A 57,671-nucleotide genomic window follows, 5' to 3' on the forward strand; every position below is an offset into this window, starting at 1 on the left:
TGAAAGACTTGCCGCCTTGGAAACGGGCCAACAAGAAACCAATAAGCGTCTTACCATCATTGAACAAGAAACCAATAAGCGTTTTGCCGCCATTGAAGCCGCAGTTAATGATTTAAGGAACATTAACCGCCAAACACATAAAAAAATATTTACTCACCTCAATGCCATGTGGGACGACATCAAGCTTCTTTCTACTAACGAGGAAAGATCTATCCGATAAAGCACCCGGCCACAGCGCCCGGTATTTTGTTTTTCATTACTTCCGCAAATTAAGGAGTCCTCTTTATCGTTTAAAACTATTTTTCTGATAAGGTTAAAGTAAAGGTAGCAACTGCAAATACGAAGGCCTCCCATTATCGGGAGGCCTTGATTTGATTTAAGGAGTGCCTGAAATGTTAGTAATTTAACTTGACGGGAAAGACGCTGGTTAAAAAATTCATCAGTGCGATAAACTCAAATCCGATACTGAAGGAATGGTATAACAGGGATGTCTATAGTAAACTAGAGCATTATTATAATGAACAAGACGGCGTAGAGAATGATTGTTTAGGAGGAATTCAATAATGAAATCGCGAATGCTTTAAATATGAAAAACACCAATAAAATGCCAAACCAACAAGATCTTGCAGCTCAAGTAAAGTTTGATGCGGGAGTCTTAAAGGCGACAAGCGAGATAAAGCAGGTGGATTTTAAAATGAACCAATTTAAAAAACTAAATGTCATATGGTTAATCCTATTGATCCTGTTAACTGCTAGCCCATCCTATGGTTATAATAATGAGACAGAAATTCAAACGGTTTTACTTGCAGAAAGTTTAATAGGCAAACCCTTTAAACAAGGGGGAAATACACCGGAGGAAGGATTTAATAGCACCGGGTTTATTCAGTATATATTTAGAGAGGGAGAGCATATAGTCCTCCCTGGATTGCCTTCACAGTTATGGAAACTGGGTGAACCTATAGAACGTAGTGAAATACAGTCTGAAGATGTTCTTTTCTTTACTGGAAGCAAGAACCTAATACCGGCAATATATAAAGGTGACAATATCATTATCGTTGTAGCGACTAATGAAGGCGTAGTAAAACGGAATATAGTAGAAGATTTCTATTGGAGGGATCGGTATAAAGGTGCAAGGCGCTACACAAATATAGCTAATGAATTAAATCCTGTAGCTGTAAAAGCCCTTGAATTAGTAGGATCTCCTTATGAACTTGGAGGTAATGATCCAAATGGCTTTGATCATTCAGGCTTTGTACAATACGTTTTTAGTGAAGTAAACAAATTGGATTTTCCCAGGACATCGAACGAACAATGGCGAGTAGGTATGGAGGTAGATACGGCTGATATTAAATCTGGTGATGTACTATTCTTTCAAGGCAGCAACGTGCGACTACCGGGAATTTATATAGACAATGGTATTTTTGTTATCGTTACAACTAATGGGGTTGCTGTAGTGGATCTCGAAACAAGTGATTATTGGAAATCCAGGTTGCTGGGAGCAAGACGGTTTACTAACAATATTATTGAGGAGGAAGCCGTTGTAAGCAATCCAATTGTAGAAAAGGCTATGGATTTGCTTGGGACACCCTATAACCCGGAAGGGAATTCACCAACCGAAGGCTTTAATACGACTAATTTTGTACGTTATGATTTTAAAGATATCCTCAACATACAACTATCTGTCTTTTCCGATAGGATCTATGAAATAGGTGAATCCATTTCTAAAGAAGAGCTTCAACCAGGAGACTTAGTGTTTTTCCAGGGAAGCAGTCTTATACCTGGCATTTATAAAGGAAATGGTATGTTTATCGTTCAGACTACAGAAGGAGTTGCGGAAAGGGATATTGAGAGTGAGTATTGGTCAGATATATATGTAGGTGCAAAACGACTAACGGCGGCTGATATATATTATTCTCAGCCTGAAAATTATAAGGAACATGAGAATTTAGTTATTCGAGAAGCAATGAAATATATAGGAACTCCTTATTTGTTAGGTGGCGATACAATAGCTGGTTTTGACTGTTCTTATTTAGTTCAGACAGTCTTTAGAGACGCTAAAAACATTTACTTGCCTCGTATAACTTATAAACAATGTGAAGTAGGCGAAACTATCGATTTTGAAAACAAGCGTCCTGGAGACGTGATTTATTTTACAGGAAAATGGCGGGAAGGGATATCACATGCTGCAATTTATCTAGGAAATAATTATATAATTCATGCATCTGGCGACGAAGGTATGACTACAATCAGCTATTTAGGACAAAATTTGCTGGATCGCCTTGCAGTAGTAAAGCGCTTTGACTCGCTTAGTTTGAGGCTGGATTCTAAAGTCGTTGAAGAAGCATATAAAACTCTGGGTGTACGTTACTTAGCAGGAGGAAATACCAAAGAAGGCTTTAATCACTCCGGGTTTATACAATACGTTATGAAAGCAGGTTTAGATATTGATCTACCAAGATATTCATCTCAACAATGGGCTTTAGGAAAAGAAATAGAAAGGGAAGATTTAGATATTGGAGATGTTCTATTCTTTGAGGGATCCAGCAAGGTACTGCTACCAGGATTGTATATTGGAAATGGGCAGTTTATCATCGTAACAGAATCTGAAGGTGTAGCAATCCGTGATCTTAATATTTCAGATAGTTATTGGAGTCCACGATATGTTGGAGCAAGACGATATGAAAAAACCAATGAGTAGCAAATGAGTAGCAGATACTGGCTTCCCGTCTTCCCCTTTTAATATTTATTTCCTCGAAAATAACTGAATCCCTGTCAGTCTTGAATATTTTGACTGGACAGGGATTTTTAGTCCGGATTAAAGTGACCGGGAACACCCGGGGGCGGTCAACGAGCATTTAGATGCCCGGGTATATTCTTGGGATTGAAGCCTGCCAGACGGGCCGCCGTCACATTGCCGCCTATCATAGATATGCTGCGGTCAAATGTTGTCCTCGCCAGTATGAAGCCGAAAACAACGAAGACACCAGTATCATGACGGGCACAGGCATCCCGAGGACCTTGCCGGAGCCTATGAATATAAAGCCCTGCTGTGATACAATTAAATGAAGAGGAGGAAAGAGATGAACATAAGAAAACATGTTAAAACAATTACGGTATTTGCTTTATTCTTCTTTTTATTGATAGGTTATTCAAGTTATGTAAAATACGAAGGCGCAAAATTGGAAGATGAGAATAAAACACTAAAAAAACAGTTAGATATTGCAAATGAAAAAATAAAAGGACAAAAAAATGAACTTGATGAATTAAGAAGTTTATTGGATTCTCAAAAAGATGTTGATTATGAAATTGAAGTTAATGAAACAGATTCTAATGTTACAGTTGTGGCAATTCATGGAGGTAAAATTGAAAAAGGTACTACTGAATTAGCTTATGCCTTAGCTTCCCATAATAATTACAACTATTATTCATTTCTGGGTTTAAAAAGCACAGATAATTTTGCACTACATGTTCCTTCAGATAAATTCGCTGAAACATACGCACTGGAAATGGTTTCTAAATCTAAAAGGACATTATCAATCCACGGGTGTACCGGTTCAAAAGAATTCACATATATCGGAGGCCGGGACACTGAACTGGCAAACAGAATAAAAGAATCTCTGACTAAGCATGGTTTTACTGTGAAAGATACTCCGAAGGATCTGGCCGGTATATCGCCAGATAACATAGTGAATAGAGATATAGACGAACGGGGAGTACAGATAGAAATATCAGAGGGCTTAAGGACAAAGTTTTTGTCGACTAATAAGCATAGCTTGAACAGCTATGTTCTCGCAATAAGTGAGGCAGTCAACAATATGTAGGGAATGTGTCGAAGTTTGTGTAAATGACATAATAAAAATAAAAGGCTGGACAAGCTACCTTAGGTAGCTTGTCAGCCTTTTACTTTTATAAACAGTATTTTTTCAGGTTACTCTTCTGATACTACTTTAACATCTTCAATTAATTCCTTGGGATTCTTTGCGCCTTTTTCTAATACTTTCTGGACTTTCTTATCGAAGTTGCGCTTTTCAGGGTTAAGCTTATTTAAAAACCCTTTAGATTTATTATTATCAATCTTCTTCATGAGTTGAACTATTGTTGGCCAGCTTTCGCTTAGCGCTTGATTGATGGTGCCTGAATAATCGTTTAAGGTACCGGAATCAGCTGCGAGCTCATCTCTTAAACCTTTGGAAATAGCGATCTGAACGCCGCCAAGCTGATAACTGTCATTAAACAATTCATTCTTATTCACTATATTGCTGTCCATAACCCCGGCAATGCGATCAGGAATACTTAAAGTTTTTACATTATATCCTTTGGCAGTAAGATGTAATCTGATCAATTCTGCCAGCAACTTATTCTGACCGCCAATATAAGTAACTTCGTCATCGCCGGCAGCTCCGATAACAGAAACAGTGTAATCTGATTTATTAACTAAACTAACAGCTGTTGGTTCGTCAAAATTGGTAGCCCTTACAAAAAGGCTCCCATTATCAGTCGCTTTAAGTCCTTCAAATGAATAAGTGTTATATTTACCGTACCCGTTCAATGCCTCAACTAATTCTGAAGTGCCTCTTTCAATACCGCCTCCGTGTATAGCTAAAATTGTTGTATCGCTTCCGATATCATTAGTGTTAATGGTATAGTCTGAAGGGTCTTCAGCTGCAGCTAGTTCAGCAAAACTACGATAACCTGTTGTGAAGGCATATGCGCTTATACCAATTCCAAATGTAAACAACATAACTAAAGCCAGAATTTTGAGAGATTGTTTTTTCATACTTATCTTGCTCCTTTCTTAAAGTATTCTAGTAAACAGATAATCTGTAGTAATAATCAGCAGAGTTAATCCCATTAGCCCAAGTGCTTGAAAACCGGTATTTCTCTTGCTGATCTTAACGAGATACAGGCATTTTTCTTTCAATGTTAGTGTATTAAAAACCGCAACAGCTTCATGCTGACTTTTTTCTCTGATAGGTTCTGATGTGTTCATGTATTGTTTGTTATTTATTTGCCCGTATAAAGTGCTCATTTTACACCTCCTTTCTCATATACTGACATTTAACAGTAATGTGCAACCATAAGTCATTGCACACAGCAATCCAGTGCTTAAAAATGTTGTTGCTAAACCTTGGCGCTGAATTGTATTTGCTAATAATCCGGGCACAACAATACCAACTGCTGCCAATCCGGAGATATAACGATAATCAAAGGGCAATATTGCATACGTAATAAGCTGCAACACTACTGACACTGCTATCATAGCTACAAATTTTCTTTTGCCGTATAGAATTGTAACTTTGCTCACTCCGAAATTAACTATTAAATAAGTCAAGATGCTAATAAAGAATGTTAAAAATATAGCCTGGGGCAGATCTATAAGCAAAACTAAATATCCTGGTACAATCAGACCGGCAGGTAAGATTCCGGTAATTTCCGTAAATAACAAGCTCAAAATTACACCCAAAATTATAACTGTGCCAATAGCCGTAAAAAGCAACCGTTTACCCTCCTTTAATAGCTAAATAACTTGTGGCACTTGATCCGTTTCCAGATTGAAGCGAGTTTTTAATTCAGTGGGGAAGTCGTGAATTATCAATTCAACCAATTCATCGCCACCGCCGTGAATGTTTCCAATGCCAAAAATTGTTCTGTTTAGAAAAGAATCCTTAATTGTTTTATAAACCTCATGGGGAGACAAACCCTCAGCATTTATGTATTTCTGAGGGGATATTTTTTTACTATTTACTCCTTCGGTAACTGGATTTACTGTCTCACCCATTGCAACAAGAATATCAATATCCATATTTGGTAAGACCTCTTCTGCCAACTGTAATGTCCGGTCAACCCTATCAGGCCTGCAATTTACAATTACCATAGGATTTTTGGTTGGATAACCACGAGCTGTTACATGCTCCCAAATCATTCGTGTGGAATTTGGATCATTGGCGGCAAAGCCATTGACAAAATATGTGGGGCTTTTCTTGTCTAAGGTATAGATCATTAAAGCTCCCGGGTCAGGATTAGCGTTTAACATTCCCCTTAACGCAGTATCTTTGTCAATGTTTAGCGCTTTAGCCACAGCCAGCGCGATAGCAATATTTTCCGGGAAAATTACATATTTAAACTTTTCCAAATAATCATCAGGGATTTCTTCTTCATTTGCAATTAATACCCGGCAGTTTCTTTTCTTTGCCTCCTGAGTAAAATAATCATTATAACTGCTATCATCAACAATAAGGGTTCCGTTTTTTGGTATTGTAGCCGTAAAGGACTCTGCAATAAAATCTAAAGTCGGGCCGCACACATCCATATGATCTTCACGAACATTAACAATAACCCCTATATTTGCTTTAACAAGCTTTTCCTGAAAAATAATCTGGTAATCGGGATTTACAGCCATACACTCTGTTACAAATGCGGATGCGCCAAGCTTGACTGCTTTTTTAACGACAGCTTTTTGTTCTATAATATTTGGACCTAGGCGGCCTCGTCTGATTGGTTCTTCTTCTTCCTTGTTCCAATAAATAATTCTCGCACTGGTTCCCGTCGTTTTTCCAACAACCTTAACTCCTGCTTCCTTTAAAATACCGGTTATTAATCTTGTTGCAGTTGATTTACCTCTTGTGCCGTTTATATTAATTCTAAGATTGATCATGTTTAATTTTTTATTATGATTTATTTGTTCATAAACACCTAAGATAAAAACAAAAATAATAAGTGCTATAGCAAACTGCACATTTATCCTATCCTTTCTTTAATAGAAATCCATTACATTAAGTCTCCACGCTTTGCGCCCTTGCCTTTCGGGCAGTTTGCCAAATATGAAATTTAAAAGAAAAGCTTGTCCACTTTCGTGTTAATATAAGGAAATATGTCTAACCCATAGACCTCCCTTCCAAGCCAATTATACTGAAAGAATATGAACCAATCTTTTCTGAGAGATGAACATGTTTTACGAAATTGTGAACAATTGTTACAAGACAGGTTTCTTAACGGCAGCCAGTTCTATGTCGGAATCCAGTTGTGCAAGTAAAAATTATCTCAAAAAGGATAGGTCAGAATCATTTGTCTAACTTGATTATCAGGGTTAATTATGCCGAAGGGATATGAATCTGCTGTTGCCAAATCTTTATCATGTGTTGCAAAAATATTAATAATTGTTACAAGCAATAAAAAAATACCAACGGTTTCCGGGCAGCAATAGCCGGTAACCGTTGGTATTTCTTTTATTTATCTGAGGAGGTGGTAAAGCAAATCAAATTTCCTGGGAGTAACCTCAATATATTCGCCACAAATTAATACTCTCCCGATATCGGCCTGTATTATAGCGCTAAAACCTTCCAGGCGCATCGGCTCAACTTGACCTAAGATTTTCAGGTCGCCCAAAGGGTGATACGTATAGTTTAGACGCCCAAGACGCAGCGTGGGATGGTTTGCAAGAATGTCGGGCTTGATGACAAGAAAATCAATAGGATTATATAATCAAGACCCGAAAATATGTACTAATAATTAAATAGTTTTTATTATTCACAAATCACAGTTTAATGGAGGGGAGTTGCAGCAAATGTCCAAGGTGAAAATTACGATCCCACAATTAAAAGAGTACAAACAAGATAGCCGCAAGTTCACGATGATTACTGTCTATGATTACCCAATGGCTTTATTAGTAGACAGATCGCAGGCAGAAATGATATTGGTGGGCGACTCACTGGGGATGGTAGTCCTTGGTTACGAAGGAACTGTTCCTGTAGAATTGAATGACGTTATATATCACCTTAAAGCGGTTACAAGGGCGGCAAGGAACACCCTGGTGGTCGGTGACATGCCTTTTATGAGTTATAACGTATGCAAAGAGGAAGCTATTAGGAACGCCGGGCGGTTAATGAAGGAAGGAGGTGCTGATTGTGTAAAAATCGAAGGCGGTTTGAAGGTGGTAGATACTGTAAGAGCTGTGGTTGACGCCGGGATTCCGGTGGTTGCCCATATAGGACTAACTCCTCAAACAGCTTCCATGTTGGGTGGTTTTAAAGTACAGGGTAAAGACCCACAAGCGGCTAAACGTTTACTGGAAGAAGCTCAAATGCTTGAAGAAGCCGGCGCCTGCGCTATTGTATTGGAATGTGTACCTGCTGCTCTTGCAAGTCTGATTACAGAAAAATTAACTATACCGACCATAGGCGTTGGTGCCGGGGTTAATTGTGACGGACAAAATTTGAATGGCTATGATATTATCGGTATTTTCGATAAGTTTGTTCCCAAGTTTGTTAAGAAATATGCCAGCCTGGCTCCCGTTATTTTGGATGCATTTAATAATTTTGCAGAAGAAGTAGCTAATGGTAAATTTCCAACTGATGAACATATCTTTAACATGAATGAAGAAATATTGAAAAAAATATATTAATTGATCAAGTATCACAAAAATAATGATTTACTTAATTTTGCACATGTATTTAAGCTTGCAAAAAACATAAGTATATTGATTAAAATTGTCAAAAGGTTACCCTGAAGAAGTAACGAAAATATTTATGTTTGAGGATTTTATAAGCATGTTCAATACGGGGAGGTATTTATATAAATGAAAAAGCTTTTTATATTATCTTTGATAGTAGCAATGATTTTTGCAGTTGCTGCTTGCGGAAGTAAAGAATCAACTCAAAATTCTGCAGATTCTAACAAACCTGTAGTTTTACGGGTCGGAAATACTACCGCGCCCGATAGCCACTATAATAAGGGTTTAGAAGAATTTAAGAAAAAAGTTAAAGAATATACAAATGGCAGCGTTGAAGTAAAAATATACCCCAGCAGTGAGCTCGGAGATGAAAGGGATTTAGTTGAAGGTGTAGCTATGGGAACAGTTGAAATGGCTTTGGTTTCAACCGGCCCGTTAGCCAATTATTCCCCCGATTTTATGGTGTTTGATCTGCCCTTTATAGTTACCGACCGTGACAAAGCGTATAAAGTTATGGATGGTGAAGTTGGTCAAGAGATATTGGGTACTTTAAAACCCAAAGGTATCAAAGCTATGGGCTTTTGGGAAAATGGTTTCAGAAACATAACCAATAACGAAAAACCTATCGTTCACCCTGAAGACGTAAAAGGCATGAAAATAAGGACTATGGAAAACCCCATTCATATTGAGACATTCAAGACTTTAGGCGCGACTCCGACACCTATGGCCTGGAGTGAAGTTTTTACCGCTTTACAGCAGGGAACAATAGATGGACAAGAAAACCCCCTGGCAATAATTGATACGGCCAAAGTTTATGAAGTACAAAAGTATGTATCATTAACCGGGCATTTTTATTCGCCCGCGGTGCTCATGATCAATGATAAATTCTTCGAAGGTTTATCAAAATCACAACAGGACGCAATTCTTAAAGCTGAAAAAGAAGCCAGGGATTGGGAAAGAAATTACAGTGAAGAACTGGATAACAACCTGGTTAAAACTTTGGAAGAAAAGGGCGTAACCGTCACCCCGGTAGATAAAAATGAATGGCAAGAAGTTGTGAAACCTGTTTATGATAAATTCAAAGATCAAATTAACTCCAAGTATATCGAAGCTTTAGCCGGCAACTAAATAATACACTTGGCTGAATAGAGTATGATTAATTTTCATACTCTATTCAGTTACTTAAAATCGGCGAGTTGGAGTGGTTACATGAAAAAAATAATTAAATTTTTAGATAACTGGGAAGAAAATGTTATTACCGTTTTACTCCCTTTAATGTGTATAGTAGTTTTTTTATCAACTGTTTTTAGATTTGTAAAATTGCCGGTGATGCCCTGGGGCGAAGAACTTGCGCGTTATCTTATGATTTGGATTGTGTTTCTGGGATTAGGTACCGGAGCTAAAAAGAATGCGCATTTTTTTGTACAAATTCTAATTAATGTCATGCCGGAATTTACCCACAGATATATTAATATTTTTAGAACTGCAGTTGTAACTGCATTTTGCTTTATCATTATCCTACTGTCGGCACAATTGATACAAGCTCAAATAATGATGGGGCAAATATCACCTGCTCTGCGGATTCCTATGTGGATTGCTTATTTGGCGATCCCGGTCGGTTGCGCCACAATGATAATAAGATCAATACAATATGCAGTAAAAGATTTAACTGGTAAAACTAAATAGTATTCAACAAGGGGGTGAACCTATTTTGGCCTTGACGTTATTCGGGACATTATTTTTGGCGCTTTTTTTAGGTATACCTATCGCAGTTTCCGTAGGGATAGCAGTTCTTGTTGCGCTGGTAACACAAGATACTAATACGTCCTATGTAGTGGTTGCCCAGAGGATGTTTACATCTGTAGATAGTTTTCCATTCATGGCCGTACCGTTTTTTATACTTGCAGGGAATTTGATGGAAAAAGGTGGAATATCGAAGAGGATTATTAATTTTGCCGCGGTTTTGCTGGGTAAGCTTCCGGCAAGTTTATCTGTAATTAATACTGCTGCATCAGGTTTCTTCGGAGCAATTTCAGGCTCAAATCCTGCAACTGTGGCGGCAATTGGCGGTTTAATGGTACCCGGGATGATAAAAAAAGGCTATCCGAAGGAAAATGCGGCGGCAGTTGCAGCGGCGTCAGGAACATTAGGTGTTATTATTCCACCAAGCATTTCGATGGTTACATACGGAGTTGTAGCCTCGGTATCAATAGGAACTCTTTTCATAGCCGGACTTGTCCCGGGCATACTTCTGGCATTAGGAATAATATTAACCGGTGTTATTATTAACAAAAAGTATGAATTGCAAAGTAAAGAAGAAATTAGTTTTAGCCGGATATTTGCTTCATTTAAAGATGCCATATGGGCGCTGTTTATGCCTTTTCTGATTCTGGGCGGTATATATGGGGGGGTATTTACACCGACTGAAGCTTCAGCGGTAGCTTGTTTATATGCTTTTATTGTCAGCAAATATATCTATAAAGAAATTAAATATGCTGATTTAAAGTCTATCTTCGCCCAGTCAGCAACAAACACAGCGTTGATAATGTTTGTGATTACACTTTCGGCACCGTTTTCCTGGTTAATGACGAGTGCCAATGTGCCTGCCAATCTGGCAGAATCAATATTGGCAGTAACAGGCAGTAAATATCTTTTACTACTTATAGTTAACGCCCTTTTACTGTTTCTTGGGTGCTTTTTGGAAACACAGTCGATCATACTTTTAATGACTCCGATGTTGCTTCCTTTAGCCATGCAGTTGGGTATAGACCCTGTTGCACTGGGTTTGATAATTATTGTGAATACCTCGGTTGGTATGATCACTCCTCCTATGGCAGTTAACATTTTCGTTGCCAGTACTATATCTAATGTTAGCATTGAAAAGATAAGTAAAAAGATAATACCGTTCTTTATTGTAGAAGTAGTTGTCTTATTAATAATGACCTATTTTTCAGGTATTTTAATGTGGTTACCCAATTTATTGCATTTGTAAATGGCAGCTATCAAGGAAATATAGGTGGAAAATATGCTTAACTTTAAGGAACTAACAAACAAAATAAATGAAAACAAAGTGCAATACTTTGATGAGCAGCACTTCCCCTGGGGGAAGGTCCAATGGATAGATCTCGCAGATGGGGCCCGGAAGGCCGTCATGAGCGCATCAGTTGCTACAATATATCCAAAAAAAGAACAACAGCTTCATTATCATTTTGGTTATGAGGAATTGATCTATGGCATCAAGGGAGAAACATATCAATACTCCAACGGTAAAAAGGTAGCGCTGGCGGCAGGTGATATTGTCCATATTCCGGCCGAGGGCAGTCACCGGATGTATAACCCGGGCAGTGAGGAGGCCCAGTTTTTAAGTATAGTCAACCCGGTACAAAAAAAGGAAATAACAATCAGGGAACGGTTAAATGGACACTCTTTACAGGATATCAACATAAAGGATGTATTGGATGTAATAAACCTGCGGCAGATTCTGGAAAAGTTTACTCATGCCATGCAGCTTGGTGTAATTATGTATGACCATCTTGGTAATTTAATTACCGATCCTCTTAATATGCCGCACTTTTGCCATCTATGCATTAACAGCTCTTCAGCGGAATGCCTTGAGCATAAGGATATTTCAAATGATGCAACAAAGCTGAGGATTTACAGGTGTAAATTTGGCATTTGTTCAATCCAAAAACCGGTTTTAGTTAATCAGACCTTGCTTGGTTATTTGGGATGTGGTTATCGCAGGTTGGATTATGTTGCACCGGAGGAGGAAGCTGCTCTTAAAGATAGTTTTCCGGCCAGAGACTATATTCTAGTTAAACAAAAGTTTGTAGATTTGGAGATGATCAATAAAAACAGGCTGTTGGGGGCGGCAGAAACCTTGTCTCTAATAAGTGAAGACCTGGTGGGAGTTGTGGTCCAATCCTTAAATGAAAAACAGATTAACTCATATAAACTAAAATTGGCGGAGGAAGAACAAAGAAAGTCACAACTGGAAAATTTTCTTAACGAATCGCGTTTAAAACTGCTTGAGTCCCAGGTAAATCCTCATTTTTTATTTAATACGCTTAATACAATTGCCCAAAGTTCATTAATTGAAGGAGCAAATACGGCTTCTCGCCTTACTTATGCATTGGCAAATTTACTTCGCTGCAGTCTGGGTAAAGTTAATTCGTTTATTACTATCGGCGAAGAACTGGAGTATATAGATGATTATCTATATATACAAAAAAATAGGTTTCCAGATCAATTTAATGTCAATATAGATATCCAAAAAGAAGTTAAAGAATATAAGATACCGTTTATGACTATTTTGGTCTTTTTAGAAAATGCTATTGTGCATGGTTTTGAAGGTTTGGAAGGTTCTAAAGATATTTGGATCAAAGGCTGGATGGACTCATTGTTTTCTATTTGTATTAAGGTTATTGATAATGGCGTAGGTATTCCTGTTGACGTTATTAATAACGTGGAAAAATTTAAAAATATGGACTTGCAATCAAAAGATATAAAAGGGCTTGGCATATATAATGTTTTTAAGAGATTGGAATATTATTACAGGAATAGATTTAAGCTTCAATTTAAACGGCTGCCGCAGGGCGGGACTGAAGTAAATTTATTTTTGCCTGTAATGGCGGAAGATTCTTAGGGGGGTTAGGCATTGTATAAGCTGGTGGCTGCTGATGATGAAGTAACAGCATTAAAATTCATCGATTATTGTATTAAAAGAAATGAATTACCTGTTGCATTGGTTGGAACAGCCATGGATGGCAAAGAAGCTATTGGCTTAATTGACGATTTGCACCCCGATATTGTTCTCCTGGACATTAAAATGCCCAAATTAAATGGTGTTGAGGTTGGCAAATATATTGCTGAAAAACATCCGGGAACTAAAGTGATTATGCTTACGGCTTATGACCAATTTGATTTTGCTCAACAGGCCATACGCTTTAACGCCTATGATTATCTGTTAAAACCGGTTAAGCCTGAACAGCTTATAGAGGTTATTAAGAAAGCAATTAAGGAAATTAACCGGCAAAGACTGGTGGAAGAGCAAAATCAAAATTTGACGGAAATTAAAAATATTATTAATAGCTATAATGAACCATTGATGAAAATTTTATCAAAGCCGGAATTGAAAAATGTTGAACAGGTAGTTTCCTGGATACAAAATTATTTACAGGTGAACTATCACAAGAATATTACCCTCGAGCACCTTGCGGAAAAGGTATATTTGAGCCCTTGTTATGTTAGTCGTGCGTTCAGGCAGGTAACCGGATTAAACTTTATGCAGTATTTAACAGAAATTAGGATAGAGAGAGCAATGCAGCTTCTAAAAATTGGCAAATATAGCGTTTCAGAAGTGGCTGAAGCAGTAGGCTATAAAGACGCCAGTTATTTCAGTCAAATGTTTAAAAAGAAAACAGGCTTTGTTCCCAGCGAATTAATCAATAAGCAGGCTAAATAAACAATAAAACAACACCCAAAGACAAGAAAGCCCACAGGGTATTGATAAAGTACGTTTAAATAGCTAGTAAAAGGCTGTATTGAATTTTAGATGAAAGGGATGGAAGAAGTGAAAAGTTCCATTGTGACTAAGGGATTGGAAAGAGCTACACACAGAGCTTTATATTACTCCATGGGCTTTCGTCCTGCGGATTTGGACAAACCTCTGGTGGCGATTGTAAATTCACATAACGAAACCATGCCGGGCCACGCTCACCTGGATGTAATAGCTAAAGCTGTCCGCGAAGGGGTTTTGGCGGCAGGGGGAACACCGATTGAATTCCCGGTAATAGGTGTCTGCGACGGTCTTGCCCAGGGTCATTTCGGCATGAAGTACCCTCTGGCCAGCCGGGAACTAATCTGTGATTCAATCGAAACTATGATGAATGCGCATGCTTATGACGCTATGGTTTTAATAGCTTCATGTGACAAGATTACGCCCGGTATGCTGATGGCAGCGGCCAGGTTAAACGTCCCCGCTGTTTTTATAACCGGCGGCCCGATGGCCACAGGATTTTTTAACGGTAAAAAAGTAGGTTATACAGATTTAATGGAAGCCTCCGGCTTGGTAACCAGGGGGATTATGACTGAAGAAGAGTTAGCGGAGTTTGAGCAAAATGCCTTACCCGGCTGTGGTAACTGTAACCTTATGGGGACTGCCAACTCGATGAACTTTCTTACGGAAAGTCTCGGCATGGCCTTGCCGGGAGTTGCCATTCCCGCCATGGCCGGTAAGCGGTTGGCTTTAGCCAGGGAAACAGGGGAAAAAATTATGGAATTATACCGCAAAAATATTTGTCCCCGGGATATTCTTGTTCAGGAAGCTTTCGAAAATGCCATAGCTGTGGACATGGCCATCGGCGGGTCATCTAATACTGTTTTACATTTAACCGCCGTAGCACATGCCGCGGGTATTAAGCTTGAAATGTCTACATTTGAAAAGGTATGCGCACGGACACCTCATCTAGTCAAGATTAAACCGGCCGGTGACCATTTTCCTGAAGATCTGTACAGAGCCGGCGGTATAACAGCTATAATGAAGCAATTAGCGGATAATGGTCTTATTCATAAGGATATTCTTACTGTTTCGGGTAAAACCGTATCTGAAAATATCGAATTTGCCGCTGTAACAGATACCGAGATAATTCGTTCTATGAATGCCCCCTATTCACCGACTGGTGGAATTACTTTTCTTTACGGCAATCTTGCCCCCGGGGGAGCGGTATGCAAAAGCGCGGCTGTATTACCGGAAATGCGCAAGCACCAGGGGCCGGCCAGAGTGTTTAATGAAGAGGAAGATGCTGTTAAGGCCATATACGGTGGTAAGATTAATCCCGGTGATGTTGTGGTGATCAGGTATGAAGGTCCCAAAGGCGGACCGGGAATGCGTGAACAGCTAACTCCGACCTCCGCCATTATCGGTATGGGACTAGGGGACAAAGTAGCTTTGATTACGGATGGCCGTTTTTCCGGTGCCACCAGGGGTGCGGCTGTCGGCCACATATCTCCCGAAGCGGCTGAGGGCGGTCCCATTGCGCTGGTTGAAGAGGGCGATATTATCAGCATCGATATCGATAACGGTAGAATTGAATTGCAAGTACCTGATGAAGAGCTTGCCCGGCGTCAAGATAAATGGCTCCAGTATAAAAAAGAAGTGCAGCCCGGTTCTTATCTGGAGAGATACTCCAAGCTGGTCGGCTCAGCTATGTCGGGAGCGATTTTTAAATAATTTTTAAAGGAGAAATATTATGACTAAAAAGACCATTGGTGATTTTAACAGCATGGTGGAAAGAGACGAAAAGATCGTCTATTTGACTGCGTACGATTATTTAACAGCTAAAATGCAGGAAAAAGCAGGGGTGGACATGATCCTGGTGGGTGATTCACTCGGCATGGTATCCCTTGGTTACGACACCACATTCCCTGTCACTATGGATGATATGGTCCGTCATTGTCAGGCGGTACGGCGTGGAGCTCCTAATACTTTTATCATCGGCGATATGCCATACATGTCCTACCAGATTTCCGACGAGCAAGCGGTGGAGAGTGCTGGAAGACTGGTTAAAGAGGCTGCGGTTGACGCGGTTAAACTGGAAGGCGGCGGCCCCCGCATGCTGAGCAGGATTAGAGCCATCAATGAGTCGGGTGTTTTGGTGATGGGACACATTGGCCTCACGCCGCAGTTTATGGGGCAAATCGGTGGTTACAAAGCACAGGGAAGAAGTGCGAAAGCCGCTGTCAAATTGGTTGAACAGGCCGGGCTGATTGAAGAGGCCGGCGCCTTTTCCATCCTGGTGGAAGGTGTGCCCTCGGCGGTGGGTAAGGCCATCACAGAAAGGGCCGGTATCCCCATTCTCGGTATCGGTGCCGGGCCCCACACTCACGGGCAGTTGCTAATTTACGCTGACATGGTGGGATTATATGATAACTTTACCCCGAAATTTGTTAAAAAGTATGCCAATGTTGGTGAAGTGCTGGTAAATGCTTTTACTGAATATGCCAGAGATGTACGCGAAAATAAATTCCCCGTTGATGGAGAACACACCTATAAAATGAGTGAAGAAGAAGTCAGGGAACTTCTGACCCGGCTGGAAGAAGTTGAATAGAGCGGCTGATGTAATTACAAATTAAAAAACCCGGTAGATTATGGGGGTCATCTAATTGGCCCCCATACTTACATTGAGGGGAATACTATATGTTAATTATTTATCAAGCGATACTGCCTGTGACGTTAATTTACTTCATCGGATTTGCCGGTCAAAAAATGCTTAAACTTGATGTTAAATCTATATCTGCAGCCTCTATTTATTTAATGATGCCGGCATTAATATTTCGTACCTTTTATGAATCCAGGATTGACAAGGATTATTTTTATACAATTGCCTATGCTCTATTTTTATCCTATGCAATTATATTTTTGGTTAAAATGATAGCCAGGTTTAAGAAGTACGATGAATCGGTCACCAGCGGCCTGATTTTATCTACCGCCTTTATGAATAATGGTAACTTGGGCGCGCCGCTGATTTTATTCGCTTTTGGTGAGAAGGCCTTCAACTATGCCGTTCCCATTATGGTTTTCCATACCATTATCATGTGCACCGTTGGCATTTACTATGCGGCCAAGGGCCGGGCCGACATAAAAGGGTCCCTCCTGGCGGTGGTTAAAATGCCCATTGTATACGTCTTAATTGCTGCCCTGGTGCTGCAGCGCCTTGGCATAATCATTCCTAAGAATATCTATAACCTGGTGGATATGCTGGCGGACGCGTCTATTGTGGTAATTATGCTGGCGCTGGGCATGCAATTGGCTGAAATTAAGATCAAAAACCCCGACTGGGGCAAGATTGCGCTGGGAACAGTGGTACGCCTGCTGGTTTCACCGCTCATAGCTGTGGTTTTTGTACTGGTTGTTCCCGTAGGGCCCTTGCTGGGCCAAGTGATGATCGTGCAGGCGGCTATGCCCGCTGCGGCGATAACAACTATGTACGCTCTACAGTTTGACAGTCAGCCTGAACTGGTAACTTCCATCAACCTGGTGAGCACCTTGATAAGCATGATCACGCTGAGTATTTTGTTAATTTTGATAGGTTAATCTGGCTTTATAAAGAGGTGTTTTCATGAAAACGGATGAATTGGCCCGGGAAATCGCGGCAGACATTGGGACGGATAAAGTCACCACGGCGCCCGAGGACCTGGTTTGTTATGCCTATGACTGCTCCATATATACAAGCAAGCCGGATATCGTGGTGAGGGCGGAAAGCAAATTGGATATTGCCCGGGTTTTAAAAATAGCCAATAATAAAAAAGTTCCTGTGATCGCCCGGGGAGCGGCAACCAGCAACTGTGGAGCGGTGATTCCAACGACCGGTGGAATAATTCTGGATATGTTGGGTATGGACAAAATTATTGAAATTGATGAGGATAACTTTATTGTTGTATGTGAGCCGGGGGTGGTCACGGCTGTTCTACAGGCCGAGGTGGAAAAAAGAGGGCTTTTTTATCCACCCGACCCACAGGGTCTGAACATGTCTACAATTGGCGGAAATGTAGCTACGGGCGCGGGAGGACCCCGGGCTGTTAAATACGGCACTACACGTGATTACGTTCTGAGCTTGGAAACCATCATTGCCGACGGATCGATACTTAGAACGGGGGGCAAATTTGTCAAGGATGTTAGCGGGTATAACTTGACCCAACTGTTGGTGGGTTCCGAGGGGACATTGGGGGTATTTACGGAAATCGGGGTTAAATTATTACCCCTGCCCGAGGCGAGGAAAACTGTGTTATGTACGTTTGCATCCCTTGATGATGCCTCCATCGCGGTAACGGAAATATTGCGCAGTAAGGTTATTCCCTCCATGCTGGAGTTGCTTGATAAGACGAGCGTGCAGTTAATTCAAAATTACATGGATGCCGGTTATCCCACAGATGCAGAAGCTATATTACTTATAGAGGTGGACGGCAGCAAGGCGGACGTGGAAAGCCAGGTTGTTACCGTAAAAAATGTTTGTATGTCCTGCCGGGCCGGGGAAATAAGGATAGCCGGCACCAGGGCGGAGGAAGAGTCCATTTGGGCGGGCAGGAAGTCCGGTTTCGCCGCCCTGTCAGCGTATCGGCCCGTGGTGATTCCGGAGGATGCCACTGTCCCCCGCAGCCGGCTGCCGGAAATGATTCGTCAAGTACAGGCCATTGCAAAAAAATACGATATGCTGCTGCCTACCTTTGGGCATGCTGGAGACGGCAACGCTCATCCGCATATCTGCATCAATCCGGGAACCGCCGAACTGGAAAAGGCTAAAAAAATTAAAGATGAAATTTACCGTGAAGCATTAAAACTTGGCGGCACCATCACCGGGGAACATGGTGTGGGTATGGTAAAAAGGCATTTAGCAAAATTACAGCATGGTGATAAAGCATTGGAGTTGATGGCGGGCATAAAAAAAGCATTCGACCCTAATAACATTTTGAACCCCGGCAAAGCATTTTAAGGGGGATGGGCATGAAAGATACAGAACAAATGCTTAAGGACATGTATTCCCAAACGGATAACTGCATACGGTGCGGCCGCTGCACTACTGTATGCCCCACTTACGCAGCGACTAAACGGGAACCCATGGTGGCCAGGGGAAGGGTTCGCCTGGCCAGAGAGTACATTGAGGGTGCATTGGGTCTGAGCGAAAAACTTAAATTATATTACGATTTATGCTTGGGCTGTAATGCATGCTTGGAAGTATGTCCTCCACGCATAAAGGTTGCCGATCTGATAAATATGCTTAAGGTGCAAATCATTCAAAAAGAAGGTTTGTCCTTTGCAGATAGAGTGGTTCTCAAAAAAATACTTGCCAAACCGCAAAACTTTAGAAAAGTAATGACTTTACTGCATTTTAACCGGCAAGTTGGCACTACCAATTTGCTGCCGCTTCATTTAAAAGAAAAAGTAAAGATACTTCCTGATATGCCAAAAGGGTCAATAAAAAGCCTGTACGACAATAAGCCCGGCGAACAAAAAGGCAATTACCGCGTGGGCTACTTTGTGGGCTGCCTTACCGGCGCTTTTTTCCCTGATATTGCCCGGGACGTGGTTAAAGTTTTAAATTATCATGATTGTAATGTGGTGCTTTTACCGCAGGCCGTTTGCTGCGGGTTGCCCCACAGGGTTTCCGGCGACCTGCAGGAGAGCAGAAAATTAGCCCGAAAAAATATTGAACTTTTTAAGGCCTACTTGGTTGATTATATAGTGACTGATTGTGGAAGCTGCGGTCATGCTTTAAAGGATTATAATAATCTTTTTGAGGGGGCTGATAATATCGCTGGAGATGCCGCAGCCTTTTCAAAAAAGGTTTGCGATATCAATGAATTTTTGGTTGACATTGTAGGATTAAAAGCGGGTGAAAGGGCGCTGGACGGGAGAAGGGTAACCTACCATGAATCATGCCACTTGAACAGGGGGCAAAGGGTTTCCCGCCAGCCAAAGCAAATCCTGCAAGCTATACACGGGCTGGAATACGTTGCCATGCCGGAAGCCGACTGGTGCTGTGGAGCGGCGGGGTCGTTTGCTTTTAAACATCAGGATATGGCCCGCAGGATTTTGGCCAGGAAAATAAATCACATCAAGCAAACCGGCGCCCAATATGTAACTGCCGGGTGTCCTGCCTGCCTGATACAACTTGGTTACGGGCAGAGGGAATTCAAGCTGGAATACCGGGTAAAGCATCCTGTGCAGCTTTTAGCGGAAACAATTATAGGGTGAAAACGCCCTGCCATGATCACGTTAAGCGTACTAGTCAATGAATTAGGCGTTAAAGTCCAAATAACAGGTGAAAATTTAGTTATTAGTAAGTAAATGTGATCAATTAAGATGACGATGGGAAAATGGAAGGCCGCCAATGGCCTTCCACTTTTTTTGAGTATTAATACAGTCGATTCCGCTGCAGTTATATCATTACTATTAATAAGTACCTTTCCTCAAAAATGCAAATGCTTGCCTTTATGAATATTAGTAAATAGCTCTCCTTTAAAAGCTATTGTGATTTTTCTTGTTTCTTCAGAAACCACAAAGATAACTGCATCGCATATTTCACTGAGACCAAGCGCAGCCATGTGCCTGGTGCCCAGTTTTTTTTCGGGAACCACCTTTTTAGAAAGCGGCAAAACACATCCGGCGGAAAAAATTCTGTCCCCTTTAATCACCACTGCGCCATCATGTAAGGGGGAGCCGGGATAAAAGATACTTTCCAACAAACGGTTGGATAGCTTGGCATCAAGCTGCACCCCAATGTGTGTTACATCTATTACTTCTTTTATGTCGTCTTCTCGCTGAATGGCAATTAAGGCACCATAGCCTTTTATGCTCAAATGTTGTATAGCTTTAAACAGCTCCTTCATGTAAGGAATATCGGGCAAGAAGCAGTTTTTTAATTGGCTTGTGAGAATTAAGCTTTCTATGTAATCTATTGTATTTTTAATTTTGGTGAACTGTTCAAATATTTCCTCACAGGGCCTATTGGCTTTAATTACCCCCTGCATTTCCCGGGCCAACTCGCACAGGTCTTTAAAGTTATGTTTCAGGGTAATGTCTAAGTTTTGGGGTAAGTCTTTAACGGATATTGCCATAATAACCTCTGTATCTGTAAATTTTGGCACCCGCTGCCATCTTATCTTCCAACGGCCAAAAAATTTAGACTTATTATGCTTATCCCGGTTTGAAATAATTCAGATTTTTATTTTCTTTCCTTTATAAATGCAAAAGGGAAATGCATATTTACCGGATTTATATGAACTGTTTCACTTACAGCTTCTTTCAGACCCCGCCTCGCGACGGACACCCTTGCTGTTCGGCTAGTGGCTGCTACTGCCAGGCCTCACAGCGGACTTTCACCACCAAGCTGTCGCCCATGCCGGGCACACTTTATAATGAAAAACCCGGGAATCCCCGGGTTTTTCTGCGTCTATATCGATTAGCTTATTTTTTGAATACGGCCTTCAAATCACTCCAGTCCAAAATTTATATTTAGACGATAATCATTGGATACCATAGTCTTTAGCAAAAACCATGTGGGTTTCAACTAAGGCACCGTTTACATTTTCGTCGAGGTTGAATATCCGGGCGCCGCGCAACCTATCCTTTTCATTACCGTCAAGCCCATAAGTGTCAAACCCGGTGCTGGCTGAATAGCCAAGCAATATGCCGTAATAATTGCCCACATAGTCATTTACATGGTCATGGCCCACAAACACGCCTTTGACGTCTCCCCTCTCCAGCATGGCCGCAAACAAGCCGCTATTGAACGGGCCGGGGCACTCGTCTTCGTTTCTCTCTCCAACTATACTGTGTTTAGTAACGGCATAGCTATGGTTATCAGCACTTCTACCGTCGACACTGGCATACCACATAAACCTGTACTCCCAGAGAGGGATATGCATGAACATGATTGAAGGAACTTTATAGCCGTATTGTTGCTCTAACTTCTCTGAAGTTTCATAATACCACCTTACCTGGTCAAAGCGAAGCCAATCCCAATCAGGATAACCCTTGAAGTCCTGGCCGGCGATTTCTTCAGGCGCGTATCTTCCGGAGTCAAGTAGCCAGAGGTTGAAGGCAGCCTTCTTGTTTTTTGAATCCCTTATAAGAAGATTCATGTTGCCGGTTCCGGTGATGTTTTTCACCCCGGGCTGATTAACATTGTGGTTGTAAGACATGTATATTTTAAGCATGTCCTCCTCATTTAGCCCGGTCTTCTCGGCTGCTTCCTCATCGTGGTTCCCGAAAGTAACGGCCCAGTTTATGGCTCTCTTTTCCATCGGCTGGGCGATATTATAGACGGCCTGACTGACTGACTCAGGCGTACTACAGTCGCCGGTTAGGTTATCCCCTGTGACCATAACAAAATCAGGTTTTTCTTCGTCAAGCACTTTTTCCATAAGCTGTATAGTCCTTTGGTCTATATCCTTATCTTGTTGAATATCGGTGAACTGCACTATTTTGAACTTGCCATTAGAGTTGAACTTTAACTGTACATTGTTATTTGTCATAGCCAGGGCAGGGCTGCAAAATATAGTTGCGGAAATGGCAAATGTTGCAATTGCCGCAGCTATGTGTTTAATATTCCTGTTAAAAAACACGGAAAAACCGCTCCCCTCAAATGTGGTTTTTTGCCCGGGCAAACCAAATGATACCATAGATAGTTTAAAATACTACCATTTTTCTATTAATTATGTGTAAAAATATATTAATATTTAAATCTATTTAAGTACTTATTTGTAAAACAGATTCTTTCGTAGACCAAAACTCATTACTTAGCACAACTATATCAAAAATGAGAACACACAAAAAGCGATTAGTGTTGTTGGCTTTTGTAAAAAAAGTGCTTGCCATACAATACGCTTAACAATAAAAAATCCCAAACCTGTTTACAGTTCGGGATTTTTTAAAATGTTTTATACCGTTATGAGCTGTGTTTAATGTTAATCAGCCAACTATTTAATGTATTCTTTAAGTTTCATAATAAGAGACGGGTCGCCGTTCACGGTGAATTTATTATCTAAGTAAGCATCCATGGCGTCTTCCTTACCGGATACTATATCCAGCCAGAGCTGTTCGTTTATCGTAACGGTAACGTCCGGTGCGCCGGCAGTTCCTTCTCCCGTCATAAGCTGGCCGTTATCGATGATAATGTAGTAATTTTCTTCATTGTCTCCGGTGAGCACAAACTGATAGGTAGCGGAGAAGCCTGCCGCTTTTTCAGGTATAAACCTGTTTTCCAATTCATTCAGGTATGCTGAAAAGGAAGTGTTGTTAGCTGATTCGTCTTCGCCGTTTGCATCCTCATCTTCATCTGCAGTTAAGTCCTCTTCGGTGCCTTCCTGTTCATCTGCAGTTGAGTCCTCTTCGGTGCCTTCCTGCTCATCTGCAGTTGAGTCCTCTTCAATGCCTTCCTGTTCTTCCACTGCTGTGTCGCCTGGGGTTTCGATTACAATCGGGGGGTAAACCGGTGTTGTTGTTTCAGCAGAGGTAATGGTGACAACCTGGTTATCCGGGTTCCAATTAGCTGCAGCTCCCAGTGTTTCACTCACCAAAGGCAGGGGGATCATGGTGATGCTGTTGTAAATCTTGGCCTGAGCGGTAGTATTCAATTTTTGGCCGTTAACCTTAACATCTCCACCGATAACCAGTTGGACAGTGGTATTGGTATTATAGGTGGCAGCCGTAACTGTCTTAGTAGGGTTGTCCCAGTTTAGCTGTGCCCCCAGGCCTTCGAAAACAGCCCGCATCGGCACCAGAGTGTTGCCGTCCTCAACCATTGGTGGAGTATCGCATTGCAGTATTTGTCCATTTAACACTATCGATGGGGCAGCGGCTTGCGCTGGTATGGCGGCAATAAAAAGAAGCGTAAATAAAAAGTAAACAATAATAAATAAAGGTTTTTTTCTCAATTCCTCAGCCTCCTTGTAATAATTAGAAACTATAATTCTTGTGCTATCTTTATTTTTAAAGGCCTAATATACTCCCTCCTTTCAAGCCCATTTAATTAAGAACATTTTCGATGGATTTGCTTTTTCGATTGGTTTCATGTGCTGATTGTCAAATAAAAAGACACCAAGTTAGGGGTTCTCCTACAGTTATAGAATAGCCCTGGTCCATGTGTAAAAAAATTAGCATATCTGGGTTTTATGATCCATAACTTTTGTTGACTTCATGCAAAAACGTGTCTAATTCATGTAAACTCATGTCTAAAATTACATAGTTAAAAGTTCAGATTAATAAAAGAAGATTTGTTGCCCCTATGCTAAAACCAAACACATATACCTGAAAACGTCTTTAATCATCTAACCATTAAGACATTTATAATTAACATTAGATTTTATAGATGGATGCTGCTTCCATTTTATTTATGTATTGAAAAATGTTCTGACAGGCGATATCATGGACGGTAATAATTTAACCTGTTTATATTCAAAAAAGAAAAACCTGATTGATCTATTCAAGGATTCTTTGAAAAATGAAATAAAACTTATCGAGATGAGGAAGGGAAAATAATGGGGCTCATGAAAAAAACGTTCGTAAATTTCGAGCAGTTGCAGGAGATTACCAAAAAATATCCTACACCATTTCATTTGTATGATGAAAAAGGGATCAGGAAAAATGCACGCAGATTAAAGCAGGCATTTGAGTGGAATAAAGGCTTTAAGGAATATTTTGCGGTCAAAGCTACGCCAAACCCTGCCATCCTTAAAATTCTGGAAGAAGAGGGCTGCGGGGTGGATTGCTCCTCGCTTACCGAGTTAATGCTGTCCGAGGCTGTAGGTTTTGAGGGCAATGAAATGATGTTCTCCTCAAATATGACGCCGCCTGAGGATTTCATGCTTGCGCATAGGTTAAACGCCATTATTAACTTCGACGATATCACCCACATAGACTGCTTTAACAAGGTTGCAGACATGCCGGAGACTATCTGCTGCCGTTATAATCCTGGCGGTAAGTTCCTAATCAGTAACGATATTATGGACAACCCTGGCGAGGCCAAATACGGCTTTACCCACAGGCAGTTAATTGAGGGATTTAACACGCTGCAAAGATTGGGTGTTAAACATTTTGGCCTGCACGCATTTTTAGCCAGCAACACCACCTCGCAAGAATATTACCCGGTGCTGGCAAAGCTTTTGTTTGAAGCTGCGGTAGAATTGAACCATGCAACGGGTGCACATATCTCGTTTATCAATCTATCGGGTGGCATCGGCATACCTTATCAACCCGGGCAGGAGCCCGTTGATATAATGGCCATCGGTGCGGGTGTAAGACGGGTGTATGATGAAGTACTTGTCCCCGCAGGTATGGATGACGTTGCGATATACACCGAGCTGGGCAGATTTATGTTAGGTCCGTACGGTTGCCTTGTCGCCACTGCCATCCATGAAAAGCATATTTACAAGGACTATATCGGCCTTGACGCCTGTGCTGCAGATTTGATGCGCCCCGCGATATATGGCGCATATCATCACATCACAGTTATGGGCAAGGAAAACAATCCTTGTGAGCACAAATATGATATTACAGGTGGACTGTGCGAAAACAATGACAAATTTGCCATCGACCGTTTGCTGCCCCAAATCCAAATCGGCGACTTGCTGGTCATACACGACACCGGCGCGCATGGCTTTTCCATGGGATACAACTATAATGGGAAGCTGCGCTCCGCTGAAGTTCTGCTTAAAGAGGACGGCAGCACCGAGCTGATCCGCCGGGCAGAAACACCTGCAGATTATTTTGCAACCCTTGATTTTACCGGATTGTTCAAATAAGGCAATGACTATGATGAGCATACGATTTATAGTTGCAAAAACCTTATCAGAGCGCTATAGTCAATGTTTTTCAATACCCTTTTGTTATCAGCCTGTGGATAATGCACTTTCAACAGCTTGTAATAACCGCTCTTCTGTAAACGGCTTGCCAATGAAATCCTTTGCCCCGGCCTGAAGGACTTCCAGTACATATTCTTGCATGATCATAGCGCTGACTATAATAATTTTAATGTTGGGGCTATTGGCAAGAACGGCCTTTATGGTCTCGATTCCATTAGTCCCAGGCATAGTTATGTCCATTGTTACCAAATCCGGCTTAAGCTCTATGCATTTCGTCAAGGCCATTAAACCGTTAGCAGCCTCACCAACAACTTCATAACCATTTTCTGTCAGAATATCTTTGAGCATTGCTCGTATGTGTTTATAATCGTCGGCAATTAAAATCCGCTTATTCAAAGAGGAACTCATCTCCTTAATGATGAACTTATTGCAAGTCCCGGGATTATCCTACGGGGCTATGATAAATAAGAAAGTTTACTTCGCAGATAATTATACCAGTGAAATATTAGCCAACTTTTGCGAGATATTTAAAATATTTTTCGAGAATATTAATAAATGTTGCAAGAGTTAAAATTTCTCAAAGCAGCCATTAACACTTAGTAATATTTTCGTAATATATTGTAAAGGTTTGTTAAAAGCCAGTTAACATCCCTCCGGTATAATTGCCTATAATAAGGAAGGGTTTTTGAAATTTCCGGGCATGAGTAACAAGCGTGAAGCTCAAAAAGGTAACAGTTGTTCTTGGCAGTTTGGCATGATATATCCTTTATAACCATCAATTTTATATGTTAAATTAAGTTGCTAGATGATATGCTGAATATAACTCCTCCATCGATTGTTTAACCGGCTGCTGTCCAACATACCCGCTTCTCTGGCGGGTTGTTTGTTGTCTAGCCTATTCAGCTTCCGGTGGGGCCGGGCAAACTTGGCATATGGGTACGGGAAATCAAGAAGACGCCGGGTGAGCAATGTGAGCTTGTTCACCCGGCCTCGAATAAAATTGAAAGATCGCTGAGGAGGAAAATAATGCCGTATCTGGGTAAGGTTTTGGTAGTTGATGACGACCAAACCGTATTGGAACTTATCAAGTTGTACGGTGAAAGGGAAGGTTTTGAAATCATCGGGATAAACAACGGTGATCTGGTCCTGCCCGCATTCGACCGGGAGAATCCTGATGTGGTAATACTGGACATCATGCTTCCGGGTAAGGACGGGCTTACGCTATGTCGCAATTTAAGGGAGATCCGCATGATTCCCATCATTATGCTTACAGCCAAAGGAGAAGAAGCGGACCGTGTTCTGGGACTGGAAATGGGAGCTGATGACTATGTTGCCAAGCCTTTCAGCCCCAGGGAACTGGTAGCCAGAATAAAAGCGGTACTGCGTCGTACCCAGCCGGTTGATACGTCAACGAACTGGAAAATGAAATACCCGGGACTGGAAATTCAAGCCGATATCAGAAGTGTTTTGGTTGACGGCAAAGAAACAGAAGTTACTCCCAGAGAATTCGATTTGCTCTATTACCTGGCTCAGAATCCCCGGCGGGTTTTTACCAGGCAAGAACTGTTAACGGCTGTCTGGGGGTATGATTACTTCGGTGACCAGCGTACGGTGGATGTACATATTCGCAGGCTGAGGACAAAGCTGGCGCCCTTGCCCCATGAATACCTGACAACTGTCTGGGGTGTGGGATACCAGTTTACACCTCCTGTCAAGGAGGGAGAGACCACATTGTGAATTCTTATCTCCAACAGGGCAGAGAAAGGCTTCATTGGGTAAGCCGTGCTGCAGGAAGGCTCTTCCTTATGCTCAAGCGCTTACTGCGGGAGCAATTCAACAAAAATATTCACACCAGGATACTGTTTACCAATATGATAACCTTTGTTTTCGGTCTGATTGCCCTGACGATGTTTTCCGGCTATGTAGTGAAACAAATAGCCTATGATCAGGTCCAACAGGAGCTGTTACGCGAGGCCAAGCGGGTAAACTTTGCCTTGCTCCAGCAAAAGGACCAGGCATGGGGGACGCCACCTGCCGGGCAAACAAATGATCAGGCTCAGGGTAGACAGGAAATGTTGCAATTTTTGGCCGATATCTTCGAAGCCAGGATTACGGTCTTTGACAGGCAAGGAAATATTATGGACACCTCAGCGGAGCAGGAAGTGGTGCCCGGTAGCCAGGTGGATGCAAAATTCGTCAAATTGCTCAACAAGGGTGAAACCGCGCTTGCCCGGGCGGTTGATCAGGAAACAGGTCAGCTCATTTTTGCCGCCGTTGTCCCCATGGGTAACAACGGCAACAAAGACGTCATTGAAAACGGCATCCTGCTGGAAACGAATCCGGTTAATCTCGACCATGCTTTAAACAAAATGCGTTTGTATCTGGTTATCGGGGGAATGGCCATACTGGTGATTTTTATGTTTATTTCCGCTTATCTGGCCCTATCCATATCCAGGCCGATTTCCCGTTTGGCTACCACCGTGGCGGAGCTTAACCGGGGGAATTATGTTTTGAGCGCCGGGGAGCGGCCTCTGGAGGAAATTAAAGCCCTTGCCGGCCAGCTCAGCCAATTGGCGATGAGACTGCAGGAGATGCATGCCGAAAGCCGCAGGATGGAAGAAGAAAGAGCCCAGTTGTTTGCAGAGATATCGCATGAGTTACGTACCCCTCTGACTGCTGTTCAGGGATTTGTTGAGGCTATCCGCGACGGTATGGTGCAGGATGAAGCTTTGCTGAACAGGTACTTGGATACGATTTACACTCAAACGATTCATATCACCAGGCTGGTAGATGACATATTGGCGTTAAGCCGCCTGGAAAGCGGCAATATCACCGTGGAAAAACTCCCGATGGACTTAATCACCCTGGCCCAAGGTGTGGTCATATCCATGGAGGCAATGGCCGGCAGCAAGAATACCTCGGTTCTGTTTGAGAAGAATACAGAAAACGCGGTTGTGCTCGGTGATGTTGACCGAATGGAACAGATTATCAGGAACTTGCTGAAGAATGCTGTCCGGGCCACAGAGAACGGTACCGTCAGGGTTGGGGTGGAGGTCCGCCAGGGTGAAGTGGTACTGACCATTGAGGATGATGGTATTGGTATAGCCCCCGAAGACCTGCCGCACATTTGGGACAGGTTTTACCAGGTGAAGAACCAGCGCGGCGGTTACCTGCAGGAAAAAGGGAGCGGCCTGGGGTTGGTGATTGTGAAAAAGCTGGTTCAGTTACAAGGCGGCAGCATAGATGTCACGAGTCAATTGGGGAGGGGAACGACTTTTAACATAAATTTCCCATCTTATAACCGGAAATATTGATTGTATCCGGCTAATAAAGAAGACTTGGTTCAGGTGGGGTTTTGACCCCACCTGAACCTTAGTCGCACTTATTTCGAGTTTATCGCCGCTTAACTCCCGCCTGTAGAGGCGGGAGTCTTAGCGGCGGTTAACGAGATCAAGCCGGAGGTATAACTTACTTTTGAGATAGCGAGCCCATTTGCTGTTGGCGGGTCAATCAATAATTTACCAATGGTTAACGAATATTACTGTTCGGAAACCGTTGGTATTTTTTATGCCTTTGAACGGGAAGCGATTCCCGGCGCCGGGTGTCCTCCTTATTGGTGATTATCCGGATTCTCCCGGCGAGGAAGCTGTAACAGGCTTAAAAAGCCAGGGAGTTAGATCAAGCTCCAAAGATTTATTGACGGGAAACGGGAGTAGTTGCAAGGACTTTGTAGTTAATTTGCGGCCATTATATAAGTAAAAAATAACATTAATAGTCAGTATGCAAACAGTCCTAATAATGATATAATTACAAAAACAAAAAAGGGGGCATTTTGAGTTATTTGAGCGATAAAAAAAGCGATGGCTTTGACATTAAAGATAGTCTTGGGTTTCTTATTGCCAAATGCCACCAGAAAGCTTTCCACATCTTTCGAGAAAAATTATTACCATACAACCTTACTCCACCTCAGTTCGCGGTGTTGGCTTTTCTATGGAAAAATGGCGGACAGTCTCAAATCCAGTTGGGAACAGCCTTGGAGATGGACCGCACTACCACCAGCGGCATCATCGACCGCCTGGAAAACCAGGGATTGGTCAATCGCAGGCTCCACCCGGAAGACAGGCGGGTTTTTATGATCTGCCTGACTGAAGCTGGCAGGGAAATGGAACATACCGTTTCCCGCTTATCGCATGAGGCTAACGCCGAAATGGCTTCAAATTTATCCGCAAAAGAGAAAGAAACATTGTTGGCTTTACTGAAAAAATTAAGGAGTGATAAATATGAAGAGTAAGATAGCGGAGGCTGTTGGTCTGAGGTATTCTCCCGTGGCCATTATGTTTACCGATGAAAAACCCGCAGGGGCGCTCCAGTTCAAGGAAGGTCGCTGGGGCTGTGTCGTGTCGATGCTCAATGCGGCGGCAAAGGGGCGGGCAGCGGTTTTCGACCGTAATACCTACGGTTGCGGCGGTGGCGGCGTCGGTCTCGGCTTTGGTAACACATTCACCAATATCCCTGGGGGTATTGAATATTTCCTATCTCATGGCAACAAAGAATTTTGCGAAAGTGAAATGGGTAGAAACATTGTAAAAAATATGCCCGCTTTGAGCCATGGCGAAGCGTACAAAAAAAACCCGGAATTTGCCAGGTCCTTTGCCGACGGGCTTCCCTATTATGATGTACCCACTAAGTACGTGGTATTTAAGCCGTTGGAAAAACTATTACCCGGTGAGTCACCGCAAGTGGTGGTTTTTCTTGCCACTACGGATCAGATCTCAGCCCTGGCGGTACTGGCCAACTATGCCAGACACGGTGGCGAGAACGTTATCGTCCCCTGGTGTGCCGGTTGTCACAGCATTGGTATCATCCCTCTTAATGAAGGGAAGTCGGATAACCCGCGGGGGGTCATCGGCCTGATAGACATATCCGCCCGCAAACAGGTGGATAAGGACATTCTTTCCTTCAGCGTCCCTTATAAGATGTTTCTTGAAATGGAAAGCAACGTGGAAGAAAGCTTCCTGGCCAGGGACGAATGGCTAAAGGTGAAAGAAAGAAATCAATAACAAAATGACCATGGGGATATGCCTTCAAAAGGTGTGTCCCCTTACTGCTTTTGCAAGGGTTAAGGAATACTGAAAAGCGCGCGCTATGGGAACTGATTGAGCGCGCTTTTCTTGTTGAACGTAGTTTTTTTGTTATAGATTCTCTTTAGTGAAGTCGGGCGGGGATGTTCATCCTGAGGTTTTAAACTGGGTAATAAATACCAAGATTTTTTATGTAACATTTAGTATAACTTAATCGTTGTGATTGGTGTAAACAACCGGCCGGGAAAGAAGGTGCAAAAACTTGTGACTGTTGTTGAGGAACTAAAAAAGGCTAAAAAAGGCGACCTTAAAGCGATTGATCAGATCTGCCTAGCCACGTGGGAACCGCTGTATCGTTTTATATATTATAAAGTGCAAAACCGTGAGGAGGCGGAGGATATTACCCAGGAAACCTATGTTAAAACTCTGACTTATTTACAAGAGCATCAGGCTCCCCGTGATAATTTCATGGGTTTTATCAAGACCGTTGCCCTGAATATTTTGCGAGACCGATGGCGTCAAAAGAAACGCCGGGGTATACCGGTCAATTTTGATGGAATAAACCCGCAAGAAACGGCAGGTTTGGACCAGCAAAATGCTATTGCCCAGCGTTTGCAAATTGAAGAGGCTTTAGCGAAATTAAGCGAAGACCAGCGTGCCATCCTTGATTTAAGAATTATCAAAGGTTATTCAGTAGCTGAGACAGCAAAGCTGGTAGGGAAAACACAAGCTGCTGTTCGCACAGCTCAATACCGGGCATTGCAGGCTTTGGCTCAAATAATGGACGGCCATTAGATGGCTATTAATAGAAGGAGGGATGAAAATGAAAGATCCCGAAAGCAAACTTTCCGATTATATTGATGACTTGAATGCGGAACGCGAGCCGGAAAAAAGACGGGGAACCGCCGATAATCCGGAACTGGCCAAACTTCTGGCAACGGCCAGGCTGGTCCGCACTTTAAAAGAACCGGCATTGCCCGATTCCGGGTATCCCCAAAGGCTGGCTAAAGCAGTAGCCGGGCGTTTGCGCCGCCGGTGGGTTTTACCGTCTGTGGCGACATTGGCAGCCGGCTTGCTATTATGCGCAGTGTTAATCAACTGGACCGGCTTATTTAAGCCGGAGGTGGTTTACGCCATGGAAAAAGCGGTGGCCCAATTGTCCAATTATCATGGTGTCCTGGAGATGCGCTCAAAAAATGCGGCCGGAGAGGAATGGATGAGCCGCCGGGTGGAGATTTGGTCGGATGGAGACAAGTATGCCGTGCGGCAGGACGACGGCAGCCTGACCGTCAACAACGGCGAGCGGAGGTGGCAGGTCCGTCCTCAAAGCAAGGAAGTAGCCTTGTTGCCGTTAGTGCCGGACCCGGCCCGGAACAGCTTTGATTTGCGGGATGAGGCCAAACTGGCCAAACAATATCCACATACTGTTGTCGGGACGGAGATGATTGCCGGCCGCCGGGCAACAAAACTGGAAATTTCACCACCGGGAGGCCTGGCCTACTATTTGTGGATTGATGAAGAAACCAACCTGCCCGTCCAACTGCAGACAGCGATGCAAAATGCGCTGCAGACGACCTATACTTTTGTAAGTTTTGAACCAAATACCCGGATCGATCCCCAAACATTTGCCTACCAACCGCCTGAAGGATATCAGGTGCTGGAAAAGGACCCGGGGCAATTGGTGGCTACGGTGGAGGAAGCGGCTGCCATCAGCCGGCTGACGCCGCTGCTGCCGCAAGAGGCGCCGGCCCGCATCTTTGCTTTCCAAGACCATATCGCCCTGGATTACGGTGCTGCCACCATTGTGGAAACTGCCGCCAGGGGGTCTTTCGAACCGGTGGCCAATTCCGCGCTTGGCGCCGCTGCCGGCGGCCCGCTGGAAGTATGGGGGGAACGGCTGCGGTGGCGGCAGGATGGGATGGAGATCCAGGTTGAAGGGCCGCGGCGGGTGGAACTGGCCCGTCAGATTGCCGCCGACCTGGCCCTGCCGGACACCGGTGCAAGCCTGGTGAACAAGGCCCGGGTCAAGGTGCCGGTGGATCTGGAAATTGTCAAAGCCGACCAGCGGCAGGTGGACAGGGGAAGCAGTCCCTGGCAGCTTGATCCCTTGCAAGTGGCACTTACCTTTGTCAACTTAAAGGTAACGCCGGAAGGAATTGCCGGCGAACCGGAGATACCGATGTTATCCTTTAAGCTGGCAGCCAATAACGGTGCTGAGGCAGTGGTGGAGGTCGCCGCCGGCCCGGTTGAAAAAGTCTACCTGCAGCGCCTGATCCGGCAGGACGAGACAGGTATTTGGTCGGTTGTCGGATACGATCCCCGCTAGACAGTGGCATTAAGGAAAGGGGACACACCTCCTTTGGAGGAATGTCCCCTTATTGTAGTTTAGGGTCAGGTTTTACTTTGAGAAGTTCTAGAACCTCTCAAAGTATGCCTCACCTCATTAATTCGTTCATGGCTGTGCCCCTTTTCGGAAATCAGGAATCGAAAAAGAACTCGAAATCTCCGGAGCAGACCCCGCTTAGGTGCATGGAACAGTGTGCCGACCGGGGCGATGTTCGGAACGCCAGGCCGAGGGCCTCCAGCCAGCATTCAAGCCTATAGATCACGCCGCATTCATATCCTTCGATCGCCCCGATCCGTTTTATCCCCTTGTAGGCGAAACAGTTTAGGGGTTCTAATTCCCAGTGAAGGATATTTTCCCCGGGAAAGGTCATGGATACCCCCATGAAATCGGGAATAAAGAGCCTTGAGGCTGATATGAAGAACTCCTTGAAATCGGTGAAGTTCCCGATCCTTTTCTCCCCTCTGCCAAGTGTGCGTCGGATTCGTTCAATCTCCAGAGGCGCCAGGGATCGGATCGCGGCTTTGTTCAGCAGATTGGCCTGTTGGATTCCGAACGTCCGGAAGCAATGCAGGAACCACATGCCGTCGTGAGTCATCCAGCATCGATTTAGCAGGTCGATAACTTCTCTGGTTTCAGGATCGTTCCATTTTTCCATCTTTAACCTCCCGTGTTTATAACGATTTCAGAATACCATATTTTTTCAATCGATCATAAAATGTTTTTCTATTCATTTTAAGTAGCTGTAATGCTTCGGATTTATTGCCTTTTGTTAAACTAAGGGCTTTTTCGATAATAATTTTTTCGTGAAATTCCATATAGGTTTTATAGTCTAATATAGAAGATATATCTGTTTTATCTGAGGGATCTTGAACCCGGTTTTCATTATTATTAATGGGCAGCTCTGCCAGATTGATTATATCATCGTCAGAAGCGACACATGCGCCTGTAATAACATTCTGCAACTCCCTTACGTTTCCCGGGCCAGCGGTATTCCAGCAGGTGCTTGTAGGCGCTCACTGAAAGAGTAAATTGCCGGTTGGTTCGCTCAGACATCTTGGTGAGAAAATGATTGGCCAGAAGTATAATGTCGTCTCTTCTGTAGCGCAGCGGCGGCAATTCAATGGTGATGGTGGCAAGGCGATGGTATAAATCATTTCTGAAGTTGGATTTTTTTATATCTGCAAGCAAATTACGATTAGTTGCCGAGATTAATCGTGTATTTATTTTTATTGGTTTTTTCCCGCCAATTTTGTCAATTTCCCTTGTTTCTATAGCGCGCAACAGTTTTGCCTGCAGTGTAGGAGATAACTCCCCTATCTCATCCAAAAAAAGTGTGCCGTTGTTGGCCAGCTCAAACCTCCCCGGCTTTCCTTGCGTTGCAGCGCCGCTAAATGCTCCCGGCTCGTAACCAAACAATTCGCTTTCAAAAAGCGATTCGGGTATTGATGCACAATTTAATGCCACAAACGGGGAATCCGCCCTGTTGCTGTTTTCATGAATCGCTCTGGCAAAAAGCTCTTTACCTGTACCGGTTTCCCCCCTTATAAGAAGGTTTAAATTATATACTGTCCTTAATTATTGGAATTCTATTTAATGAATTTATAAACAAGCTAATCATTATGCAAACTAAAATAAATTTGGGTTATATATAAAAAACTTGTTAAAAAGTTTTTTCAGAAACATACTGTTACCGTCATTAAAGTGGCAGCTTGCTATCATTCCTCCGGGAATAAATTTTCTGCGCCTGGCCCTTGATACAGCCGGCGTTCCTAAAATTATAGCAAGCCATCTTTTAAACAGTCATTTTCCCCTGGAGGCCCTGCTTTTTATAATGCCCTTGCTCATTTCTTTCTTAACCGGTATACATTTGGCTGCGGTATCAATCTCAATACCGCTTTTTCTGTCTTATTTGAGCGGAGAAAACCTTGCCCAACCTATGTTTTTACTGCTTACGGCCGCCACTGTAGGATACTGGATGTCACCTTTTCACCTGTGCCTTATACTTAACATGCAGTATTTTAAGTCAAACTATTTCGGCACTATCCGCTTGATGCTCTGCCCTGCCCTGACTGTTGCCATTGCCGGTATTTTTATGTATGCGGCAATGAAAATCTCAGGTGGTAGTTAAATTATGCATAAATCGGCTGCAATTTTATGTTTGACAAGAAGGATGCCCCAAGAATTTGTTAAGCAAAATAGATAGATTCTGCATTATTACGTACGACCATCGATTCCATTGGCGATATAAAAGAGATCATAGAAAGCATCTCTGCCAAGACAAAAGAACTTAAGCAGGCGGTGAAAAAAGATTTTTCAGCAATAAACCTCCACAGGCTTAAAAAAAGCCAACGGCCCAAACATGAGATTGTCGCTTTAAACATGTTTCCAATGATGTTAAATTATCTCTTGACGAACTGGCCCATAAAAAATATAATGAAAATGAAAATCATTTTCAACCCCCGGAGAATGGGCAGCTGTTTTTTCCCGGTTACAAGATAATAATCTTCTATCATTCATTTGTTACATTGAAAGGAGGACATGAATACGGTGCCTATTGCATTACATAGTAAAATAGGGGGATTTTTTTCATACTTTGATGATAATGAATATCATTATCATCAAATGTTTACAAAGATGGTATATAACGCGTTTTTACGATGCTATTTAAAGGCACCCCCAATAATAGGCGGCGGTAAGCTGAAACTGCAACAAAACAATCTCAGGTCATTGCTTTTAAAAGAAGTTATCTATATCAATTACAGGAGAGGATATTAATGGCACGGAAAGGTTGGACAAACATTAACTTTGATAAGTTGGATGAACAAAAAATAGAATACCGGCCGATTGATTTTAAAAACACGACAAAGCAAACAGATCACTGTAAAAAGTGTTTTAATTGTAAACAGTGTATGAAAAAAGTATTAATTATCGGCGGAATAACCAAAATTAAGCATCTATATAAGGATTTGATCGAAAACTGCGGCCATAAGTGCATATACCTGGATGGCTATATGCGGAGAGGTGATAAACTCCTGGAAAAAAAAATTATCAAATGTGACCTGGTTTTTTGCCCGGTGGACTGTAATAGCCATAATGCCTGTGCCAGCGCCAAAAAATTATGCAGAAAACACGGCAAACCCATTAAAATGCTGACCTCCTCCAGTATTACCAATATGGTTCAGGCCATACAAAGCATAAACGCGTAGTTTATAGATAATACAGTTAAGCAGCATTGTTATGAACGTAAAAGGGCTTTTTTTTGCCTTATGCGATGATAATGATTATCAGTATCGGATTTTATTAAATTAATTAATTTACAGAGGTATACAGCGAAATGGACTTTTATATAATTGCCGGAGCCGCAGCTCTTACAGTTGTTTTTTTCTATATCTACATCCGGATAGTTAGGCACAAGATTAAAGATCAAGACAAACGACAAATTAACAAAAGACAGTAAAAATAATATAAAGGAGCTGTATTTAATGGGTAAGAAAACAAGACCATTAACTTGCTTGCGTCACCAGAGATTTCCAGTTAAAAAGGTCGACAAAGGCAACACTAAACAAATCAAAAACAACCAGGGTACTAACAATAACAATAGCACTGAAACGAGATAATTATTGTTTGACAAGGTAAATTAACAATTTTGGGGCAGGGAGGTGAGTAATTTTTTTGCCACCAGCACGATAATGACATTCATTATCGTGCTGGTGGCATGTTTAAATTTTACTGGAAGGGGGAGTTGCGGTGACAAGGGAACTGATCAACGAGATTCTGGAAAGCATCGGCCTGGAAAGAATCGAGCATGATGATGAGCTGGATGAACCGTTGGATAATTGATCACAACATTGCTCTCTTATTTCCCCTTTTCGATCGGGTATAAATAAGAGTTTCGTCCTTTTTAATCCTAAAGGTGCATTTGGTGATTAATTAACTAACTGAGAAGAGGGAGGATAAGCAAAATGTTTAGGCCCGTTATCAAAAGGCTGGCGCTAATTTTACTGCTGCTTTTGGCCATGCTTTCCGTTGTCCCGCTTTGCGGGGCCGCGGAGGAAGGTATCGGGGTTCTGGTGGTGGCCCACGGTTCCGACGAAGCTTCCTGGAACGAGGTCGTACAGCAAGCGGTGGCAGAGGTTAACTTGCCTTATCCCGTGGAATTGGGTTTCCTGGAGTTTGCTGAGCCGGATATTCATGCCGCAGTCGCAGCGTTGGAAGCGCGGGGTGTTGATAAAATCATTACCGTGCCCCTGTTTGTTTCTTCTTATTCCAATCACATTGAAGAGATTAAATATGTGTTGGGCTTGAGGCCCGACCTGCCGGAAGCGGAAGAAGCATCCGGAGGCCACCCCGGCGGAGGCGGGGATGGCGCCGAAGAAGAGGAACTGACGCCGGTGGACACCGAGGCCGAGATCGTGCTCACCCCGGCCCTGGATGACCACGTAATGGTGGCGGGAATCCTGGCCGACCGGTTGCAGACCATCAGTGAGAACCCGGGCGAGGAAATAGCCGTGCTGGTGGGGCACGGTTCGGATACCGGGGAAGGCCAGGGGAAATGGCGGGAAACCTTTCAATCTCTGGCTGCCCGCCTGAAGGATCTACTCAATTTAAAGGATGCCGACTACGGTTTTGCACTGATGGGCGAGCCCACCGTACGTGATTCGGTCTATGAGGCCGTTTACCGGGGGGACGTGCTGGTTGTGCCGGTGATGTTGAGTGAAGGATATTTTACCGACACGGTAATTCCCGATATGTTGTTGAATGGCTTGGATTACCGCTATCCAGATGCTGGAAACAGGGCTTTGCTGCCGCATTCCAATATCGCCGGGTTTATTGAGCTGAGAGTGAATGACGTGGTTCTGCCGCCCTTGGAGATTAAAAAGGAGGGAAATCTTTGCCGGGTCAACTATACCGATGTGGCGCTGGAGGACGACGGTAAAATCTGCGTTTGCGGCTCCTTTGCCTTCCGTGCCATGCAGGCGGCTTTAGCCGAGCTGTGGCCCGGCGAAATACCGGAGCAGGATTGGATCTATGTTAAAGGTCCTTACTCCGACGGAGTGGAAGCGGCGCTGGAAACAATTGTGGGCGCCGGCAATTTCAGTCTGGAGCAGCGGGAACAAAATACCGGTTTTTATAATTTCAAGGTAACTGATCAGCGCAGCGGAAAAGCCGTCAATATCACCGTCAAACCGGAAGTATATCCCGAGAACTTCTTTGAACTGAAGAAAAAAGTCCAGGCGGGAACAGCCACTGCGGAGGAAAAGCAAGAGTTTCAAGGCAAGCGCGCCCGGTTGGCGGACAAAGTGCGCTGGGACGGCGCAGATCAGCTGTTTACGTTGGAAACGGCCCGGGGGAACGGCACCGGTATCCTGGTCCTGGCCCATGGTTCATCCGATGACAATTGGAACCAGCCGGTACGCGACGCGGTTAAGAACGTGAAAAGTCCTTTTCCGGTAGAAGCCGGTTTTTTGGAATCTGTTCCGGGTGCAGATATTCCCACAGCCATTCGGAAGCTGGAGGCCCAGGGAGCGGAGCACATTATCGCCGTGCCAATTTTCGCTGCTTCAGCCTCGGGTCATATAGAAGAGATCAAGTACATGCTTGGTTTACCCAGTTCCATCACCCCCGAGGAGGCGGCTGCGGAGGGGTTGGAGCAGGTTCAGCACAGTGCCGCTATTGAATTAACTCCTGCGCTGGATGACCACCTCTTGGTTGCCGGGATCTTGAATGATCGGATTGCTTCGGTTAGCCGGCAAGCCGATCAGGAAGTGGTGGTGCTGGCCGCACACGGAACCTCGTCGGCTCGGGATCTGGCGGTGTGGGAATATAACCTGACTTCACTGGGGCAAAAGCTTAAAGAAAGACATGGTTTTTTAGAGGTGGGGTATGGCTTTGTCGCTGTTGGTGAGCCGGGAATCCGGTCGGTAGTAATGGCGCGGCAAGCAGCAGACCCCGGTGCCTCTGTAATCGTTGTGCCGGTTATGCTTTCTGAAGGCACTATCACCGGTAATAGGATTCCGTCGGTGCTGGCTGGTTTAGAATATGTATACCCCCCGGCAGGACAGCGTTCTCTACTACCGCACGATAATATTTCTTATTTCATTGCCGCCCGCGCCAATGATGCTGTGCTGGGTTCCCTGCGGGTCAAGCAAGGCGGCAATCCGCGTTTGATTTCATACTCAGATGTCGGCGTAGAAGAAGACGGAAAGGTTTGTATCTGCGGCTCCTTTGCCTTCCGTGCCATGCAGGCGGCTTTAGCCGAGCTGTGGCCCGTCGAAATACCGGAGCAGGATTGGATCTATGTTAAAGGTCCTTATTCCGACGGAGTGGAAGCGGCGCTGGAAACAATTGTGGGCGCCGGCAATTTCAGTCTGGAGCAGCGGGAACAAAATACCGGTTTTTATAATTTCAAGGTAACTGATCAGCGCAGCGGAAAAGCCGTCAATATCACAGTCAAACCGGAAGTATATCCCGAGAACTTCTTTGAACTGAAGAAAAAAGTCCAGGCGGGAACAGCCACTGCGGAGGAAAAGCAAGAGTTTCAAGGCAAGCGCGCCCGGTTGGCGGACAAAGTGCGCTGGGACGGCGCAGATCAGCTGTTTACGTTGGAAACGATTGTCCCGTCCGGCAGCGGCAGCAGAAGCGGTGGCGGCGGCGGGGCATCGTCTGTTACGGGCACAAGCAAGGATATTAAAGCCTCAGCCGGTGGTTCCGTCACTTACGGTGGCGCTACAGTGAAAATCCCGGCCGGGGCTCTACCCGGGGACGCCAAGATCAGGGTGAACAAGCTGAATTCCAGTTACGTTGACGCAGTAGTTTCCGAAGGTTTGCAGGTCAAGCTCGGCAGTGACATCTATGAAATCACGACTTCGGGCCGGCGTGACTTCGGCGACAACACCATCACCATTCGTATTGCCTACGACCCGGCGAAGATCGCCGCCGGTGAGCAGCCGGTCATTTGCTACCACGACGAGAGCACGGGCCGGTGGGTGAACCTGCCGACGACCGTCGAGCAGGGCACGGACGGCAAATGGTATGCTGTAACGAATGTCAACCACCTGACGAAATTTGCCGTGTTTAGCGCGGAAGATAAGCAGGTGGAAGAAAACAGGGTGGAAGAGGAAGAGCAGAAGGTCATCACCCTGACCATCGGACAGACGGCGGCAACTGTAGACGGCCGCCCGTATACTCTGGACGCCCCGCCTTGTGTGGACAGCAAGGCGGGCCGGACGCTTGTACCCGTCAGGTTTGTCGGCGAGGCACTGGGGGCCCGGGCGGACTGGAACCCCGAGACACAGCAGGTTACCATCAAGGATAGTGACAGGGAAATCGTCCTGACCCCCGGCTCTGTGAAAGTGTTCGTCGACGGGCGGGCGACGTCCATCGACGGCGCCCCGGAGATACTATCGTCCGGACGTACCTTTGTGCCGCTCAGGTTTGTGAGCGAAACCCTGGGCGCCAATGTGGACTACGACACTGCGACCGGGCAGATCACCATTACCCGGCATTAAGAGCACCCGACATCCCTTTAGACCGTTAATATGATTGCTGTCCCTATCTCATCTCCCTTCCCGGGACGGACGTAATTGAGCGTTCGTCCTTATTTTTTTTAAAATATAAATAATATAATAATCATGGAAAGTCTTTACAGATAAAACGGGACGTGATAAGATTTTATGAGGATAATGAAATTCATTATCAATTTATTGTATGCCAGGCATACATAGGTGGTGTTTTATTGAAAAAGCTGTTTATTTTAATGGTGTTGGTTTCAGTAGCGCTGCTTGCCGCGGGGTGCGGCCAAAATTCCACTATGACGGAAGTTGATGCGCCTGAAAATGCGAAATCGGGGGTAAACCAAAATACCATGCGGGAGATTACCGATCTGGGCGGCAATGTGGTGCGTCTCCCTGCCGCTGCCGAACTGAACAGGGTGGTTGTTATTTCTCCGCCGCTAGCGTCCATAATGTACAGTGTTTTAAAAGATACCAGTAAAATTATCGCCGCCAATCCCCTGACCTTCCGGAACGCCAATCCAGTGATTATCCAGGAGGCATTCCCGTATCTAAAAGAAGTTGATACCGGTTTTATCAAGGAGTTCAGCACAAATGCAGAAACAATTTTGAACTTGAAGCCGGATATTGTGTTTTACTATGGGCGGGAACAAAAGGCGGGTCTGAAGGATTTGACCATTCCCGTTGTGGATTTTATGGACCCGGAGGACAGGAATCCCGTAAGCATGACAGTCAAATGGGAGGAACTGATCAGTGCAATTTTTGAAATAAAAAATGAAGCTTCGATACAAGTGGAATGGGAGAAGGCGGAAAAGCGGCTGGAATCTTCCTTGCAGCAGGTACAGGGACAAAAATTAAAGGGTTTAATGATCTTTAATAATGTCAGCAATAAAATTACCGTTTCCGGAAATGGTTCCTACGGAGATTACTGGCTGGAAATGAGCGGCCTGATCAATGCGGCCGACAGCGTCAGCGGGGAAAAGGAAGTGGTTATGGAGCAAATTTATCAGTGGAACCCGGACGTCATTTATATTTTTATGGGCGCACCCGCTTCGGATTACCTGCGGGGAATTCCGGGGCAAAACTGGTCCCTGGTCAAAGCGGTCAAGGAAAAACGGGTGTATGATATGCCCCAAGGTATCTTTTCCTGGGCTTCGCCCAATGCCGATTCGCCGCTGACGGCGCAGTGGATGGCTTCTAAAAGCTACCCGGATCATATCAGCGCCGAAAAGTTCAAAGATTTACTTGCGGATTACTATCAAAACCGTTACAAAATGACACTATCCGATGATTTGGTCAACAGCATACTGGAGCCGCATCAAACAGGAAAGCCATAATGCGCTAAAGATGTAGTTGGGGAAAGTGCACTTTCCATAAATATAAAAAGGAGTTGAGGTATTCGATGCATACGGTGGAATTGAGCCCAAAGGTGTTTTACCAAAGGATCCAGGAATATCAGGAAGCGCAGCTTTTATTTGCCGGAATCAGGCTGGATGTATTTTCTCATTTGCAGGATTATTCCAGCCCCGGGGAGGTTGCCGCCCATACCGGCTATCATGAGCGAAACCTCCGGCTTTTTTTGAACAGCCTCGCATCCATCGGGCTGCTGGATATGCAAAACGGCAGGTATAAAAACAAACCTGCGGCGGACGAATATTTAAACAGGAATAGCGATACTTACCTGGGAGATTATATTCTGTTTCGGGAGAGGATGACGGGGTTGGAGCATGTGGAAGAAAGAGTCAGAAACGGGCCTGTCGCCGAAGTGGAGCAAAGCAACGACGGACTTGGCGTCTATGATTTTTATACCCTGGCCAAGCTGACCGCCAGGGAAATGTATACGGGCAGGGTGCAATCTTTTTTAAAGGCAGCGGAATGTTTGCTGAATAAAAATGAGCCGGTCAAAGTCCTTGATTTGGGCGGCGGGCCGGGAGTTATGGCCATTGAATTGATTAAGAACTATCCCGGAGCTGAAGGGGTGGTGTTTGAGCATCCGGAAGTGGCGCGGGTGCCTGAGGAAACGGTTAAAGCGGCGGGACTGGAAGGGCGCATTGGAATTGTTGCGGGAGACTTTTTGTCGGATGACATAGGAAAACACTATGATCTGATTATTGCTTCGGGAATATTGGATTTCGCCAAAGAAAATATAAATTCCATGGCGGACAAACTGTACCGGGCCTTGAAGCCTTCCGGATATCTTTACCTGGTGTCCCATGACGTGAGCGAAGATTTCCTGTCGCCGAAGGAATCCATTGTCGGGTGGCTGTCGGGACAACTGGACGGGCTCAATGTTTTACTCTGCAAGACAAGTATTGACAGTGCTTTAATGGCGGCCGGATTTGAAAGCTTGAATAAAGATAGGATTGCAGGAATGATGAATAATCTGCAGGGAGAATTCTATGTCAAAGGACAGGGCAATGAATGATAAGGCCAATAAAATTATGAATGAGCTGATCAAACTGATTGAAGTAGTGGCGAATGGAAAAAGGAAGGTATTTGACTGCGGGGGGGTTTTGCTTTACAGGGGGGAAATCCATATGCTGAAAAAGGTCGGGGATGCTCCAGGAATTTATATCTCGGAGATGGCCAGGCATTTTAACGTTACCCGGGCGGTTGTGTCCAAGACTGTTATCAAGCTGGAAAGAGAGGGCCTGGTGCGCAAGGAAGCGGATCCCGTCGATAAAAAGCTGGCCTGCCTGTACCTGACTCAGAAGGGGCGGAAGGCCTGCGCTATTCACAATGCGCTTCACCGTGCAAGTGACAGCGACATCTTTGAGTTTTTGGATGCATTAAAAAGTGAGGAAATGGATGTTATTGAAGCATTCATGAAAGAAGCAAATAAAATGGTACAGCATCATTTTTAGAAGCCGGATACACCCCGCATAAGAAGGAAAAGCAATGAACAACAGGAGGATCGAATTTTGCACAACAATTTACAAGAAGGCTGCACCATGGAGATAACGGAGAAAAACATGAGAAATCGAGGGAAAGTAGTGTTTATCGTACTTGTGTGCATGCTGGCGGTATTGTTTTTGGCCTCCATCTGCATCGGCAGATATACGGTAGCGCCTTTCTTGGCTTTTAAAATATTATTGTCCTGCATATTGCCGTTGGACTCAACATGGGGAGAGATTGAGCAAGCAGTGGTTATGGAAATGCGTTTGCCAAGGGCTTTAATGGCCATGCTGATAGGAGCGGGTTTATCGGCGGGCGGGGCGTCCTTCCAGGGGCTTTTTGGGAATCCGCTGGTAAGCCCTCATATACTGGGAGTTTCGGCGGGCGCGGGTTTTGGCGCTGCATTGGGGATATTGATCTCGGGAAATATGTTTTTCATACAGGGCATGGCTTTAATTTTCGGCATAGCGGCGGTAGTGGCAACCTGGCTGATCAGCAGATTGAAATCGGGCTCGCAGCTGTTTATGCTGATACTGGCAGGAGTAATTACGGGTGCTCTTTTTGAAGCGCTGATTTCCTTAATTAAATATGTTGCGGACCCGGAACAAAAGCTGCCCGCAATTGTATTCTGGTTGATGGGCAGCATGTCCGGAATCACCCGTGAAAATATGGGGCTTGGCATACCCTTAATCCTGCTGGGGATTATTACCCTGCTTCTTCTCCGGTGGAAAATAAATATTCTCTCCCTATCGGATGATGAAGCCAGATCACTGGGAGTAGATATCGTCAAGCTGAGAATTGCGGTTATCGGAGCTGCAACATTGATAACAGCCGTGTCGGTTTCAATATGCGGAATCATAGGATGGGTGGGGCTTGTTGTGCCGCATATCAGCAGGATGATCGTAGGGAATGATTATAAAGCATTGCTGCCGGCAAGTGCGGCCATTGGTGCTTTGTACCTGCTGCTGATAGACAATATCGCCAGAGCTGCAACGGCGGCGGAAATTCCTTTGTCCATTCTTACGGCAATCCTGGGTGCGCCATTTTTTATCTTTTTGCTGAGAAAGACCGGAGGAAACTGGAAATGAAGCTAAGTGTTAAAAACGCGAGTTTTCGATACCATAGGGGGAGGACGCTGTTTGATAAGGTGGATTTTTCCATCCACAGTGGAAAAATTATGACCATTCTGGGACCCAACGGAGTGGGCAAAACTACTTTTTTACGCTGCCTGATGGGCTTCCTGCGCTGGACAAAAGGAGAAACCTTCATCGATAATCGTCCTTTGAGTTCTATAAAACAATCGCAATTGTGGAAAAGGATGGCCTACGTTCCCCAGGCCAAAGGAGTGAATTTTCCGTACACAGTGCTGGAAATGGTGTTGATGGGCAGGTCGCCCCACTTGGGTGTTTTTTCTGTACCTTCAGTCCGGGACAAGAAAACAGCCCAAGAGGCTTTGTGTGAGATTGGGATCGGCAGCCTTGCCCATAAGGCCTGCAATGAAATAAGCGGAGGGGAGCTGCAAATGGTCCTGATAGCCAGAGCTCTTTCCGCCGAACCCGGCTTGTTGATTCTTGATGAGCCGGAATCCAATCTGGACTTAAGGAATCAACTGCTTATCCTGGATATGCTGGTTAAACTGGCCCGGCAGAAACAGGTGGCTTGCATCATAAATACCCACTATCCGCAGCATGCCTTGCGCATATCTGATCAAACCCTGCTGCTGGGCACCGGTCCGAAGCACATTTTTGGCCCTACAAAGGAAATCATAACTGAAAACAATTTAAGAGATTATTTTGGAGTGGACGCTCTCATTGTGAAGGGAGAAAAGGCGAATCAAGAGTCAAATGCAATAATTCCTTTTGCTGTTTTATCCGATTGTTAAGAAAAAATCAATTGACTAATAAGTTATTGTCATATATTATAAAAATGAGAATGATTATTATTATCATTTCATATTTATCGAAAGGGTAATGATGATGATGGAGAATGCAGTTCAAAAATATAAGGTATATAATCCCAAAAACGAAAATTGTCCTGTATGCACCGTACTAAACAGTATATACAGAACAAATTCGTTTCAAAAAGAGATGAAAATACCTGAAGAAGCCGGAAAGGGCTATTATCGAAGAATTATTCTTAAACCCTCAATGGAAGTATTTATAGCCGATGTGACGTTTTCTGAAAGTATGACGATGGGGGGAGGATCGAGCAATCCCGAGTATTGCCTTGCTTTTTGTCTGGGAGAAGCATTCCAGTGGAGATCAGAAGGGAACAAAAAAGAATACGAGATAGAATGTGGGGAAAACTATATTTTCCAGGGCAACCAGGGGAATAATATATGCAGCTATAATCCGGGACAGCGGTTTTACGGGCTTACTATACATTTGGACTCGGAAATAATAGCAAGTTTTATTCACCATATGGGAAAGGAATACCCTCGTACCGGACAGTCTTATGGAAGCGGTGTTTTTTACAAGAGAAAATTCTCGCCGGCTGTCAAGTTGATTCTGAATGAGATTGCTAATTGTCCTTACCGGGATCATATAAAAAGAATTTATCTTGAAGGAAAAATATTGGAGCTAATCGCTGTTTATCTGAATGAACTAATCCTGGAAAACGGATCGCATTGTTCCTCAGCCAAACTTTCTTCATTTGATACAGAGTCGCTTCATAAAGCCAGAAGGATTCTTGATGAAAATATTACATCTCCACCAACGATAGGAAAGCTGGCCAGGTTGGTACATCTTAATGAATATAAGCTAAAAACAGGCTTTAAGGAATTGTTTGGCATGCCTGTTCATGCCTATATCATTGATAAAAGGCTGGAGACGGCACGGTTCTTGATGGAGGATAAAAAGCTGGGAGTCACTGAAGCGGTACTGCTGGTAGGTTATAGTGACGCCAGCCACTTTGCGGAAAAATTCAGAAAGAAATACGGTGTCAATCCATCGAAATGCACTAAAGGCTAACCGGCATTTATTACCCGGCCAACAAGATTTTTACTTTTTAATATATCTTTTTATTGGTTTATATAGAATTATGGCAATTATAAAAAGTATTAAAATAATAATAGTCTCAAAATCAAATATTGGCTCATTTGTTAGATAAATGGTTGTTGGTCCATCAGCACCGCCTATAATGCAAACGCTTGTGCCTATTGGTAATAGTATCTTGGCAATAATAAATAGAAATATAAAAATAGCTGCACACGACATCAAATGTTTACTAAAATTCCAGGTTTTCATATAGTCCTCCATGGAAGTGTGGTTGGAAATACAAGGAATGTTTTTTTACCTTTATCTTTACGGCTTAAATTTCATCAGTATATGTTCTGAAACCCCTTCCTTAAAAAGGTTGGGGATAAGACCTACATTTGTGTATCCAAGTCTATTATAAAGCTGCTGCGCTCGCTGATTAAAATCACTGACCAGGATAAAAACTCTTGTGGCATTAGTGAAGCCGATCTTTTCAAAGTAGTTGAGTAATGCGGTTCCTATTCCTTGACCTCGGTACTGCTGCTTGACAGCCAAAATCTTACAATAAGGAAACTGGTTAAATGCTCCATTTAGAACTATTCATATGAACCCAAGGCACTGGTCATTTTCATCTACTGCAACAAATATCTCACCTTGGTTTATCCCTTCAGCCAAACGAGATTTGAGTAAATCAACGGGAGGGCTGTATACTTGCCCCAACCTGGAATTTGCATAAGCGTCTTTACATGCCTGCAAATGATCAAGAGTCCCTGAAATAATATTGATATTCAACGAAACTTCCTCCTCGAAACCTGATTTAGGTATCATAAACCTCAGCTCAGAAATTATCATTATTGCACCTAATCAATTCTTACAAATCAATAATCTAATTAATGCCGTTTTAAGAAACAATATACTCATTCAAACAGTCATTTTTGTTTACCGGTAAAGAGACTTGATCAAAAACATAGGTTTTCTTTTTCAATAAGATATTAACAATTCCTGCATCATAAGCTAAAAAAAATACATATGAATTTACGCTAAAGTGTGACAAAGGAGCCTGACCGCGCGGCCAGACTCCCCAAAATTATTTTTAGTCCCCTTTGGGATTCACTGTATTTCCTTCGACCATGAGAACTACTGTTTTTTCATTGGCTCTCGTGCGATGTATTACTTTTCTTGGGACAGTATAGCCCTGGTTTGGCAGCAATTCCAGTGTCTCGTGTTCAAGATCCAGCAATAATTTCCCTTCAATAACCAAAAAGAATTCATCTTCCTTATCGTGCTTGTGCCAGTGAAATTCCCCTTCCAATATTCCCACCCGAACTAGGCAGTCATTCACTTCTGCTAGGGAGTAATTCACCCATTTTTCCTTACAACTTGCCATTATTTTAGATACATCTATTAGTGTAGAATGTCCTAATTTTCCCTCCATAAGTAATCAACCCCCCAATTTTTATTTACTAAAAATCCTGGAATACACAATTCTAGCCCATACCCCTACATCTGGCCGGGGCAGCTCTGGCTTTCGTTTTGGCTTTGGCATTAAATTTGGCGGCGTCGATGATAAATCTTTCGTGCCTTCCCTCGGAAATCTTGTCGACTCCATCATCGGCAACAATATAAAAAATTAGTTTCCTTCCCTCCACTTTTTCCAACTTCACCTGTACGGTAACGGTCAGGCCGGGCGGGGTGGCGGCTTGGTGGCTCAATTTAACATCAATCCCCACGGTTTGCTCATTGGGCCAGTCAATATAAGGGTTAATAGCTTGAATACAGGCCCATTCAAATAACCCAACCATGAACCCGGTGGCTAAAACTTTAGGCATAAGTCTGAATTCAGGCGATTCGGGGTAAAGAAAAGGAACAGTTTTACTTTCCGGAATTTTGAATTTGAACTCGAAAGAAAGGCCGGGGTATAAAGAAACTCCCATTAGATAATGCCTCCTTAATCTAATATTTGCTTCTAATTTAGCATGAGCTCTGTTATTATACAAATTAATAGATATAATATTATTTATTAATTGTGCTAATATATTATTCAATGGGGGTGATTCACATGGAGTGGCAGCAGATCATTGGATTCTATCATGTGGCCAATCTTAGAAGCTTCACCAAAGCTGCCGGGGCCACATTTCGAACCCAATCTGCGCTGACTCAGCAAATCAAGGCTCTGGAAGAAGAATTGGACTGCCCACTGTTCGAAAGAATCGGCAAGCGCAAACTGTTGCTCACCCCCCAGGGCGAAAGGTTTCTTGCGTTTTCTCAGGCAGTCCTGGCGCAGTACGATGGATTGCTGGAAGAACTAAATGAACTTAAAGGCCTTCAAAAAGGCCGGTTAAAATTAGCCGCTCCGTTTACCACCCTTTACCATCTTTTGTCGGACACATTAGCAGATTTCATAAAACAATTTCCGCATGTTGAGCTGTCTTTGTTTGACCGGTCGCAACATAACGTGATTGATCTTGTTAAAAACGGAGAAATAGATTTTGGCATCGCTCTTGAATCAATGGTTCCCCAAGATTTGCAAAAAATCCGGTGGAAAAAGGTAGAGCCTGTCTTATTGATACCTCAAGGACACCCCCTGGGCAGGGTAAAACGGGTTTCTATGAGGCGGATTGCCCAATATCCTCTGATTTTGCCTCCCAAAAGCTCTGAGTATACCGGCCGCAGGAGGTTGGAGGAGCTTTTTCAGAAGTATAATCTAAATTACCGCATGATCATGGAATCTTCCAACGTCGAACTGAGTTCTCTATATGTTGAGAAGGGGCTGGGCATATCTTTTGCCACCATTGTGACAGATTTGCCTTTGTTTAAAAGTAGAAAGCTGGAGTATATTCCTCTGCATCATTATTTCGAACCGGAATATATTTCAGTGTTAATCAGAAAGGATAAAGTCTTTACGTCGTTTAAGAGCGGCTTCTTAAACATTTTGTTAGGTAAATCGGATATCATGAAATTCAGTCCACCGGACTAATCTTCAAAGTATCTGGCTTTCGTACCATTAGCTCCATTGCAATGATTCGTTCCAATTTGTCATCATAATATATCCATGATCAAGTAATTAACTTTAGGCACAGTGAAGAAACGGCTTCTCTGTGTCTAAAATGCTTTTTGGCATAAAACTGATCCTTTTTGGCGTAGAAGAAGAGCTGAAAATGAGATATTATTGATAATGATAATCAATATCAATAATGATTACGGAGGTAACAACATGAAAGAAAAAGCTGTTCCGGGCGCCGGCTGTGGTGTACCAGGCCGCCTCCCGGGCCGGGGGGATGCTAAAGAAGCACTTCACAGGACGGGTCTGCTACAAGGCTCAAAATTGCAAAGGTGAGGTGAAAGTAATGAACAATACTGCTGCAGCAAGGAAAAAAACGGGTATTGTCCGCCTGTTGGAGATTGCGGGCGAAAAACGGGGGCTGCTTATCCTTTCAGGACTATTGTCAATAATAAGCACGATGCTGATGTTTATTCCATTTGCGGCAACATACTTTATTGTGGCGGAGCTGTTAACAAACGCCGCCAACCCGGTTTCAAGCAATATGGCCGCCATTCGCCAGTGGGGGGTATGGGCGCTCCTGTCTCTTTTGGGCTCTCTTGTATTTTTATACGGCAGCACCATGGCTTCGCACGTAGCGGCCTTCCGTATCCTGTACGGGCTTAGAATACGCCTGGCCGAGCATCTGGCCAGGCTGCCCATGGGTTATCATACGCGCCAGTCGTCGGGGGCGATAAAGAAAACGCTGGAGATGAGCGTGGAGAAAATTGAAGGTTTTATCGCCCACCAGCTTCCCGATTTTGTGGGGGCTGTAGCGCTGCCCGTAATCATGCTGATCGCCATGTTTATCCTTGATTGGCGCATGGCGCTGGCCTGTGCCGTTCCGATCATTGGTGCGTTTTGGCTGCAATCCATTGTGTTTTTTGGTGCGCGGGGGAAGTTCTACACAAAGGGCTACCATAACGCATTGGAACAGATGAATGCCGCAGGCGTTGAATATGTGCGGGGCATGCCGGCGGTTAAGGTGTTTGGGCTGACGGTAAATACTTTTTTGCGTTTCCGCAACTCCATTACCGATTACCGGGATTGGGCGGTAGAAATCAGCAAGGTTTACAAGCGCCCTTACACTGTATTTTTGACTATTCTGTCGTCTATACTGTCCTTTATTCTTCCCGTGGGCATTCTGATTCTCAGCGGTCAGCCGGATAACCAAGCGCTTGCTTTAACCTTAATGCTTTTCCTGGTTCTGGCTCCCGGATTGTCTGTGCCCGTATTGAAGCTGCTATATTTAGGCGGGAACATGAGGATCATATCGGAAGGAGTAGAGCGCATTGACGAGATCTTTGCCCAAAAGCCTATTGCCGAACCGCTTAAACCGCAAGTGCCAAAGGATTATACCATAGAATTCGACAAAGTCAGCTTCTCCTATGACAACAAGGATGCGGCAACCCGGACCGAAGCGCTGACCGGTGTGTCCTTTACGGCCAAAGAGAATGAAATAACCGCTTTGGTCGGGCCCTCCGGCAGCGGAAAATCCACCATAGCCAATTTGATTCCCCGCTTCTGGGATGTCACCTCGGGCAGTATCCGTATCGGCGGTGTGGATGTGCGGGAAATGGGAACTGAGAAGCTGATGGAGATCGTCTCTTTTGTGTTTCAGGATGTGCACTTGTTCTATGACACCATTGAGGAAAATATTCGCATGGGCCGTGCAAGCGCTGCCCGTGCCCAGGTCATTGAGGCGGCCAGGGCAGCCGGTTGCCACGAATTCATTGAGCGCCTGCCCCGGGGTTACCAGACCAAAATCGGCGAAGGGGGCACCTATCTTTCGGGAGGAGAAGCGCAGCGTGTTGCCATTGCCAGAGCTATTCTCAAAAACTCTCCCATATTGGTGCTGGACGAAGCCACCGCCTTTGCCGACCCGGAAAATGAAGCCAAAATACAAGAGGGATTAAGCGCGCTCATTAAAGGAAAAACAGTCATCATCATTGCGCACAGGCTTTCCACAATCCGCGAGGCCGGCCAAATAATTGTCTTGGATGGCGGACAAATTGCGGAATTCGGCGGACACAACGAACTAATCAAGCAAAACGGGTTATACCGCCGTATGTGGGAGGCTCATATAGACGCGGGAGCATGGGCGCTCTCCAAAGATAAAAAAGCAAAGGCGGTGAATATATAATGAAAAAGTTCTTTTACAATATCTCAAGCGGCAACCCCGGAGCACTTTTCATGCCTTGCTTCACCTCTTTTTTAGACGGTATTTGCAAAATATTGCCGGCAGCACTTATTTTTGATGTATTGAATACCATTTATTTGTCCTTTGCCAATCCTGAAACACCGTTGAATACTACAAGACTCTGGACGGTATGCGCCATACTCATAGGGTGGATGATGATACAGTACCTGGCCTCCGGCTTTGCCTACAGCAAGACCTTTACTGCCGCGTATGACGCCTCCGCCAATGGGCGAACCGCTCTTGCCGAACATCTGCGCAAACTGTCCCTGGGGTTTTTAGGCAGCCGCGACCCGGGTGATCTGACCACCATGATGCTCGGAGACTATGCAACGGTGGAAACCACTATTTCTCACTATCTTCCGCAGTTGGTCAGCGCGGCGGCCTTTCCGGTCATTGCGTTCATTGCTCTGGTATTTATCAACTGGCAAATGGCCGCCGCCATGTTTGTCGCTCTGCCGTTTTCTCTTTTAATCGTATGGCTTTCCACCGGACTTCAATTGCGGCTTGGCAAAAACCATGTCCAAGCCAAGGTGGACAGTGCCAGCCGCTTGCAGGAATACCTGCTGGGTATGCGGGAAATCAAGTCCCACAACCTGAGCGGCGAGCGCTTTCAGCGGATCCAGGAAGCTTTTGCGCGCCTGATGAGAGAGTCAATCCGTTTGGAGGGTATTATCGGACCTGTGATGATGGTGGCGATTGCAATTATGCGTGCCGGACTTACCTTGATGATTTTCGCCGGGACCTTCCTCCTGGTGGGGGGCGAGCTTACTCTGCCCGTATTCCTGGTGTTCCTACTGCTCGGCACCCGCGTATTCGAGCCGATGACCATGGTGCTCGTAAACTATGCCGAAATCCGTTATTCGGTCTTAAGCGCGGAACGGATCATGCAAATCCGCCAGGAAAAGCCCCTGCCGGGTGAAAAGGATGCTCCTGCCGGAAACAGCATTGAATTCGAGCAGGTTACCTTTGCTTATGAGAACACTGACGTGCTTAAAAATGTATCCTTTTCCATCTCGCCCAAAAGCATTACGGCCCTGGTCGGACCTTCCGGCAGCGGCAAAAGCACAATAACGCGCCTTATCGCAAGGTTTTGGGATGTACAGGGCGGCAGGGTGCTGATTGACGGCAGGGATATAAAAAATATTGACCCGGAAAAGCTGCTGACCCGCATTTCCATGGTCTTTCAGGATGTTTATCTTTTCAAGGACACCATCCTCAACAACATCAAAGTTGGCAAAATGAACGCCTCCCGGGAGGAAATCGAGTGGGCGGCCAAGCAGGCCTGCTGCCATGACTTTATTATGAAGCTGCCCCAGGGTTATGATACACCTGTCGGTGAAGGCGGCTGCACCCTTTCAGGCGGAGAAAAGCAGCGTGTTTCCATTGCCAGGGCACTGTTGAAGGACGCGCCCATCGTGCTCCTTGACGAGGCTACCGCCTCCCTTGACCCCGAAAACGAGACCCAGGTCCAGCGGGCTATTAACGCCCTGGTCAGCAATAAGACCGTTGTGATCATTGCGCACCGCTTGAAAACCATCAGGGGAGCGGACAAAATAATCGTTTTGGAGGATGGAAAAGTAGTGGAACTGGGGGGGCACGAAGAGCTGCTGGCAAAGCAGGGGTTGTATAATCGCATGTGCAGCCTTCAGCAGCAGTCGGCAGGCTGGAGTATGAAAGCATCGTGAGTAAAAAGTGATATTTCATTCAGCCCCCGCGCCAAACTGTTGCTGTAGATTTGTTGGACCTTGATGCCGGCCGTGCCGGTTTAATTTTTACGGCCCGATATATCTTTAAGTTTTTTTAGGGCTTAACCGTGGAGTTCATTTTTTGCAAAAGCTGATTAGATGGATTTATAATCCAAATAAAAAAAGTGAGGGTAATAAACATTTAGACGATCAACCTAAACTCGTGTGGATCAGCCGGCAGCAATTGCTGGAAAGGAGGCTCCCTAAATAGGATTTTTTTACTAGACCAAGGCTTAAAAAAATATTGAACCTGTAGACCCTGAGGCATGCTCCAAAAAGGTCAGCCAAAAGCCGGCTGTTATTCTTTGGGTAAACGGAAGCAGCGAACGGGTAGCTGTCTGGTAGTTTCCAATGTCCAGCTTTTGTGTAACCAGGTAAAATAGGTTATAGCTCTTACGCGAACATAATCTAAGCCATTTAATCGGTTCACGGTATTTGGGATAGATGCCCCCTCGTAAAACGATAAAATTTTCCTTGTTCTCCTTAACCCATGTTTCATAGCTGTGATGTCCAATCCCCATAGAGCATCTGCTGTGGTGAGGTTCACAGGCATCCTGCAGCAGGTGCGTAGCCGCGCCCAGAAAAAACATTGCTTTACTGATATTGCCCTGGCGCCAGCGTTCAACAGCCAGCCTGTAATAACGGTCAATATAAACACTGGAGGGAGTTCTTCCCAATATACCGCCACCGGTTCGGGCATGATAAAAATGATGGACGCTCCCCCAACCTCCATCCGGCCAGCAAACTCCCAGGTCCAATTCCCTGTGAAAAGTATCCAGTAGATCAGCTGCTTCGACATGTCCATCTTTTTTTAGTATGAGCCGGGCCTGCCTGTTAATAAAAACGTGCGTGGCACAAAATCCCAGGTCAACTGTTAGAGAAACCCTCCCTGTGGCAAGCAGATAACGTCCTGCTTGATTAAAGGTTGAGGTAATTTGCCGCAGTCCGGATACCAAAACGCTTCGCCCTCCCGTATGGAAAAGTTACTTTAAAAATTCAGGATTAGCCAAGTAGTCCAGCCGCACCGTGGACCTGGTCAAAAACCACTCACGCAGCTTCACACCGAAACCCGGCGGAACAGTACTTTTGATTACAATCAGCAAAGGGGCTTGTGCCTCAGCGACAATGTCTGAAAGAACTTCATTAATTTGCGACAGGCCTACCCTGCCGTCAGGTCCCGCTGGCGTTCCAACCGCAATAATTAAGATTTCGGTGTTCAAGCCATTAGCAATTCGTTGTTCGAATTTTAAGGTACCTGCGGCAAGGCCCGCGGTTACCAACTGCTCCAACAACTGATACCTTCACTTAACTGCCCCCTTTAATAGGCCTCCCAGCATAATTGATATTGCGCCTTGTCTGCACCAGGTAACTTTATAACGTGCCACGACCTGTTTTAAATCTGCAATAGTAAAACCACGTTTTAATGGCAGCAGATTATAAACACGGCCCATTTGAAGCCAGTGGTGGGCATCACTGCCGGCAAGTACAGGGATTTTCATATCAAAGGCCTGGCGCTGAACCAATTTGGCCATTATAAGTTCATTAGCGTTAATTTCGAGAGCATCTAAACGCTTTAACTGTGATCCTATCTTCCACAGTTCATAGCCATATCTGCAGGGGTGAGCGCCAATGCGCACAAAGTTCAAGTCTTCGGTGTTATCCATTAGAAATTTAAAGTCGGGCGCATTTTCAAGGGTAACCCGTCCGAGCCTGCCTTCTAGTATTTTTAGGGTTTCAAGAGAGCCGATTAAAAGAATGTGGCCGCCTTCCTCAATGCTCACCTCAGTCCCGGCAAGGACAGTTGTGCCTTCCCACTGCAGTGCTCCTGATCCATTGCTACAGAGTTCCTCAAGACAATCATAAATTTCCCAGAAATCAGGCAGGTCCAGATGTTCTGTTATGGCCAGCACATTCAAGCCGATTCGCTTTGCCCAGTTCAAACGTTTTTTTAATTGTTCTGGACTAAATTTTCTGTTTATAAAAATCTTGACATGAGTGTGTAATTCGGCTCTTAACAACACCCTCAACCTCCAATACCGGCGTATTAGCCCTGGTAAAAAGTAACACCCGGGAATCCATCGTTTAGATACTCTTCAGGTTTTTGTATTACTTCCAGGCCCTCCTCTCTGGAATATATTTCCTTGTATAATAGAAAAATGCGTTCAGGGTGGGTGCCCAAACGCATGCTCAGCTGCCTTTTTTTAAAATTAGGGTGCAGATCCTCAAGCCTGACTCTCATATGACAGTATTTCAAGACTTTTTACCCCCTCTGGCATCAGTTTTGATACTCAGACTATCTCACTAAATCCATGCAATTAGATTTTAACAAGTAAACCTTAAGGCATTGTTATTTAAATACTGATATTGTGTTAAGAGCTTGTTTTTAATTTCCTCTTAAACATTAATTAATAAAACGTTGAACTTATACTAACCTTGGTCAGTCATAATAAAAACAAAGTTAATTTATATTTACCAATTATAAAGAAGGTGTTTTTTATTTGAAACTGGCTATATTTACTGATACCTATTTACCACAGGTGAACGGCGTGGTCAGAACGACAGCCAGAATAACGGCCTATCTGCGCGAGCAGAACGTACCTTTCCTTGTCTTTACGCCAGATTGCGGGGCAACGCAGCCCGACTCAAATGTGCATACTTTTCCTGCTTTTGATCTGCCATTTTACCCGGAATGTAAAATCGCTCTGCCTTCCTATTCTAAAATTAAAAATGTTTTAAATGGTTTCAAGCCTGATTTGCTGCATGTGTTGACAGAGTTTTCTATGGGGCTGTGCGGCACAAAATATGCCTCTGAACACCGGTTACCGGTTGTAGCTTCTTACACCACAAATTTCCCTCAGTACTTGTCCTATTACAAAATCGGGTTTCTAGAGAGCCAGGCGTGGTCTTACCTGCGCTGGTTTCATAATCAGTGCGACCTTAACCTGTGTCCCACCCAGGAGACTCGCAGCGTACTGCTGAAGAGGAGTATTAGAAACACAGCTATCTGGGGACGCGGAATAGACACGGACTTCTTTGCACCGCATAAAAAAAATGACTTCTTAAAAAAATTTGCGCCGGATAAGGACTTTTTCTTCCTTTATGTGGGCCGCCTGGCGCCTGAAAAAAACCTGGACGTCATCTTTAATGCCTGGGAATATGTATCCAAACGTTTACCGGAAGCCGCGCTGGTGATTACCGGAGACGGGCCACAAGCAATGGAATTAAAACAAAAAAAGAGCGCAGGAGTGATTTTTACCGGCTATCTCCACGGGGAGGAACTTGCCGCCACCTACGCTTCTTCTGACGTTTTTGTTTTTCCCTCCACCACTGAAACCTTCGGCAACGTGGTGCTGGAAGCTATGGCCTCCGGTCTGCCGGTGGTGGCCGCTGCCGCAGGCGGAGTCAAAAACCTGCTGCAAGACGGAAGCAATGGCATCGCCTGTCGCCCGCGCAGCAGCAACGATATGATCCTCGCTATGTTGAAATTGGCTGGCAACAAAGAGCTGCGCAACAGGATGGGTAGTGAGGCCCGTCAGTTTGCGTTGAAACGTTCGTGGGCGGGTATTCTGGAAGGTTTGCTGCAATACTACCGGGAAATTACAGAGTTACCTGCTCCCTGCCATAAAGCGCCCCCTGTTGGCGCTTGAAAGCTCTTATTTACCTAACTGGGTTTGTATCCACCTCCAAAACGCAGGTAGGCTGACAAGTTCAAAATGGTTTACCGGTATTACTTCCTTAGCCAGCAAATGCGCACCCCTTTGGATTATAGCAGCTGTATAAAGAGCATTGGCTGTAAAGACAGGCCCATCGGACGGGCCAGATACAACGCCAAAAAACGCGGAATCAAGTTCCAGTTCCTTCTGGGTGGAGCGGACATTAGCTACTTTCTGAGTCTTATGGTGAGTGTACTGGTTTACCACGCGGCAGTGAAGATAATGCAGCCATCTATCATGGCTAAAACCCATGCCGGGGTTAAACACTCGAGTTATCTACTTTGCAAAACGTGGCAACATAAAAGCCCGCCCTTCCTATAAAAGGATTTGCGGGCTTTATAATGAAACTTTTTG

General features: G+C 44.2%; 57 protein-coding genes and 1 pseudogene. 35 read left to right on the forward strand and 23 right to left on the reverse strand.

Features of this window, described 5'->3' with window-relative positions:
- From BM056_RS03240 to BM056_RS03255, 4 genes are all read left to right on the forward strand, one after another.
- Positions 1-220: hypothetical protein (locus BM056_RS03240; RefSeq protein ID WP_165613350.1), on the forward strand; the 220-nt coding region annotated here is incomplete at its 5' end.
- A 366-nt stretch (positions 221-586) separates the two neighbouring features.
- Positions 587-2,698: a C40 family peptidase gene (locus tag BM056_RS03245; RefSeq protein WP_238456283.1), complete on the forward strand. Its 2,112-nt coding sequence runs from the start codon at positions 587-589 to the stop codon at positions 2,696-2,698.
- A gap of 161 nt (positions 2,699-2,859) precedes the next feature.
- On the forward strand, positions 2,860-3,066 hold the full coding sequence (locus BM056_RS03250; protein ID WP_092468684.1) for a hypothetical protein: 207 nt from the start codon (positions 2,860-2,862) through the stop codon (positions 3,064-3,066).
- Positions 3,067-3,080: 14 nt separating this feature from the next.
- Positions 3,081-3,821 (forward strand): poly-gamma-glutamate hydrolase family protein, encoded by a 741-nt coding sequence (locus BM056_RS03255; protein ID WP_092468686.1) that lies wholly within the window; start codon positions 3,081-3,083, stop codon positions 3,819-3,821.
- Between the two features lie 107 nt (positions 3,822-3,928).
- Here the strand turns inward: BM056_RS03255 and BM056_RS03260 are convergent, their stop codons facing one another.
- From BM056_RS03260 to pgsB, 4 genes are read right to left on the reverse strand one after another with little or no spacing between them, the layout of a single operon-like run.
- On the reverse strand, positions 3,929-4,777 hold the full coding sequence (locus BM056_RS03260; RefSeq protein WP_092468687.1) for a poly-gamma-glutamate hydrolase family protein: 849 nt from the start codon (positions 4,775-4,777) through the stop codon (positions 3,929-3,931).
- 18 nt (positions 4,778-4,795) lie between these two features.
- Complete coding sequence (locus BM056_RS03265; RefSeq protein WP_207648121.1) at positions 4,796-5,029, reverse strand: hypothetical protein; 234 nt, start codon at positions 5,027-5,029, stop codon at positions 4,796-4,798.
- A gap of 15 nt (positions 5,030-5,044) precedes the next feature.
- Positions 5,045-5,497 carry a poly-gamma-glutamate biosynthesis protein PgsC gene (gene pgsC / locus BM056_RS03270; protein WP_092468689.1) on the reverse strand — a complete coding sequence of 151 codons (453 nt, stop codon included), beginning with the start codon at positions 5,495-5,497 and terminating at the stop codon, positions 5,045-5,047.
- A gap of 21 nt (positions 5,498-5,518) precedes the next feature.
- Positions 5,519-6,736, reverse strand: coding sequence for a poly-gamma-glutamate synthase PgsB (gene pgsB, locus BM056_RS03275; RefSeq protein WP_092468691.1), 1,218 nt, complete (start codon positions 6,734-6,736; stop codon positions 5,519-5,521).
- An 828-nt stretch (positions 6,737-7,564) separates the two neighbouring features.
- Here pgsB and panB (BM056_RS03280) point away from each other — a divergent pair.
- From panB (BM056_RS03280) to BM056_RS03330, 11 genes are all read left to right on the forward strand, one after another.
- Positions 7,565-8,401, forward strand: a complete 837-nt coding sequence (panB, locus tag BM056_RS03280; protein ID WP_092468693.1) for a 3-methyl-2-oxobutanoate hydroxymethyltransferase — start codon at positions 7,565-7,567, stop codon at positions 8,399-8,401.
- Between the two features lie 174 nt (positions 8,402-8,575).
- Positions 8,576-9,577, forward strand: a complete 1,002-nt coding sequence (locus BM056_RS03285) for a TRAP transporter substrate-binding protein (RefSeq protein WP_207648122.1) — start codon at positions 8,576-8,578, stop codon at positions 9,575-9,577.
- A gap of 81 nt (positions 9,578-9,658) precedes the next feature.
- Positions 9,659-10,135 carry a TRAP transporter small permease gene (locus BM056_RS03290; RefSeq protein ID WP_165613351.1) on the forward strand — a complete coding sequence of 159 codons (477 nt, stop codon included), beginning with the start codon at positions 9,659-9,661 and terminating at the stop codon, positions 10,133-10,135.
- A 25-nt stretch (positions 10,136-10,160) separates the two neighbouring features.
- On the forward strand, positions 10,161-11,441 hold the full coding sequence (locus BM056_RS03295) for a TRAP transporter large permease (protein ID WP_092468697.1): 1,281 nt from the start codon (positions 10,161-10,163) through the stop codon (positions 11,439-11,441).
- 33 nt (positions 11,442-11,474) lie between these two features.
- Positions 11,475-13,094: a histidine kinase gene (locus tag BM056_RS03300; RefSeq protein ID WP_092468699.1), complete on the forward strand. Its 1,620-nt coding sequence runs from the start codon at positions 11,475-11,477 to the stop codon at positions 13,092-13,094.
- 12 nt (positions 13,095-13,106) lie between these two features.
- On the forward strand, positions 13,107-13,913 hold the full coding sequence (locus tag BM056_RS03305) for a response regulator transcription factor (protein WP_092468701.1): 807 nt from the start codon (positions 13,107-13,109) through the stop codon (positions 13,911-13,913).
- Between the two features lie 108 nt (positions 13,914-14,021).
- On the forward strand, positions 14,022-15,680 hold the full coding sequence (gene ilvD, locus BM056_RS03310; RefSeq protein WP_092469236.1) for a dihydroxy-acid dehydratase: 1,659 nt from the start codon (positions 14,022-14,024) through the stop codon (positions 15,678-15,680).
- Between the two features lie 19 nt (positions 15,681-15,699).
- Positions 15,700-16,557, forward strand: a complete 858-nt coding sequence (gene panB / locus BM056_RS03315; RefSeq protein ID WP_092468703.1) for a 3-methyl-2-oxobutanoate hydroxymethyltransferase — start codon at positions 15,700-15,702, stop codon at positions 16,555-16,557.
- A gap of 89 nt (positions 16,558-16,646) precedes the next feature.
- Positions 16,647-17,543, forward strand: a complete 897-nt coding sequence (locus BM056_RS03320) for an AEC family transporter (protein ID WP_092468705.1) — start codon at positions 16,647-16,649, stop codon at positions 17,541-17,543.
- Positions 17,544-17,568: 25 nt separating this feature from the next.
- Positions 17,569-18,939 carry an FAD-binding oxidoreductase gene (locus BM056_RS03325; RefSeq protein WP_092468707.1) on the forward strand — a complete coding sequence of 457 codons (1,371 nt, stop codon included), beginning with the start codon at positions 17,569-17,571 and terminating at the stop codon, positions 18,937-18,939.
- 11 nt (positions 18,940-18,950) lie between these two features.
- Positions 18,951-20,201 (forward strand): (Fe-S)-binding protein, encoded by a 1,251-nt coding sequence (locus tag BM056_RS03330; RefSeq protein ID WP_165613352.1) that lies wholly within the window; start codon positions 18,951-18,953, stop codon positions 20,199-20,201.
- 215 nt (positions 20,202-20,416) lie between these two features.
- On the opposite strand, the gene BM056_RS03335 is transcribed toward BM056_RS03330, so the two are convergent.
- The 3 genes from BM056_RS03335 to BM056_RS03345 all read right to left on the reverse strand — a co-directional run bounded on the left by BM056_RS03335 (position 20,417) and on the right by BM056_RS03345 (position 23,884).
- Positions 20,417-21,094: a diadenylate cyclase gene (locus tag BM056_RS03335; protein WP_207648123.1), complete on the reverse strand. Its 678-nt coding sequence runs from the start codon at positions 21,092-21,094 to the stop codon at positions 20,417-20,419.
- Between the two features lie 378 nt (positions 21,095-21,472).
- Entirely contained in the window at positions 21,473-22,573 is a 1,101-nt protein-coding gene (locus BM056_RS03340; RefSeq protein WP_092469240.1) for a metallophosphoesterase family protein, read from the reverse strand.
- A 354-nt stretch (positions 22,574-22,927) separates the two neighbouring features.
- Positions 22,928-23,884 carry a stalk domain-containing protein gene (locus BM056_RS03345; protein WP_092468711.1) on the reverse strand — a complete coding sequence of 319 codons (957 nt, stop codon included), beginning with the start codon at positions 23,882-23,884 and terminating at the stop codon, positions 22,928-22,930.
- A 612-nt stretch (positions 23,885-24,496) separates the two neighbouring features.
- Between BM056_RS03345 and BM056_RS03355 the strand changes: the two genes are divergently transcribed.
- Positions 24,497-25,750: a diaminopimelate decarboxylase family protein gene (locus tag BM056_RS03355; RefSeq protein ID WP_092469242.1), complete on the forward strand. Its 1,254-nt coding sequence runs from the start codon at positions 24,497-24,499 to the stop codon at positions 25,748-25,750.
- 87 nt (positions 25,751-25,837) lie between these two features.
- On the opposite strand, the gene BM056_RS03360 is transcribed toward BM056_RS03355, so the two are convergent.
- On the reverse strand, positions 25,838-26,206 hold the full coding sequence (locus tag BM056_RS03360; RefSeq protein ID WP_092468713.1) for a response regulator: 369 nt from the start codon (positions 26,204-26,206) through the stop codon (positions 25,838-25,840).
- A gap of 630 nt (positions 26,207-26,836) precedes the next feature.
- Between BM056_RS03360 and BM056_RS03365 the strand changes: the two genes are divergently transcribed.
- The 6 genes from BM056_RS03365 (at position 26,837) to BM056_RS03395 (ending at position 33,217) form a co-directional block, all read left to right on the forward strand.
- Positions 26,837-27,547, forward strand: coding sequence for a response regulator transcription factor (locus BM056_RS03365; RefSeq protein WP_092468715.1), 711 nt, complete (start codon positions 26,837-26,839; stop codon positions 27,545-27,547).
- Positions 27,548-27,615: 68 nt separating this feature from the next.
- Positions 27,616-29,124, forward strand: coding sequence for a sensor histidine kinase (locus tag BM056_RS03370; RefSeq protein ID WP_238456284.1), 1,509 nt, complete (start codon positions 27,616-27,618; stop codon positions 29,122-29,124).
- 527 nt (positions 29,125-29,651) lie between these two features.
- Complete coding sequence (locus BM056_RS03380; protein WP_092468720.1) at positions 29,652-30,101, forward strand: MarR family winged helix-turn-helix transcriptional regulator; 450 nt, start codon at positions 29,652-29,654, stop codon at positions 30,099-30,101.
- Positions 30,091-30,870: a DUF169 domain-containing protein gene (locus tag BM056_RS03385; protein ID WP_092468722.1), complete on the forward strand. Its 780-nt coding sequence runs from the start codon at positions 30,091-30,093 to the stop codon at positions 30,868-30,870. The genes BM056_RS03380 and BM056_RS03385 overlap by 11 nt, the downstream gene beginning before the upstream one ends.
- A gap of 285 nt (positions 30,871-31,155) precedes the next feature.
- On the forward strand, positions 31,156-31,686 hold the full coding sequence (locus tag BM056_RS03390; RefSeq protein WP_092468723.1) for an RNA polymerase sigma factor: 531 nt from the start codon (positions 31,156-31,158) through the stop codon (positions 31,684-31,686).
- 28 nt (positions 31,687-31,714) lie between these two features.
- Entirely contained in the window at positions 31,715-33,217 is a 1,503-nt protein-coding gene (locus BM056_RS03395) for a LolA family protein (protein WP_165613353.1), read from the forward strand.
- Between the two features lie 151 nt (positions 33,218-33,368).
- Here the strand turns inward: BM056_RS03395 and BM056_RS03400 are convergent, their stop codons facing one another.
- The 4 genes and pseudogenes from BM056_RS03400 to BM056_RS03410 form a co-directional block, all read right to left on the reverse strand.
- Positions 33,369-33,893, reverse strand: coding sequence for a DUF6125 family protein (locus BM056_RS03400; RefSeq protein ID WP_092468727.1), 525 nt, complete (start codon positions 33,891-33,893; stop codon positions 33,369-33,371).
- A gap of 16 nt (positions 33,894-33,909) precedes the next feature.
- Positions 33,910-34,200: a helix-turn-helix domain-containing protein gene (locus BM056_RS03405; protein ID WP_092468729.1), complete on the reverse strand. Its 291-nt coding sequence runs from the start codon at positions 34,198-34,200 to the stop codon at positions 33,910-33,912.
- Positions 34,163-34,354, reverse strand: coding sequence for an AAA-type ATPase lid domain-containing protein (locus tag BM056_RS27845; protein ID WP_492207418.1), 192 nt, complete (start codon positions 34,352-34,354; stop codon positions 34,163-34,165). The genes BM056_RS03405 and BM056_RS27845 overlap by 38 nt, the downstream gene beginning before the upstream one ends.
- Positions 34,355-34,789, reverse strand: a pseudogene (locus BM056_RS03410) (sigma 54-interacting transcriptional regulator); the annotation flags it as partial.
- Between the two features lie 106 nt (positions 34,790-34,895).
- Between BM056_RS03410 and BM056_RS03415 the strand changes: the two are divergent.
- The 9 genes from BM056_RS03415 (at position 34,896) to BM056_RS03465 (ending at position 46,613) form a co-directional block, all read left to right on the forward strand.
- Complete coding sequence (locus tag BM056_RS03415) at positions 34,896-35,366, forward strand: DUF401 family protein (RefSeq protein ID WP_165613354.1); 471 nt, start codon at positions 34,896-34,898, stop codon at positions 35,364-35,366.
- A 646-nt stretch (positions 35,367-36,012) separates the two neighbouring features.
- Positions 36,013-36,444 (forward strand): DUF2325 domain-containing protein, encoded by a 432-nt coding sequence (locus BM056_RS03430; RefSeq protein ID WP_092468739.1) that lies wholly within the window; start codon positions 36,013-36,015, stop codon positions 36,442-36,444.
- Between the two features lie 756 nt (positions 36,445-37,200).
- Positions 37,201-40,746 (forward strand): CbiX/SirB N-terminal domain-containing protein, encoded by a 3,546-nt coding sequence (locus BM056_RS03435; RefSeq protein WP_092468741.1) that lies wholly within the window; start codon positions 37,201-37,203, stop codon positions 40,744-40,746.
- 227 nt (positions 40,747-40,973) lie between these two features.
- A complete protein-coding gene (locus BM056_RS03440) occupies positions 40,974-42,086 on the forward strand; it encodes an ABC transporter substrate-binding protein (RefSeq protein ID WP_092468743.1) in 1,113 nt (370 codons plus the stop codon).
- Between the two features lie 65 nt (positions 42,087-42,151).
- On the forward strand, positions 42,152-43,174 hold the full coding sequence (locus BM056_RS03445; RefSeq protein ID WP_092468745.1) for a methyltransferase: 1,023 nt from the start codon (positions 42,152-42,154) through the stop codon (positions 43,172-43,174).
- On the forward strand, positions 43,149-43,613 hold the full coding sequence (locus tag BM056_RS03450) for a MarR family winged helix-turn-helix transcriptional regulator (RefSeq protein ID WP_238456285.1): 465 nt from the start codon (positions 43,149-43,151) through the stop codon (positions 43,611-43,613). Before BM056_RS03445 ends, BM056_RS03450 begins: the two co-directional genes overlap by 26 nt.
- Before the next feature lie 57 nt (positions 43,614-43,670).
- Complete coding sequence (locus BM056_RS03455) at positions 43,671-44,732, forward strand: FecCD family ABC transporter permease (protein ID WP_337833483.1); 1,062 nt, start codon at positions 43,671-43,673, stop codon at positions 44,730-44,732.
- A complete protein-coding gene (locus BM056_RS03460) occupies positions 44,729-45,526 on the forward strand; it encodes an ABC transporter ATP-binding protein (protein ID WP_092468747.1) in 798 nt (265 codons plus the stop codon). Before BM056_RS03455 ends, BM056_RS03460 begins: the two co-directional genes overlap by 4 nt.
- Positions 45,527-45,620: 94 nt before the next feature.
- Complete coding sequence (locus BM056_RS03465) at positions 45,621-46,613, forward strand: helix-turn-helix transcriptional regulator (protein WP_238456286.1); 993 nt, start codon at positions 45,621-45,623, stop codon at positions 46,611-46,613.
- A 30-nt stretch (positions 46,614-46,643) separates the two neighbouring features.
- On the opposite strand, the gene BM056_RS03470 is transcribed toward BM056_RS03465, so the two are convergent.
- The 5 genes from BM056_RS03470 to BM056_RS03490 form a co-directional block, all read right to left on the reverse strand.
- On the reverse strand, positions 46,644-46,889 hold the full coding sequence (locus tag BM056_RS03470) for a hypothetical protein (protein ID WP_092468749.1): 246 nt from the start codon (positions 46,887-46,889) through the stop codon (positions 46,644-46,646).
- Positions 46,890-46,946: 57 nt separating this feature from the next.
- On the reverse strand, positions 46,947-47,174 hold the full coding sequence (locus tag BM056_RS03475) for a GNAT family N-acetyltransferase (protein WP_165613355.1): 228 nt from the start codon (positions 47,172-47,174) through the stop codon (positions 46,947-46,949).
- Positions 47,175-47,219: 45 nt separating this feature from the next.
- Positions 47,220-47,411, reverse strand: a complete 192-nt coding sequence (locus tag BM056_RS03480) for a hypothetical protein (protein ID WP_092468753.1) — start codon at positions 47,409-47,411, stop codon at positions 47,220-47,222.
- Between the two features lie 301 nt (positions 47,412-47,712).
- Positions 47,713-48,054, reverse strand: a complete 342-nt coding sequence (locus BM056_RS03485; RefSeq protein WP_092468755.1) for a cupin domain-containing protein — start codon at positions 48,052-48,054, stop codon at positions 47,713-47,715.
- A 52-nt stretch (positions 48,055-48,106) separates the two neighbouring features.
- Positions 48,107-48,553 carry a thioesterase family protein gene (locus BM056_RS03490; RefSeq protein WP_092468757.1) on the reverse strand — a complete coding sequence of 149 codons (447 nt, stop codon included), beginning with the start codon at positions 48,551-48,553 and terminating at the stop codon, positions 48,107-48,109.
- Between the two features lie 125 nt (positions 48,554-48,678).
- On the opposite strand from BM056_RS03490, the gene BM056_RS03495 reads away from it, so the two are divergent.
- Entirely contained in the window at positions 48,679-49,596 is a 918-nt protein-coding gene (locus BM056_RS03495) for a LysR family transcriptional regulator (protein ID WP_092468759.1), read from the forward strand.
- A gap of 189 nt (positions 49,597-49,785) precedes the next feature.
- Here BM056_RS03495 and BM056_RS27145 read toward each other — a convergent pair whose 3' ends face one another.
- Positions 49,786-49,917 (reverse strand): hypothetical protein, encoded by a 132-nt coding sequence (locus BM056_RS27145; RefSeq protein WP_274377508.1) that lies wholly within the window; start codon positions 49,915-49,917, stop codon positions 49,786-49,788.
- 49 nt (positions 49,918-49,966) lie between these two features.
- Between BM056_RS27145 and BM056_RS03500 the strand changes: the two genes are divergently transcribed.
- A complete protein-coding gene (locus BM056_RS03500) occupies positions 49,967-51,802 on the forward strand; it encodes an ABC transporter ATP-binding protein (RefSeq protein WP_092468761.1) in 1,836 nt (611 codons plus the stop codon).
- Positions 51,802-53,544, forward strand: a complete 1,743-nt coding sequence (locus BM056_RS03505) for an ABC transporter ATP-binding protein (protein WP_092468763.1) — start codon at positions 51,802-51,804, stop codon at positions 53,542-53,544. The genes BM056_RS03500 and BM056_RS03505 overlap by 1 nt, the downstream gene beginning before the upstream one ends.
- 293 nt (positions 53,545-53,837) lie before the next feature.
- On the opposite strand, the gene BM056_RS03510 is transcribed toward BM056_RS03505, so the two are convergent.
- Genes BM056_RS03510 through BM056_RS03525 form a run of 4 tightly spaced genes read right to left on the reverse strand, consistent with a single transcriptional unit; the run spans position 53,838 to position 55,858 of the window.
- Positions 53,838-54,560, reverse strand: a complete 723-nt coding sequence (locus tag BM056_RS03510; RefSeq protein ID WP_092468766.1) for a zinc dependent phospholipase C family protein — start codon at positions 54,558-54,560, stop codon at positions 53,838-53,840.
- Positions 54,561-54,587: 27 nt separating this feature from the next.
- Positions 54,588-54,896, reverse strand: a complete 309-nt coding sequence (locus tag BM056_RS03515; protein ID WP_092468768.1) for a hypothetical protein — start codon at positions 54,894-54,896, stop codon at positions 54,588-54,590.
- A 9-nt stretch (positions 54,897-54,905) separates the two neighbouring features.
- Positions 54,906-55,625: a PHP-associated domain-containing protein gene (locus BM056_RS03520; protein WP_131820715.1), complete on the reverse strand. Its 720-nt coding sequence runs from the start codon at positions 55,623-55,625 to the stop codon at positions 54,906-54,908.
- A 23-nt stretch (positions 55,626-55,648) separates the two neighbouring features.
- Positions 55,649-55,858: a hypothetical protein gene (locus BM056_RS03525; RefSeq protein WP_092468772.1), complete on the reverse strand. Its 210-nt coding sequence runs from the start codon at positions 55,856-55,858 to the stop codon at positions 55,649-55,651.
- Between the two features lie 244 nt (positions 55,859-56,102).
- On the opposite strand from BM056_RS03525, the gene BM056_RS03530 reads away from it, so the two are divergent.
- Positions 56,103-57,251: a glycosyltransferase family 4 protein gene (locus tag BM056_RS03530; protein WP_092468774.1), complete on the forward strand. Its 1,149-nt coding sequence runs from the start codon at positions 56,103-56,105 to the stop codon at positions 57,249-57,251.
- A 6-nt stretch (positions 57,252-57,257) separates the two neighbouring features.
- Here the strand turns inward: BM056_RS03530 and BM056_RS03535 are convergent, their stop codons facing one another.
- Entirely contained in the window at positions 57,258-57,584 is a 327-nt protein-coding gene (locus BM056_RS03535) for a hypothetical protein (protein ID WP_092468776.1), read from the reverse strand.
- Positions 57,585-57,671: the final 87 nt, after the last annotated feature.

It is taken from the genome of Desulfotruncus arcticus DSM 17038 (genome assembly GCF_900113335.1).
GTDB lineage: Bacteria > Bacillota > Desulfotomaculia > Desulfotomaculales > Desulfallaceae > Desulfotruncus > Desulfotruncus arcticus.

Coding starts and splice junctions, on each gene's coding strand:
- BM056_RS03245 (WP_238456283.1), top strand. CDS start 587: ATGAAAAACACCAATAAAATGCCAAACCAACAAGATCTTGCAGCTCAA.
- BM056_RS03250 (WP_092468684.1), top strand. CDS start 2,860: ATGCCCGGGTATATTCTTGGGATTGAAGCCTGCCAGACGGGCCGCCGT.
- BM056_RS03255 (WP_092468686.1), top strand. CDS start 3,081: ATGAACATAAGAAAACATGTTAAAACAATTACGGTATTTGCTTTATTC.
- BM056_RS03260 (WP_092468687.1), bottom strand. CDS start 4,777: ATGAAAAAACAATCTCTCAAAATTCTGGCTTTAGTTATGTTGTTTACA.
- BM056_RS03265 (WP_207648121.1), bottom strand. CDS start 5,029: ATGAGCACTTTATACGGGCAAATAAATAACAAACAATACATGAACACA.
- panB (WP_092468693.1), top strand. CDS start 7,565: ATGTCCAAGGTGAAAATTACGATCCCACAATTAAAAGAGTACAAACAA.
- BM056_RS03285 (WP_207648122.1), top strand. CDS start 8,576: ATGAAAAAGCTTTTTATATTATCTTTGATAGTAGCAATGATTTTTGCA.
- BM056_RS03290 (WP_165613351.1), top strand. CDS start 9,659: ATGAAAAAAATAATTAAATTTTTAGATAACTGGGAAGAAAATGTTATT.
- BM056_RS03300 (WP_092468699.1), top strand. CDS start 11,475: ATGCTTAACTTTAAGGAACTAACAAACAAAATAAATGAAAACAAAGTG.
- panB (WP_092468703.1), top strand. CDS start 15,700: ATGACTAAAAAGACCATTGGTGATTTTAACAGCATGGTGGAAAGAGAC.
- BM056_RS03320 (WP_092468705.1), top strand. CDS start 16,647: ATGTTAATTATTTATCAAGCGATACTGCCTGTGACGTTAATTTACTTC.
- BM056_RS03325 (WP_092468707.1), top strand. CDS start 17,569: ATGAAAACGGATGAATTGGCCCGGGAAATCGCGGCAGACATTGGGACG.
- BM056_RS03330 (WP_165613352.1), top strand. CDS start 18,951: ATGAAAGATACAGAACAAATGCTTAAGGACATGTATTCCCAAACGGAT.
- BM056_RS03355 (WP_092469242.1), top strand. CDS start 24,497: ATGAAAAAAACGTTCGTAAATTTCGAGCAGTTGCAGGAGATTACCAAA.
- BM056_RS03365 (WP_092468715.1), top strand. CDS start 26,837: ATGCCGTATCTGGGTAAGGTTTTGGTAGTTGATGACGACCAAACCGTA.
- BM056_RS03370 (WP_238456284.1), top strand. CDS start 27,616: ATGCTCAAGCGCTTACTGCGGGAGCAATTCAACAAAAATATTCACACC.
- BM056_RS03385 (WP_092468722.1), top strand. CDS start 30,091: ATGAAGAGTAAGATAGCGGAGGCTGTTGGTCTGAGGTATTCTCCCGTG.
- BM056_RS03395 (WP_165613353.1), top strand. CDS start 31,715: ATGAAAGATCCCGAAAGCAAACTTTCCGATTATATTGATGACTTGAAT.
- BM056_RS03400 (WP_092468727.1), bottom strand. CDS start 33,893: ATGGAAAAATGGAACGATCCTGAAACCAGAGAAGTTATCGACCTGCTA.
- BM056_RS03430 (WP_092468739.1), top strand. CDS start 36,013: ATGGCACGGAAAGGTTGGACAAACATTAACTTTGATAAGTTGGATGAA.
- BM056_RS03435 (WP_092468741.1), top strand. CDS start 37,201: ATGTTTAGGCCCGTTATCAAAAGGCTGGCGCTAATTTTACTGCTGCTT.
- BM056_RS03445 (WP_092468745.1), top strand. CDS start 42,152: ATGCATACGGTGGAATTGAGCCCAAAGGTGTTTTACCAAAGGATCCAG.
- BM056_RS03450 (WP_238456285.1), top strand. CDS start 43,149: ATGTCAAAGGACAGGGCAATGAATGATAAGGCCAATAAAATTATGAAT.
- BM056_RS03460 (WP_092468747.1), top strand. CDS start 44,729: ATGAAGCTAAGTGTTAAAAACGCGAGTTTTCGATACCATAGGGGGAGG.
- BM056_RS03465 (WP_238456286.1), top strand. CDS start 45,621: ATGATGGAGAATGCAGTTCAAAAATATAAGGTATATAATCCCAAAAAC.
- BM056_RS03470 (WP_092468749.1), bottom strand. CDS start 46,889: ATGAAAACCTGGAATTTTAGTAAACATTTGATGTCGTGTGCAGCTATT.
- BM056_RS03485 (WP_092468755.1), bottom strand. CDS start 48,054: ATGGAGGGAAAATTAGGACATTCTACACTAATAGATGTATCTAAAATA.
- BM056_RS03490 (WP_092468757.1), bottom strand. CDS start 48,553: ATGGGAGTTTCTTTATACCCCGGCCTTTCTTTCGAGTTCAAATTCAAA.
- BM056_RS03495 (WP_092468759.1), top strand. CDS start 48,679: ATGGAGTGGCAGCAGATCATTGGATTCTATCATGTGGCCAATCTTAGA.
- BM056_RS03500 (WP_092468761.1), top strand. CDS start 49,967: ATGAACAATACTGCTGCAGCAAGGAAAAAAACGGGTATTGTCCGCCTG.
- BM056_RS03505 (WP_092468763.1), top strand. CDS start 51,802: ATGAAAAAGTTCTTTTACAATATCTCAAGCGGCAACCCCGGAGCACTT.